This is a genomic window from Kocuria carniphila (assembly GCF_004136555.1).
Classification (GTDB): Bacteria; Actinomycetota; Actinomycetes; order Actinomycetales; family Micrococcaceae; genus Kocuria; species Kocuria carniphila.
In genome coordinates this window covers 115,344-173,014 of record NZ_NOIT01000005.1, presented here as the reverse complement: position 1 = coordinate 173,014, position 57,671 = coordinate 115,344, and the positions used below count along the sequence as shown (strand labels likewise).

Below are 57,671 nucleotides of genomic sequence, written 5' to 3'. Positions count from 1 at the left end.
TCGGGGCGGCCCGCAAACAGCAGTAGATTCAGGTGCTGCGATACAGCTCGCTGAAGCTTCAGCGGGTCTCGCCCAACAGCGGTAAACAAGGTCAAGAGCTGATCAACGGGATTGGCACTCAGATACTTAATCCCCGCATCATCGATCCCGCCATTCTTTTTCACCGCGTTGACGACTCGAGCATTCATTAGCTCGTCCACTAGCGACCGCGCCTTGGTGCCGTCGCGTTGGGCTTCCTCGAAGTTCGTGAGGTCCCGGTCGGTGACCGCGAAGACTAGATATCCCTGCTCGCGCAGGATTCGGCGTTTATCTGCGTCATCGCCCGCTCGATTGTGTTCAGTGCTCGCGTGGTATCGCTTACCGTCAAGGTAGATGGCGGCGCCCCTCACCCCGTGATGGCCCGGCCAACTCAGCAGAGCATCGGGCTGAGTGTGGTTCAGGGTGACCTGGGGCGCATAGGAGTACTTGACGTTACCGACTACTGCGGAGAATCCTTCCCCGCCATCGGTAGCCGTTTCCGCCACGTGCGCACCGGGAATCTCAGCGACGGCTGCCCTAAAGACTCGGCGGAACCGCTTCTCCAGATTCGATTCGAAATCGTCGTGTGCGGGCGCATCGCCTTCCACAATTCGCCAGCTCATGTCACCTTCAGAGGCCCCCGGTCCAAGGATTGCCTTCAGGATGTCGACGGCGCGCACTCGGCTCAGATTCTCCCGCTGCGAAGAAGGCACATGGGGCATGAGACAGCGGAAGCATGCAGAGCGCTCTTCATCCCGGCAGGGGCATTCCAACAATCGTTGGAGGGCTGCCTGGAACAACTTCCAGAGGGATTCGGGTGACGACAATTCGGCAAGGTAACCGGTGCCACCCGGCACCGCATCGAACAACAGCAAGGATTCAGCATTGTTGCGGGAGGTGTCCGAGACGACCTCCATGCCCAGGTGGCTGACCTCGCCCCCAAACCGCTCCCGCAATCCGAGCATGATGGCGGCATAAAAGCTGATCAGTGAGTGACCCGAGCTGTCTTCGCTGATGGAAGGAGGCAGGCTGATCATGACAGATTCGGTAATCAGCTCACGGGAGAGCACCACTGAAACGGCCTCGGGGTTCTCCGCCTTGCGCTGGGTGCACCACGCCTGGTGCTCGTGGGGATCGTTCTTTTGCAGGTCCTGTTCGAGGTGTCCACATTCGGCACAGATCGTGAATCCGCCAATGCGTTGTTTTTGCCCGGCCAACACAGCTTCACGCGCGCCCTCTCGAGGGCGCCCTACGTTGAGCCGTGTTAAACGAGTCCCCCGGCGGAATGCCACGCCCAGACCCGTGCCTTCAATAGACCAGCGTGCACGGGTTTCGGAGTCCGCAAAGTCCGGGATGGTCAACACTTCAAACTGGACACTTCTGCGGTCCTCTGAGGTGTCACCGATCTTGGCCCGGTTCAACTCCATTGTGGAGTAGACCTTGGTCAGCTCCACGACTCGAAGGTGTTGCCCTTCATCCGCGATCCCGGGTTGATGGCACTTGGGACAGGCGGTCAACCGATCGACCGCGGAGATTTCCTGGCTGTATCCGCACGCGGGGCAGAACGCCAGCCGATGCACGCCGGCGCCCGCCGTTCCCAGATCCACGGCGTCGATCGTGAGTTCGTGCCCGCCGGCATAGAAGTGATTCCCCGGTGCGAGTTCGGTGAGCGCGGTGAATCCGGAACGCTCAAAATCGGCCGGCACATGCTGCCAATTGTCGTTGTCATCCTGGTAAATGAGCGTGACGTCCAGGCTGACGGCGTCGTCGAAAAGGGTGAAGTTAGGCAACAAACCGAACCGCTCGAGAACCCCGATCCAGTGCTCGTGACTCAGCTGGGATTCCTCTGCCCGGAGGCGGGCCTGACTTCCAGAGAGCCGGCGTTCTTCACGCGCTCGAGCTTCTGGGTCTTCGATCTCCCCGAGCTTCCGTTCCTGCTGATCCAGCAGCTCTTGTTGGCCTTCGAGCTCTTTGGCCATAGAACCGTCATCGTCAGAGGTGATGACGATTTCGCCGCTCTCAATTTTCTTGAGAAGGTCCGTGATGCGTTGGCGCCTGTGCCGGAGGGCATCCTTTTCGTGGTGCCACCGTTGAACGGCCTTGGTCACAGCAACTTCTAGACCGCTGGGTGCATCGCCAGGCTTGCTTGCCCACTGTCTCAGAGCATTCGCAGCCTCTTCGGTGACCCCCCGCCGCGGGTCATCACCCACAGTAAACGCGGAGAGAAACTCGTCCAGCCGCTTTTCGGAATGGTAGTGAGCATCAGCGAGCATCTCACCCAGGAACGTCCCGGGCCGGCTGGAGCGCATGATGGAGGCGCTTCGAGCGGGCTCAGGCATACCGTCGTCGCCAGCCATGCGGTCCATGAGGAACGCCGTGTACTGGCGGTGCAGGATTTCCTCGGCGGAGAGGTAAGCAGCGGGTGGACGCACCGTTCCGTTCACCATGAATTCGGGCTCAATGTACGCGGAACCTCGGCCACGGGTAGACATAAATGCCAGGTTCAGCGAGTTACCCGTGAGACGACCCGCGCGGCCCACTCGCTGCAGATACGAAGCGACCGTGTCTGGGATGGAGGCCAGGATGACCGTCGAGAGGTCACCAATGTCGATACCCATTTCGAGAGTGGGGGTAGCCACCAGAACGTTTGGGGCACCGGGCGCTGATTCGCTGTTCTTGAACGCGTTCTCGTACTTCAGCCGGGTGTCCGCTTGCAACAGCGAGGTGTGCTCGCGAGCAATGACACGGCGCATGTCCCCGGAATACAGAGTCCGGTAGTAGCTGTCCCTCTGGGTGGCCCACCGGAGTTGCCCGGTGCATCGGAAGGTCGTGCAGGGGCCATCGGCAAAGGACTCCAGAACACTCGAGATGCCCGTGATCGACTCCCCACAGGTAGAGCAACGCAGCACCTGGGCTGGTGCGGGCACTCGTGACATGACCACGCGGTCCGGCTCCAAGCCGTACGTCTCCGCGGAAGTGCGTCCATGTTCAGACACCGGCACGGTGTTGGTGATGCCAGCATCCGCCAACGCAGTGAACAAGGGCTTCATCAAATGCCCCGCTGTGCTCCGTTCCACCTGGAGACTCCGCGCGGTCCAATCCACGAACCAGCTGCGCCGATCACTCGGGTCGGTGAACTCGCTCTTGTCTTTCAAACGACCCGTGGCTGGAAAATCTGGCGAACGTCGGCCGGGCGGGAAAGCGGGCATGACATCCTTGGGCCTGCGGCCACCCCAAATCTGGTACCTGAGCCCGCCCTTCTTTCGGTAGGGCAACAGCCATTCATGCGCGATGGCTCCACTGGTCCGCATGCGCTCGAGAACACCCCGGACCCAGATCTCCGCCCGGCCTCCGCTCGAAATTCCATCGCTGGCCACATCGATGGTCATTTGGCGTGCCGCACGATCCAGGACTTGTTGTCCTACCAAGCGCAATTCTTCCGACGAGGCGCTTACGGAGGCCGCCGCGGTTCCCGTGGAGGCAAGCGTTCGACCGTACGCCCCGACCAGCCCGGCTTCTAGCTCGAGGTCGAATTCAAGTCTCTTGGCCACGTGCTCGAGCGCGCGACGTCGTTGTCTGGCCGGTTGCCTGTCATCCCAATAACCGCGCACCGGCCCGTTCTCTGCAATGGATGGATGCAGTAACCGATAACGCTCTTCCGGAGACTCTGCGGCCGTCATCATCCGCTCTGCGATTTCTCCGAGCGGTAATGGTTCATCGGTCAGGGCGGACTCAATGGCCGAACGCAATGCCAACGAGTGCGACCGCGCCTCCACGAATCCGGCGCGGTGCGCGGCATCCTGCACGGAGTCCGTAAAGACCAAGGACTTCTTCTCGTTGGGATCCAGCCCCGCCGTGCCGAACAGGCTGGACAGCGCTACCGACAGCAGCGTGGCGGTACTGGAACCCACAAACCGGATCCCGTCCTTCTCCTTGCACGAGGGGCAGGTGTCGTTGTTGCTGAGCTCCTCGGCTTCCAGACCGATGTGCATGAGCACCGGGAGGGTGTCCACGTCAGCTTTTTCTTCCGACGGCGGCTGGTCGTCAATGCTCCGTCGTTCTGGATTCAGATAACGCAGCCGATCGTCCTGTGTTGGATCTCCACCCGGGCTGGAAATGAGTGCCCGGAATCGCCCCGTATGGCGCACGTGTTCTTCACGGATACGCCGCGGTTTCACAATCAGATCGGACATGCCCGTCAACGCCACGCCCCAGCCCGAGCGGCCACAATGACGACAGTAAATGGCTGGCAGGAAACTGCCATCGTGTGTGGTGCGGTCATCGCTCCAGGAGAAGGCGGGCACCGGCGACGTCGCTCGGTCCAGTCTCGAGACCTCTCGCGTCCACAGGTGGGTTTCGATATTCGGGAAACTGTTCCGCGCTGCTTGCGAGCGCACGTGTGAGAGCGCCGCACACAGGGCTTCGATGAACCTCGCCCCGGTACCGCGTGGTTCCAGATGCGGAGCCAGCTCACGGCTCAGATCTTCAACGGTCGTCGCCTTGGTTGCCGAGTCCAATAGTCGGCCAACGAGCGGGTGGGCAAGGAACAGGTCACGGACGCCCACCGCGTCGTTTCCTCGCGTCGCAGATACGAGCTGGCCGTCCACACTGGTCCAGAGAACGTCGAGAACGGCAGCCGCCACGTCGCGTGGGTCCGGAAGTAATCCACCGTTGTTGTCGGGCATCAGCTCGAGGAGGCCCTGAAGCTGACCGGGCGTGGGCCGGTCTTCCGCCTGTAGGCCGGTCAGATCCAGGCTCTGCAAGGCTTGATCGCGCAGCTCGTCGTGAGTCACTCGACGCTCAGTCACCACCGCGTCCGTGGCGAACTCGACGCCGAAGATCGTGGTCGCGAAGTCAGCCACAGGTGCGATGTCACTGTCATCGCCCAGAGTCGCCGACGTTGCCACCGGAACCAACGGCGAGCGCTTCGGGGCAAGCCGCTTGAGAAGCAGTTGAAGCCGTCGGATGAGCAACGCGACGTCAGTTCCCTGCGCGCCGTTGTAGGTGTGGAATTCGTCGAGAACCAGGTAGCGCAAGGACTGCGCCGACAGCTCCCACAGAGGCCGATCCGCTTTCCTCAAGAGCAGCTGGTCCAGCATCTTGTAGTTGGTCAGAATGATGTCCGGGACGGATGACCGAATGGTATTTCGGTCCTCGATGAGCCCTTCCGCGGTCATGGCCGTGCGCGGAGCTCCGGAATGCTCACCCGTGTACAAAGCGGCTGTGACGCCACGGAGGGCAGGATCATCATGGATCATGCGCGCCAGTCGCCCGGCCTGGTCATTGGCCAGGGCGTTCATCGGGTACAGGATGATGGCTTTAACGCCGTGTACGCCCGCACCCCGAGCTCGCACTGCGTAGTCCAACAACGGGTATAGGAATGACTCGGTCTTACCTGAGCCGGTACCCGTGGTCACGATGGTCGGTTCCGGAATCCGCAGTCCGTGTTCGTCTTGGTCCCCTGGCGCCTCTGGCGACGTGGTCAGACGCTTAAAAGCCGCTGCCTGATGCGAGTACGGCTGAAACCACTCCGGCAGCACATCGAGCGGAGGAGTGCTGCTGTCCGCTTTGAAGGGCAATCGGGTACGAAGGAACGGACCTCGGAAAATCCCCTGCTCGGGATCCGTGAGGAATGAGCTGAACGCGTCACGAGCGAACTGATCCGAGAACTCAATCGCTGTGGTCACATACTCCACTAATGCGGATTGTGTGGCCTGCGCTTGAAGCGTGGGTAACAGTTCGCTCATGATCAAATACTTCCGTTCTCCAGGCGCTCCGCGAAGGTTGCATATGCCCTTCGCAGGTCCGCCTCACGATCGAGAATACGGAACGGTTCTGGCGCCGTAATTTCTCGACCCGAGGGGTTGATGTACGTGCGGTCGTTTTCGCTCATCCCGTATTCCGGGCGCCCCGCCTTGTTCCACACTGTGCGCAGGGACGAGGGAATCAAGCGGCCATCATCGTCGTAGATCTTGGCGCGCTTATCCTCACCGCGGTCGTAGGTATAGAGCACGCCGAACTGGGTGCGGTAGATCGTGCACAGCTCATCGATGGACACTCCGGTGACGTGAGCCATGATGGCGTCAATCTCAACCAACGCCTGACGACGGTCCTCGTCGATCCGCAACGGCGTATCCGGTGTCCATTCGCCGACGACGTCGCCCAGGCGCGGACGATTCGCTCGCTCGCGGCCGCCTGTCCACGAGTCTCGCCTCATGGCCGGGCCCCAGCATTCTTCCCATAGTGGGGCGTATGCGTCGGTGAGGCAGTTCAAGCGAAGAATTCGAAGCAGCGCCGCAACAGCCAATGGGTGATCTTCAGGAATCCTTGGCAGCCGGTCGATGGCAGATCGGAAGATGTTGTTACCCGCAGTTGCGCGGACTAGAAAGTCCGACAACAACGACGACATATTAGCCGTAGCTAGCGCCAACGTTTTGTCGTTCCCTGGGAAGCCGAATGAGAAGACCCCATCGATCGTTCCTGTTCCAGGGGGGAACACAGCAGGAATTAATGTCCTCTCGCCAGTACTGGCCGCCATACGTCGCCACATCACACGGAACTGGCTGCGCACCGGAACTCGCTGAACCTCACCGGGGTGGTGCGGGTCCTGGACCTGCCACGATCCATAGTCGCGGTCATAACGCTCCGTAGACACTGAACCGTCCACATCAGTTTCGTGAATCGGTTTGTATTCGGTGACGGGCAGAGCGTCTGGATCAAGGGTTTCCAGGTCCACTGTTGAATAGTCCTGGTTGCCCTTCATGGTCTTATTCCGCGACGCATAGAACGGATTACCCACGTGGAAGTAGGGGCCCTGAAGAATCACATCGTTCCAGGAGTCCGCGCGTCCCCACCGGCTCTCGAAGTAGCCATCACGTCGAGCACCTGTCTCATGCCACCCACTACTGAATTGCGGATGACGCTCACGCAAAGTAGAAACAGACGTCAACTTCTCAAGGACGTTACCCGCAGATCGGTTCACCGAGAAGACCATGCGCGTTTGACCAACCGGAGTCTCAGCAGAGCCGGATTCCATTAGCGAGTGCCAGGTACGAAGCACGCTCTCATCCACATGTTCGAGACGTGAAGCATGGGGACGCAAGTCCCACTTGCCCAGCTCGTTCTTAAAGCCCGGTTCAGGGCCATCCCCGTTGTGGACCAGTGACCCAACGACTGTTGCCGGGTGATACATCGAAACAGCGTTAAGAAACTTAGGCGTCCCCTCGGGCCCATACACATTGACGCTATAAGAAACGAGATGGTGAACCTCCGAAAAAAGCTGCACCTCGTTAATGAAATTCCAATGACGACGCAGGTGCCGATACGAATGTCCTCGTAGCGTGTATCCACGAGCATCGGTCAGGTGAGTTGGGGGATGGATCAGGGTGGTGTGCCCTCTACTCGACGCGTGTCGCCATGTCTGAGCCATAAATGCCCGATAGAGGTCAGGTTGGGTTCCTACAAGCTCTGGATACTCCCCCGCCGACCCTACAAACTCCGCCAGTCCAGCGGTATCTCGGGCACCTAGAAGGAGTACTTTGGCAGCCCCTGGGAGCTCAAGCGACCAACTCTTGCGGCTCTTATTTGCAGCTTCAGATGGCTTGTCGGTCAGCGTCCACCACGGGTCGCTCTCGCCCAATAGTGCCGGCACATCTAAGGTTGGCCGGACCCACGGCGGGTTTCCTACCTGGAAATCAAAACCACCGCGCGCAAAGACAGCTGCGAAGTCCAGCTCCCAGTGGAAGAAGCGCTGATCCTTGGCAATCGTCTGCGCCTGACGCAGCCAGGGGGTCTCTTCGAGGAGTCGATCAATATTCGCCGCGTTTTCGGCCGGAAGCATCGCTTCGATGCCCTCAAGCGTTTCCCACTCCGAGTCGTTCTGGCCGAAGTATTCGGACTGCTTTCCGCGTCGTCCTTCGAACTTCTGCCCCACAATGCTGCGGATGACGGCGAGCCATTCCTCAAACTCCGGGGGCGCCGGCTGACTTGGATCCTGAGTGACCGGCCAAAACCACATGGCGCACCAAGCGTCCATGACGAGTCGCAGACGCCGGTACGCCGAGTTCGGGTCACGCAGAGACGCCTCGATCTCCTCGCGGCTCACGTCTCCGCCGGGTTCCAGGTCCGCGCCCCACACATCAATTGACCGACGGGACTGCCGTTCGGCCTCGACCATGCGGCGTCTGGCAAGCCGCCACAGGTCATCGATCCGTTCAGTGAGAGACTGCAGCTCCTTGAGCTGCGTCTTGTTTGGTCGCTTTTGAACGCGCTTGGCCCATTCACGAAGCACCTTTGCCTCGTCGGGGGCAATCTTTTTAATCTCGCTGTTGGATCCAGCGGCGCCCCATCCCTCGGCAGGCAGGAGGAAGTGGAAAATGCCGGTCTCAGAATCCACCGTTCGGCCCAGTGGCACGTGGCGCGCCGGGGTCTGCATCCGGTCCTTGGGAGTGGCTTTCTGAACCACGCTGGCGTCGTACACGGAGTGCCGCGCTCCCACCAAAGAGTTACCAGACCGCAGTCGGAGGCCAAACCACGGACCCCTTAACCCGCGGGACATCGTGTCCAGCCAGAGGGACACTTCAGCGAGCTCCACGGCCGTGGGATTCAGGTCCACGCCGTAGACGTTGTGCAGAGCGATGTACGCCTTGGCCTTCTGAAGCTCAGCCGGATATTGCTCTGGATCAATTTTCTGATCCAGCTCTTCTTGCCGCTTGGTCAGATAAGCGTCTGCCAACTGTCGAACGGCTTCAATGGCGAATGCGCCAGAGCCCAATGCCGGCTCGCACACGGACATGCCAAGGATCTCCTCGGCAGACGGATCATCCGCGAGCAACTCTTCCAAGCCCTGCTGCACCGTGAATTGGGTGAGGACTTCCGGCGAGTAGTACGAGGCTGACTGCTGCCGCTCTCGCCCCGACAACCGGAACACGAATTCGCCATGGTGATAGGTCCGGGGTGTTTCTCGGCCCAGGTCATCTTGGATCATGACCAGGTGTTCACGCAGGTCCTCGTCGAGACGCTCCTCCGGGACGACCCATGACCCATCAGACGCGTCCCCGTGACGAGCCACTTCGATCAAGGCGCCGTTCGCGAAGGAACCCGTGTAGCTCATTAGCGACTCGTAGACCGCGCCCAACTGGTTAATTCCCAGCGCGACGTAACTAATGAAGCCCCGGTCCCTACCGCGTCGTTCCTTGGTGAGCAGCAAGTTCTGGAGAACCCTCTGCAGCGCCTTATTACCGAGCTTCACGTCGTTGATGAGTCCGGTTCGGTTGGGGCGGAACAGATCGGATCGGAGGGCTTCGAAAGTTAGGCCCTCGCGAGCGGCGTCGTCGTCGTCTTGTTTGTCACGGGGTTGGTGGCCACTCTCAACCAAGTCGAAAAGAACCTGGAGGGACTCGTAAAAGTGAGTGCCGCTCTCGGAACGAGACGTCAGTTGCTTGAGCGTCAGATCCCGCAGTCGATCTACTGAATACCCAGCTTCGTATTCCGGGTCACCCGTGGGGACCACGCCCAGTTCGGGGCTGGCCTCTGCATAGAGCAGGAACAGGATCCGGTAGAGGTACCGAAGGGACTGCACGGCAAGCGTCTGAGCCTGCTCATCAGGCAAGGGTGGCAAGCCTTGTGTTTTGCGCCGGTTCACTACTTCGTTGGCGATGATCTCAATGGATTCCCGCACGCCGTCGCGGAGGTCTTTAGAGACACCCACAGCGTTGCGTACCGATTCTTCGCGGCGTGCGTCCCACCAGATGACTCCGTTTGGATCAGGGGCCAGCGACGACGCGGAGAGGCATGCCAGGGCGCGCTGGATTTCGCCACCGGACTTGGAATCACCGCGGTCGGCCACCGTCTGAAGATCAACGGTGAGATAGCGGCCCTGCGGCCAGGCATCCTCGCTGGTAAGCACGGCAGTGCGTCCCGCCACAACCAACATGTAACGCGGGGGTTGTTCCGCGGAGACCAACGCCGAGAGTAGGGCGCTGACGGAGGAAATAGGGTCGGTTGCGCCGGCGCCCTCATCACCGGCATCGAGAACGACGTCCTCCACGAGTAAACCCGTGTTCTTTGAAAGCAGCTCTTCGGCGGTCTCCGCGGCCACGGCATCGATGATTGCGATGGTGGGTTCAGTGGTATCCAGCGCCGAATATAGGCGCAGAGCACCGTTGTCCTGGTGCGGAGCGGTGTCATAACCCAGGATGCTTCGGATACGTTCCGCGGCAGCTGAGGACGACTGGGCTAGCGCATCACGCCGTTGCTGAATCGTGGCGGACTCATCCAGCTCGGCCGCGCGAGAGTGCAGCTCAATCAGCTGTGACAGGAGATCTTGCCGTGCACTAGTAAACCGTTCGAGGGGACTCTGCCAGGATACTGAATTCTCTGACTCGTCCTTCCACTGCTTGACCAGGTTCTTGGTGGCGCCGAAAAAGGTTCCGGAGTTCTCGTCAGCCGTGAAGTAAAACTCGCTGATCCAGTCGTTGACCACCACAAGGGCATCGCTCGAGGGCATGAATCATTCTCCTTCTGCTGGCACGACAACGAGCAGCGGACGTACATACGTGCGGTCAGGCAGCATTTCCTTGGCCAAGCGCCGCTCTGCCTCCACGGCAGATCGGGACTGGCGGAACAGTTGAGTTTGGGCACCGACACCCTGGGCGCCGCGTTCCCACTGGTCCATGCGTTCCACCCATGCTTCGGCTTGCTCTTGCGCCAATGTGCGAGCGCTCCCGGCGACCTGTGAATCCACGTAACCGCGGGCGGTTTCCACGGCTGGGGGGATCAACCGTTGGCACTGCTCAGGGTCTCGGACGGGCACACCTATGGTTTCGGGCCCCAGACCAAGTGCTCTAAACATCTCGGCTTCGTTCTCATAGGACGAGGGCAACGGAAGATCCCCCATAAAGGTCACGGTCAGGTGAGCCACGGAAATGTTCTGCCCGCGTTTGTTCGTGACAACTCCCTGGACCACGACCGTGGGGGACGTGACGTTGCCCTGAACCGCGAAAACCTCTTCACGGCCAAGGTGCGCCAACGACCGATCGGCCAGCCAGTCCAAAACAGGGTGCAAGGGCGATAGATAGTGAGTGTCTGGCCAGGATGTTCCGTGCGTGTCGTTGAGCGCAGCGGCGAGTCGTGCATCGGCGGTGACTCGATCAGGCGTGAGCTGCATTCGGTCCAGCACACGACGTTCCTCGAGATACGACTGAGGAAGGGCCATGAGGCGCTGCCTCAGGTCTTCGCTGGGTTCGAACGATAACGCTTGGATCTGATTCGCGTTATTCCAGTCGATGCGCAGAGCGACGCCGCCCCCCTCCCGTTCACGTCCCGGTTCGCCATACAGCTCGGTGAGGCCGCTCAGGAGATACTCGACATCCGAGTCGAACAGGCCGGTGCTGCCTGTCTGTACTGACGAGGCGACGGGCGTGACGTCGGTGGCGCGAGCGGCGTCGTCGTTCTCGTCCTCAGAGGAAGCCTCCATTAGGACCGAAAGCCACTGGTCCTGCTGCGCGACCGCCTGCTCCGGCGAGGGGATCGCCTCATCGAAGTCTTTGGCGCCGCGCAGGACCTCGATGATGGCGTCCTCTTCAGCCTTGCCCGTGTACTTGCCCATGAGAGAGGCGGAATCGCCGAGTTTCTCATGCGCTTCACGCTCGCGCTCGACCAGACGGGTGAGAACACGCATGTCGCCGGTGAAGCCATCCACACCGTCCAAGTCGAGGAGGAGCGTGGTGATCTGCGGCGGGTATTCCTGGCCGTAGCGGTCGATACGGCCGTTGCGCTGTTCGATGCGGATCAGGGACCAGGGGATGTCGAAGTGGATGAGCTCGTGGCACTGCTTGTGAAGGTTGACGCCTTCCGAGGCGACATCGCCCGTGACAAGCACGCGAATGGGACACTGTGATTGCTTGAAGGACTCCACGATTTCCTGCTGCTCCACGTCGGTCAGCCCGCCGTGGAGGATGCGGACCTGATCATCCTTGAGCTTGAGATCGCGCGTGAGGTTCGCGCGGAGCCATTCCAGCGTGGGGACTCGCTCAGCGAAAACGACGGCGCGTTCCGGTGAACGCGGACCGATCTGCTTGCTCTTGAGCTGGGCAACGAGCTCGCGGTACTTGCCGGATCGTGGGGTGCTGCCGTCCTGCGGTAGGCAGGCATTGTTGAGCTCGCGGAGACGTTCAAGTGCTTCTCGTTCGGCGCCGGCGGCCTGGTTGTCCTCGATGGTGTGGAGGCGTGCGGAGATGGTTGCTTCGAGGGCGACAGGCGATGACAGGAACGCTTTGGCGAGTGTCCAGGGGAAGAGCTTGGATCCCTTACCCGTGACGGGTGCGGATCCTTTCGGGTGAGTCCAGGTTGCGGCGATCTCCTCGCCGACCGCTAGCTCCTCGGGACTGGGCTCGACGGCGATGTGTCGCGGGTCTTTGCGCTCGGCCCATTTGTCGCCGACCTCGTTCTTCACCGAGTCCGAATAACGGTGACGTCGGATCATGAGGTTCTTAACGGCGCCCTGGCTGATCTTGCCGTCCGCGCCGACACTCGTGGGTTCGAGAAGGTTCAGGAGCTGGGCGAAGGATTCATTGCGACCGTTGTGCGGAGTGGCCGACGCCAAGATTAGGGCATCCGTATTTGGGGCAAGGGTGTGGGCCAGCTGATTGTTCTGGGTGGACTGGTTGGTCACGTTATGAGACTCATCGATGACAACGGCGTCCCAGTGGTGCCGTCTCAAGTCGTGGATGAACCGATCCTGCTTGAGGGTGTCTATCGAGATGATGACCTTCTCAAAGAAAGTGAACGGGTTGCGGGTGGCCGGCAGCTTTTGCTTGACCTGCTGGACGCCCTCCGAGTCCAGACGGACGAACGGGATGGCGAAACGGGTCCACATTTCGTGCTGCATCTGTTCGAGCACGTGCCGCGGTGTGACGATGAGGATCCGGCGACCGCGGCCTCTCCTGATCAGTTCGGAGAGGATCATGCCGATCTCGAGCGTCTTACCCAGACCGACGGCGTCTGCGATGAGAAGCCGGGTGCGGAGTCTGGTGGGCTCGAGTGCTTTCTCCACGGCTTCACGCTGATAGGACAACGGGTCAGCAAGTGCGGTGGAAACCATGACCGGACGTGGCTCGGAAATGGGGAGGGAAGTCTTGCGAAGCGTGGATTCCAGCCACAGGCGTGACTTCACATAGTGGGAGCTCTCGTCCGCGACTACTCTCGTGTTCGCAGGGTCCGTGGTCATGACCTTGTCGATGCTCGTGTAGAACTGCGCGGTGGTTCCCTCGACCAACTCGCTAACTCCCCTGACGGTGAGTAACTCCCCGTCTGCCGTGTGATCGACGGAGGACACCAACCACTGCTCGTCCCTGACAACAACGATGGCGCCGGGGGCGATGTCGAGCATTTGGTCGGTCACAGAGGTCTCCGGGGGGTTGGGGGCACGTCAGGGGTCAGTCTATAAAGAGAAGGCTAACTGGTGGGTCAGGTTCCCCAGAGACACGGATTGCATCAATGTATGCAGATTTATCGGCTTTGTGAAATCAAATTCATTCAGCTGGACCAAGCATAAGTCGACAAGCATCCCGGTACACACGCTGAGCATCTTTCAATTCTAACGAAGAATCCTTATTTCCGTAGTAACGATTAACAAGGGCACGCTGAAGTTTTTCTGCGGCCTCAACAACTGCATCATCTGCCAGCAATGCTACGGAAGCAAAGGCCGTATTTAAACTGTAAGAATCGTAGTCTTCGTAAACATCTCCCGGCGAAGATCCACCATAACTTGGATCCTCTTCAAACCCAAGAATTGCATATTCCTCCTGTCGAATCGCCTCTTGGAAGGAAACTACCGCCTCCCGCCGATCCCGATACCGGCTTTCTTTCGCCGCAAAAATTCGCTTCCGCTCTTCTTCTCCACTGAGAAAACTATGTTCTTCTCTATTCGCACGAGCTGAATGCTGGTTCGACACCAGTAAGGTAAGTAAGGAGGCAACAATAGGGGCCAACACTGTAAGAAGCAAAGTCCAGTCCATGCCTTCACATTACATCAATTCAAAAATCCGAAGGCAGAGTCCAGGAGCTTCATTAAAAAACAAATTTGACAACCAATGTGGGCAGCAGATTTATGCCGTCCTGGCGACTGAATATTACTAAAATATCGGCCTGCCCCCTCTATATATGGGTAGGCCTTCACGGCAGTCTGGGAGGCTCACCACAAGCCCAACACTCGCTATCCAGATGGACGCGGTAGGCCGTGGGGAGTTCGCTGTCGCTCAGCGTCGGGTCCTGGGGACCACACTCCACCAGCCGGCTGACCGCGCTGTCCAACAGCGGGCAGCAGCTGCACCGCGGTTCGTAGCCGCCCTCCCAGTCCTCACCCTTTCCAATCAGCGGCCGGCACGTGGCGGCCCAGGTCGGACGGCCACGGACCATGGTGGCCTCGACATCATCGATTCCCACGCCGTAACTGAGCTCGAGGGGATCGAGCATTGCCGTCCACAAGTAGTCCTGCCACGTGGGGTCACCGTGCGTGACGAGCCACCCCGCAGGACGCTGAGCGACCAGTCCGTCCAGACAGCCCTCACCGCCCCGTACCCAAACCCCGTCAGTCCTTGCCCATCCAGCACCATGACCGCCCGCCATCAACGCGGCGACCCCAGGGGCTCATCTCCGGCGCGGGTCTCACGGGTGAGGCCTGTGCCGTCACTCATCTCCGGCACCCCATCCCGCTCCCCCTTGGCCCGATCCTCGGCGGCCGCACGGGCATACTCGGCGGAGACACGGCGGTAGACCGGAGTGAGGAAGGCAAAGGCCGCAGCCAGGATCATCAACGCGCCGGCGCACAGGAAGACGAGCGCGATTCCCCGGGCGCTGCCTTCTCCCAGCAGCGGTTCCAGTGCCGCGGCCCCGGCGTCGCTGCGTGCGTAGGGGATGATCCAGAACTCGGCCAGTGGGGCCACCACAAAGGCGGTCACGGGCGCGGCCGAGGACTCGAAGGCCATGGCGAACCCGAACACGCGGCCCTGCCGGGCCAGGGGCACCACGCGCTGGATGACGGTCTGCTCGGCCGCCTCCACGGCGGGGAACAGCGCCATGTACAGCCAGATGCCGGCGATGTACAGCCACCCCCACTCCCGGATCGTGAACAGGGCACCCAGCACACCCAGCACCATCACCACCAGCAGCATGGTGCGCAAGGGGTTGCTGCCCAGCCCCACCTTCCCGATCACCGCCCCGCCCACGATGAACCCGGTGGATGCCAGGGCGAAGAGGCCACCCCACATCTCCACGGAGAACAGCTCCAGCCCGTAGGGATCCATCAGGGCAATGTAGGCACCTCCGATGAAGTTGTTGAAGGTGCTGAAGATGATCAGTGCGAACAGCCCGGCCACCGCCATGACCGCGCGCCAGGAGCCGGCCAGGTCGAACCCGCCGTGGGCGTCCGACGGCGCCGGCGCGGCTTCCTCCGGCATCCTGACCGTGAGCAGGTGCCCAAAGGCCAGGGCGGTGAGCACCACGGCGATGACCACTGTGGCGCCCATTCCCAGCAGGCCGATGGACAGCCCCGAAAGCACCGAGGTGACCATGAAGGCGATCCCCTGGACCATCCCGACCAGTCCGTTGGCGTTGGCCCGCCTACCGGGTTCCACAAGGATGGTCACCGTGGTGGCCAGAGCGATGTTACGCATGTTCTCCACCACGGCCCCGATGAGGACCACGGCCGCAAACACCCAGAACCACGGGCCGCCCAGCCGAGCGATCTGGCCCTCCGGGGCGAGGACGAAGACCGCGCCGGCGAGCAGGAACATCACCAGGGTGAACAGCCCGGCAAACCGCATCACCGCCAGCTTGCGGTACCGGTCCACCAGCGTGCCGAAGCTGATGGAACTCAGGGCCAGCAGCAGCATGTACATCCCGCCGACCACCCCGGTGGCGATCACGTTGCGGGTCTCCAGGTAGATCCAGAACGTCAGGGCGAACCATAGGTAGCTCGTGGTCAGGTTGGCCACGACCGTGTTCACCAGGATGTTCACGAATGTGCGTCGCCGCGACGGCTCGGATCGTGCCTCGGAGACCGGTGACGTTCGGTTCTCGGTCACACATTGAGCGTAGTGGAACTCGGAACGGCAGCACAGAGCCAGTACCGCGGCAACAACCTTTGGCGTGCTCCGTAGGCCCGGTGGGCGGCGCGCTCCTTCGTTACCGCCTCGCCAGCAACTCCCCCAACCCCTCCCCATCCAGCACACCCGCCGGATGCGGGCCCGCGGCCTCGAAGGACTCCGCCCACTCCCGCGGCAACGGACGCCGTCCGCCCACCAGGATCAGATTTCCCGCGTACAGACCGGTGAGCAGCTGCCGGTCGGCCAGGCACCACACGTCGGCGAAGACCGAGCGCATCACCCGGGCCTGGTCCGCGAAGAAGGTGAGGCCGGCGTCGTCGCCCACGTTGACCACCATGACCCCGTCCGGGGAAAGCAGCTGCGCGGCCTCCTCGTAGAAGGAGGCCTCCGTGAGGTGGGCGGGCGCATCGGAGCCGGTGAAGACGTCGAGCACCAGCACGTCCACGGTGCCCGGTGCGGCCACGCGCGGGAGTGCCGCGCGAGCGTCGTCGACGACCATCCGCACGTCCGCACCCGCCGGCAACGGCAGTGCCTCGAGGACGAAGCCGGGCAGCTCCGGCTCCAACTCCACCGCCGTCTGCGCGGATCCGGGGCGCATGGCCGCAATGTAGCGGGCCAGGGTCAGAGCGCCCGCGCCCAGGTGCACCGCGGTGATCGGGGAGCCCGCGGGGGCCACCACGTCCACCACATTGCCGACCCGCCGCAGGTACTCGTAGAAGATCTCCTCCGGGTGCGCGAGGTTCACGTGCGACTGCTCTGCGCCGTCCAAGGACAGCACCCACCCGCCGTCCGTGAATCTGTCCGGGGCGATCTCCGCGTGCACTCCGGTCGTCGTGAGGTACCTGTGCATGCCGTTCATGGAGCCGGTGAAGCCGGGGCTTCCCCGCTCACTCCCCGTCGATTGTCTGGGACTCGGCCCAGTCCCGGCCGGGATCTCCGCCCCACGCATCCCACGCCACACGACCCGGAGAGGGGTAGCCGTCCTCCCCGCCGTGAAAGCCCTCGGCGGAGCGGTCCACCTCATGTCGCTTGAAGTACGCGCGCATCTTCTTGATGACCTCATCGTCCACGGTCTGACCCTCGGCCAACTGGTGCGCGCGATGCTCACCGGTGTCCGTGAAACCCTTGCCGGCCTTGCCCTCGTCGATCCATTTCACGGCGCGCTGGGCCGCCTCCTGCACCTTCTGGGGTGGGCGGTGACCTGAATCGACGTCCTTGTCGCCATCCGTGGCGTCCGAGAGCGCGGACTCGTGATGAGCGGCCTGGGAACCGGTCCTCTCGGATTCCACCACGTACACGGGATCGTCCTTGTCGGCCCGGAACGTCTGATTCTTGAATTCCAGATCATCCGTGTGTTTGGACTGCACGGTCCCGTACGTGGTGCCCTGCGCGGTGTTCCACCCGACCCGGTCACCCTTGCTGAAAGCCATGTGAACGCCTTTCTCATCATCGACCGCGGATCCTGTCGCGCCGGGGTTGCGTTCCGGCCGGCCCCGTCCGCGGACCTTCAGTAGACCACACGGGACGACGCCGCGTCACCGGTACCTACCTGCCGCTGACCCATGGACTTATGGTTCCCTATTCCCGTAAAACGCCTCACAAAACGTAATAGGGAACCTTAAACCTCGCGGTGGCCCCGCGCAGACCCCCGCGCCCACCCCGGCGCCCGCTCCGGCCGCGGCCCCACACCCACTGCGAGCGCCGGGAACACACTCAGCACGGGCACCCGTCGCACGAGCTTCACGAGCCACAGGGGCGGCCGCAGTTCCCGACCGTTGATCGCGGGCATGATCAGCCGCGCGTGCAGGACACGCTGCAGACCCTGCACAAAGACGGTGGGCATCATGCGCCGCCGCTGGATCCGGGCCAGCGCCCTCTGCTCAGACCGCCCGGACAACGTGCCGGCCAGCAACAACGGCGCCAACACCCGCGCCGCCGCCACCGCATCCTGCACCGCCAAATTGATGCCCACGCCACCCACCGGGGACATCGCGTGCGCGGCATCCCCAATGCACAGCACACCCGGGGCGTACCAGCGTCGCAGTCGGTCCACACGCACGTCCAGGTGCTTCACGTCGGCCATGGACTCGATCCCGGACACCCCGTCCGCCGCCTCGGGGAACAACGCCGCGGCGTCGGCCCGGAAAGCGTCGAGACCGCGGGCGCGCACGGCGTCGTCGGCGCCCTTGGGCCCGAGCTGCGCGACCTGGATGTAGCCGTCGCGGGGGATGCCAATGGCCACGCGCCCGCGGTTGGTGCGCGGCAGCAGCGACTCGCCCGCGTGGCGGGCGGCGGGGAGGCGGTACCACCAGACGTCGAACGTCACGGGGATCTCGCGCGCGGGCAGGCCCACGTCCTGACGGATCACGGACCAGCGACCGTCGCACGCAATCGTGAGGTCGGCCAGCACGCGGCCGGGGCCGTGCGGGGATTCCACGACGACGCCGCTCACTCGCCCGTTCTCGCGCACCACCCCGGTGACCTCGTGCTCGGCGAGCAGGGTGAAGGTGGGTTCGGTGGCGGCGGCCTCGGCGAGCAGGCTGAGCAGATCCCACTGCGGGACCATGGCAATGTAGGGGTGGCGCACGGGCAGGCGCGAGAAGTCGACCATGCGCACGGGTGGGCCGCCGGGGATGGGCAGGTCCACGTGGGTGACCTTGGAGTGCGAGATGGCGTTGAAGCGCTCGAATAGCCCGAGGTCCTCCAGCAAAGCCAGGGTGGTGGGGTGCACGGTATCGCCGCGGAAGTCACGGAGGAAGTCCTTGTGCTTCTCCAGGACGGTGACCTCCACGCCGGCGCGGGCGAGTAGCAGGCCGAGCACGAGACCAGCCGGGCCGCCGCCGACGATGGCGCAGGTGGTGTGGTGAGTGGTGCGGTGCGCGCTCTTATCGCTCATGAAGGTGCTCCTCTCTGGGAGCGTGCGTCACAGCAAGGCTGGTGCGTTAGAGGCTACTCCGGTTCGGGAATCGCACCATCCCCGGTAGGAAGTCGACTATTCATTCGATGTTGACTTTGGACCAAGTTATTACGACTATTGAAGTCGCCCACTCCCGCAGGGAGCAGGGAAGTTAAGGCCAGGGCCCCCGCGCTGACGGGACCTGGCCTTTGCGTAATCTAGAGCGGTATGTCGGTCCGCTCGACCATCCCCTCGTATTGGTCGAACCAAGTTCCCTCGCCGCTCTCGGCATCGCCTAGCTGTAGGAGGCCAGGACGTTGTTGACGCGTGACGGTGTCGCCGATGCCGGAGGCTGTCCGCTGTGCGCGCTGTGCGGCCGGTGGTAGTTGTAGTGCAGATTCCAGGCCTCGAGGGCGTCGACCCGTTCGGCTCCTGAGTGCCAGATGCGAGCATAGAGAAACTCTTCGGCGAGAATGCGGTTGTACCGCTCGACCTTCCCATTGTGGCGCGGCGTGTAGGGCGTGATCCGATGATGTCGGCTCCCATCAATCGCGTCAGCTAAGGCATGTGCGCGGTAGCAGGATCCGTTGTCGGTGACGATGCGCTCGATCTGGGTGATGCCGTGAGCGGCGAACCATGTTCTCGCCCGGTCTAGGAACGCGATGGCGGTCACGGCCTTCTCGTCAGGCAGAGCTTCGGTGTAGGCGAGTCGGGAGTAGCCGTCGATCGCGGAGTGGAGGAACACATAGCCGGTCTTTGCGCCCCGAGTTTTCGTTCGTGCCACCGCTTTGTCCTCGGCGCTGCCCTTGCCGTGCACTCGCCAACCGCCGCCTTCGGGAATGCGGCCGGTTTTCTTCACGTCGATGTGCACCATATGTCCGGGCCGTTCGGCGTTGATCTTCTGCGGCTCCCGGTTGTTCTCGCCGTTCGGGTCGATGAACTTCCGGTGGTTCAGCCCGAGCTGGGCGAGCAGCCGTGTGATCGTGCGGCGGGCGACAGGTGTCTTGTCCTTGTGGAGCTTGAAGGCGATCCGTGAGGCGGGCCACTTGTTCTCGCGTCGCATCGTCGCAATCCGCTTTACGAGCTGGCCCGGCGTTGCAGTCGGTTGTCGTGCTGGAGTCGATGAGCGATCGATCAATCCGAGTTCGCCGTGCTACTTGTGGCGATTGACCCACTTCGATGCTGGGGCACGCGAGATGCCCATGTCGGCGGCCACGTGCGCGATCGGGCGGGTGTGACATCGTTCGACGAGCCGTTTCCTTCCCTCCAGAGTGAGGGGCGCGTTGCGATGGTGCGTCGTCACGAGCTCCCACCACCTGCAAGCGTGGACGCGACGTAGCGATGCGCGACTTGGCATCGAAACGGGTCGCCATCGAGATAGATCTCGCTCGGTGATCCCGACGGGCGGTAACCGCCGCTCGCGGCAGCTTCGCGCACCGCGTCAAAGGAACGCAAGATCGTGGGGAACTGGACCTCGCCGAACGGAACGTCGACGAAGAACTCGTTGCCCTCAGGTTCTCTGCCGTCAGCCGCATCATCGTCCCGAACGGGTACACGGATCTCGATCGGTCCGTCCGACGCCCAACTCACCTCGCCGTGGTACACGACCACGAGCGGCGCGCCCCGGTCGATGTCGGTTCCGGCGCGTTGTGCCAGGGCGGAGGCGGTTCGTTCGATATGAGACGGCAGGTCGGCCGCGGTCGTGCGGAGCGTGCGCGAAACAAACGTCCACGGCTTCGCCACGCGGCTCTGCACTTTCGGCGCGCGCTCGGCCGGGTCCTCGCGGGGACCGTCCGCCAGGCCATCAAGCAGGGCGACGGCGCGTTCGTGCGCGCGCGTGGTCTCCACGCGATACGCCTCGATCAGATCGCGTCGGCGGTCCTCCTCAGCGTCGAGCACAGCACTGACCCGCTCCAGCGGCATCCCGACGCGGCGCAGCAGCGCGATCATGCGTGCCCGCTCGGCCTGGGATCGCCGATAGTAGCGGTAGCCCGTGTACTCGTCGACGAGATCCGGCAGCAGCAGACCCTTCCGCTCGTAAAGGCGTAGTGCCTTTGGTGACAGCCAGGTGAGGCGGCTGAATTCCCCGATCGATAGCCTGGCGTTCCCGCTCACGAGAGTAAGTATGCGACCTCGACCGCCCATTTGCTGCGGTCGGGCTCGGTCTCAGGGTCGGTGAGGAACTGCTCGGTACGCGCCTGCCAGTGGATGCCGTCGGCTCGCTCCTCGATTGCCAGATCGAGTCCCTGCACACTCGCCCACTGCCACATCTCCCCGTGCACGCGATCCAGAACATCCGGGCCCCCTTCCGGTCGTGCCACGAGATACCGGCCGGCGGGAAGGACGCCAGTCTCGTAGCCCTCACCGAGCTCGATGCACACGGCCACCGGAACCGAGACGGTGATATCCATCGGATCGGCGGCGGTCTTCATACGGTGGTACTGGTAGACCGGCCCACCGAGAGGGATCCCTCCGGCTGCTGCCAGAGCAGCGTAAATCTGCGGCACATGCGCGTTCACCCGACCCCAGTGGGCGAGTTCCCCGGTGATCGACACTCCGACCCAGGGACGTTCAGGGCGCTCTTCCACAACGAAATCAGTCATCGTGATCCTTTCGGTCGCCACCGGACTGTCCGATGGGCTACACAAGAGCACACGCCTTACCCCAAGGGCAGAGTCAACCTGAAGATCACCACTGGGTACGAGTCAGCACCGCCGTCAACAACCTCCTGGCCAGCAACACCTAGCGCTCCCAGCATCTGGTCCGGAATCCATAGCATGGGCTCATCTTTTGGGAAGCCTATCTCCACCCGAAGATCCGGGGGCATCGTTCCCTTACTTCGTAGCGCGTTGACAAGCTGCAAGTCCTTTTGGCGCTGAGACTTCTCCCTAGCTTCCAGAATCACTTGACTCACCCCCAGCTCCCCCAAACGCCAGTAAAGTTGCTCCATGCACTGAGCCCGCGCTCTCTCCTGCTTCCGGTGATTGAGCGGAGCTCCGACCACATGATCCGCAGATTATCGTGGGCCCCGCTGGCCAGTTGAGACGCATGGACAGGTCCGCTGCCAGCGGGCCCGTGTGCGTGATGTTTCCTATCCTCTGTCCCTGGGTTCCTCACCTCCGCGCGGCTCGTCCCGTTCGCCACGTCGCCTACGGCGCCGCGTTTCCCCGTGACCGTCGTGGGACTCGTAAATGGGCTGCCCAGCGGCCGTGGCATCAATTGCCTGGATCTGACCCGTGTCCGGTTCGGTGTTCTCCCGTGTGACCAGCGTGAACTTTTGGTGACCGTAGTCATCCACGGCGGAGCGGATCGTGCGTCGCATGACCGAATCGGACAGTCGTTGGCGAAGCCACATGGGATCGGCCTGCAGGTCGCGGGTCAGGGCGATGCAGAGCACGAACATCACCAGCACGAACGGCAGCGCCGCCACAATGGTCATCCGCTGCAACCCGCCCAGCGCCTCGTCCGGGGTGTCGCCACCGGCCAGGAGCATCACGGCCGCAACACCGCCCATGAGTACGCCCCAGAAGACCACCACGGGTCGGGACGGCTCCAGGGTGCCCCGGGAGCTCAGCGACCCCATGACGATTGACGCGGAATCCGCACCGGTGACGAAGAAGATACCCGTGAGGATCATGGCCAGCACGGCCAGGCCCGCGGTGAGCAACTGCGGTGCGTCGAGCCCGTTGAACATGTCGTAGAGGGCGCCGTCGAACGAAATGGTGGGGACGCCGTCGACCATTGTGGCGATGCCGTCGTTGGGATCGGGGGTGCCGTCCGCGATGTGCTGGATGTTGATGGCGGTGCCGCCGAAGACCGCGAACCACAAGAGGGACACCAGCGACGGGACCACCAGCACGCCGGTGACGAACTGACGGATGGTGCGCCCGCGCGAGATGCGAGCGATGAACATTCCCACGAAGGGCGTCCACGAAATCCACCACGCCCAGTAAAAGATGGTCCAGCCGGACAGCCACTCGCGCATGGCGTCGTCACCGACCGCCTCCGTGCGAGCCGCCATGTCCGGGAGCTGCTGAAAGTACGTGCCGATCGCGGACGGGATGAGGTTGAGGATGAACAGGGTGGGGCCAACCACGAAGATCACCACGGCCATGAGTACCGCGAGCACCATGTTGGTGTTGGCCAGGAACTGAATGCCGCGCTCAATCCCGGACACCGCAGACGCCACAAAGCAGAACGTCAGTACCGCAATGATCGCCACGAGCATGGGCGTGGCGACCTCACCGATCAGCCCGTTGAACTGCAGGCCGCTGCCGATCTGCAACGCGCCCAGGCCCAGCGAGGCCGCCGAGCCGAACAGCGTGGAGAAAATCGCCAGAATATTGATGATCTTCCCGCCCACACCGTCCACGGCTCGTCGGCCGAAAAGCGAGACGAACGCCTCCGAGAGCAGATTCTTGCGACCCATCCGGAACGTGCCGTACGCGACGGCGATACCGAGCACCGCGTACATCGCCCACGGGTGCAGCGTCCAGTGGAACAGCGAGGTGGCCATGGCCGTCTCGATCGCCTCACTGGTCTGCCCGTCCACCGTGGCCGGGGGCGGCGAAATGTAGTGGAACAGCGGTTCGGCCACGCCGTAGAACATCAGGCCGATACCCATGCCGCACGCGAACATCATGGAAATCCAGGACCCGGTGCGGAACTCGGGCTGCTCGCCGTCCTTGCCCAGCGGGATCGCACCGTACCGCCCCAGTGCCAACCACAGCACGTAAATCACGAAGAAGGACGAGCACAGCACGAAGATCCAGCCGGTGTTCTCCATGACCCAGTTCAGGGCCGTGGTCGAGGTGGTCGACAGGCTCTCGGTGCCCACGAACCCCCACACCACGAACGCCACGACGATCGCGCCGGTCACGCCCAGGATCACCTTGTCGAGGCCCTCGAACCGGTCTCGGATCGGCCGACGACGCCGCTCCACCCCCTCTTTGAGGGCCGCCAGGATATCCGCTTCGTTCTTTTCCGCGTGATGCAACTCGGTGAGGTCATCCACGGGACTGGCCGCTGTCGGCTCCGTGCCCGGGTCTAGGCTGCCCGCTTCATCCGGGGTGCCTGCATTCGAATGCTCACTGCTCATCATGGTCCCTTCGCATCGCCAGCGCTTCCGACTGTAGCCATGACCCAGTCGTGGAAGACTCCAATGTGGTGCTCGCTGGGCACGAGAACCCCGCCCTTGGCGTAGATCCTAGACCCCATGGCGGGCTGACAACGTTCGCACGCATCGAAATCCTGCTGGTTGACCCGGTGGAACAGTTCCACGGAGGCCGAGACGTCCTTGCCGGATTCCACGACCGAAGGCAGGTACAACCAATCGCATTCCACGATCGTGTGGTCCACGGCCACGGGGAACATGCGGTGGATGATCACGTGATCGGGCACCAGATTCACGAATACCGTGGGCTTGATGGTGATCGCGTAGTAGCGCCGGTCGTGGTCCTCGTCGACCCCTGGAATCCGGTCCAGGCCCTCGGAGCCGTCCACCGTGAAGCCCTTGACGTCCTCCCCGAACTCCGCGCCGTGACCCACGAAGTACTGGGCCGCCAGCCCGTCCGCGAACTCGGGCAGCACCTCGGTGAGCTCCGGGTGGATGGTGGCGCAGTGGTAGCACTCCATGAAGTTCTCAATGATGAGCTTCCAGTTGGCCTTCACGTCGTAGGTGATCCGCCGCCCCAGGGAAAGATGGGCAATGTCGTAGGCCTGGATGGACTCGGAATCACCCAGCCGCTCCTCAATGGCACCCATGACGTCTTCTTCGAACGATGGCGGCTCGTCCGCCAGGCACACCCACACGTACCCCAGGTACTCGCGCACGGGAATGGTCACCAGGCCGTACTCCTCGCGGCCGATGTCCGGCATTTTGGTGAGGTTGGGCGCGGCAATCAGCTTGCCGTCAAAGTCGTAGGTCCACGCGTGGTACGGGCATTGGAAGGACCGCTTGGCCTCCCCGCTGTCCTCCGTGCATAGCGTGGCCCCGCGGTGGCGGCACACGTTGTAGAACGCGCGAATGCCGTGCTTGCGATTACGGGTGATGATGATGCTTTCCCGCCCCACCTGCACGGTCCGGTAGGCGCCGGGCTTGTCCAGGTCCGCGGAGCGCACGGCGCAGAACCACATCCGTTCGAAAATCTGCTCCTGTTCCGCCCGGAAGAAGTTCTGGTCGGTGTAGGTGCGGCCCGGCAACGTGGCAATGAGGCTCTCGGAAACAATGTTGGTGGACACGGGGCCCTCCTTGCAGAACTACTTCACACGAGGGAAGTGGGGATCGGGTGTCGTTTACTGTGGTTCAGGCGATCAAGCGTTGTTCGGCGGAGGAAACCGCCAGTTTGGCCAAGAACTTGCGCCAGCGCGTGAACTGTTTCGGCTGGTTCCAGCCCAGAACGGCCACGGGATCATCGCCGGCGTAGTAGACGGCCAGGAAGCTTTCCTCACCGGGCCCGCCGTGCTCGTAGATCACACGGTCCGAGCCGGTCATGTCCCCCACGAACTGCAGGCGCGCGCCGTACTGGCACGACCAGAAGTAGGGCTGCTCCACGGGCAAGTACGCGTCGTCGTGGTCGAGCAACGCACCCACCGCGACGGCCGGACGGCCCACCGCACCGGCCCAGTGCTCCACCCGGCGGTGCTGCCCGGTGCGGGTGTCCAGCCACGCCGCGCAATCGCCCACGGCCACGACCCCGGGCACGGTGGTGCGCCCGGCGGCGTCGCAGACCACGCCATTGCCGACGTCGATCCCCGAGCCTTCCAGCCAGGCCACGTTGGGCTGGGCTCCAATGCCGACCACCACGATGTCCGCCGGAAGTACACGGCCGTCGGCCAGGCGCACGTGAGTCACAGAATTGTCCTCCGTGTTGAAGCCTTCAATGTCGATCCCACACAGCAGTTCCACGCCGGCCTGCTCGTGCAGCCGTGCCACCACGGAACCCATTTCGGCACCAAGCGGTCCGCACAGCGGAGTGGTCGACTTCTCCAGCACGGTGACCTGCAGGCCCAGCGAGTGCGCCGTGGACGCGACCTCCGCGCCAATGAATCCGGCACCCAGAACCACCAGCTGACCACCGCGTTCCACCAGGGCTCGCAGTTTACGTGCGTCCTCGAGGGTGCGCAGGGTCAGCACGTTGTCGAGGCCCGTGAGCTCCGGCAGCTGCCGTGCGGAGGCGCCGGTGGCGATGACCAAGAGATCGGCGTGGACCGTGCGCCCGTCCTCGAGCGCGATCTCGCGGCTGACGGGGTCGAATGAGACGGCGCGCACGCCGAGCAGCCATTCGGCGTCGAGCTGTTCTCCCTCGATTTCCAGGGTCAGGTCCTCCGCTTGGAACTGGCCACTGAGGAATTCTTTGGAGAGCGGAGGGCGGTCGTAGGGGCGTTCCGGATCATCACCAATGATGACCAGGCGGCCCGTGAATCCTTGGCGGCGAGCGGCTCGGGCTGCTGACAGGCCGGCGAGCGAAGCGCCGACGATGACGAGGGATTCCATGATGGACCCCTTTCGAATAGCTGGTCGGGAACTCGGAACTGCACCAGCGGGACGCCCGAGACCCAGGTTCCTCACGACGCGCATTACGCAACACACTTCGTAATGCGCTTAAGTGTGAAGCGGGTCACGGAAGGGTGTCAAGGGGTGTGGGGCATCCTTTACACACTGTTCACATCACAGTTGTCTCCCAAGTCCCAGGCCGATTTTTCACTGACCCAGCCCCCTTGACACTCCCCGACACCGGCTCGGAGAATGTTGCGTATTACGACATGAGTTGCGCCCCTCGCGATTTTGCTCACCGCGTGTTCGAGGCCCCTCATCCAGGACCCAGTGAAAGAACCACGCCCATGCACAAGGTCTGCCCCCTCTCCGATCTCGAACCCGGAGACGCCATCCGCGTCGAGACGACCCCGCCCATTGCGGTGTTCCACACCGAGGAGGGCAAGCTGTACGCCCTCGATGACACCTGCACCCACCAGGACGCCTCCCTGGCCGACGGCTGGGTCGAGGGATGCGAAGTGGAATGCCCGCTGCACGCGTCAAAATTCGACCTGCGCACGGGGCAGGTGGACGCGCCCCCGGCCAAGTTGCCCGTGCGGGCGCATCGGGTGGAGGTGATCGACGGCGTCATCATGGTCGAGGAGTCCAACGAACGCCCCAACCTGCCGCCCGGTCTCACCGTGAGCGGCCACGAAACTCAGGACGCGTAGGCCGGGTGGTCCCCCGGCCGGGCTTCGCTCGGCACTCGTCCATCGCTCGCAGCCGGTCGGCGTGGCCCGCTACCTCTCACGGCACGCAAAGGCGCGCTGACTAAGATGGCAGGCATGGCCTCCCCCGAAAAATCGTCGTCTCAGCCGTCCTCCACACCGGGGGATGCGGCAGCCAGCGACGGCGTGACTCCGGGCGGCGTCCAATCCGTGGACCGGGCCATCACCGTCCTGGAACTCCTGGGGCGGTTGGGCAACGCGAGTGTCGGCCAGGTGGCCGAGGAGCTCGGGGTCCATAAATCCACCGCGTCCCGGCTGATCAGCGCGCTGGAATCGCGCGACCTGGTGATGGCCAATCACGAGTGGGGCAAGTACGAACTCGGTTTCGGAATCCTGCGTCTGGCCCACGCCATCCCCGCTCGGTTGAGCCTGGTTGCCGAGGCCCAGAACGAGGTCCGGCGGCTCGCCGACGAATACCGCGAGACCGTCAATCTCGCCGTCCTGCGGGAGGGTGTAGCGGTCAATGTCGCCCAGGAAATCGGGCCGACGTCGCTCGGCACCCACGACTGGATCGGTAGCCTCACGCCCCTGCACGCCACCTCGAGCGGCAAGGTGCTGCTCGCGGCGCTGACGTCCGCAGAGCGCGCGGAGCTGATCAAGAAGGCCCGCCTCAAGTCCTACACGGCGCGCACCATCACCTCTCGCCGTCAGCTCGAACAGCAACTGATCGACGTCGCCGCGCAGGATTACGCCACTGTCCTGGAGGAACTCGAGATCGGCATCAACGCCATTGCCGTTCCCGTGCGGGACCACCTGGGCTCCGTAGTGGCCGCGGTCAGCATCTCCGGACCGGCCTTCCGCTTCACCGAGGACATCATGCTGGCTATGAGTGAGGACCTGAAAGCCGCCGGGCTGACCATCAGCCAACGCCTGGGCTACGACCCGCAGGGCTGATCCGGCTCGCTGGTCTCCGGAGCTTATCCCGTCTCACGCTCGTCCCGGCTCCCACTCACGCCGGCCGATTCTTCTTCCACTCCGCTCAGCGCAGCACCACGGTACTGAGGCCCTGCAGAATCACCCGTCCTTCGCAGTGCCATTTCACGGCATCGGACAGCGCCTTGCATTCGGTATCCCGGCCGGCGGCCACCAGATCCTCGGGTCCGAACGTGTGATCCACCTGCACGGTTTGCTGGGCAATGATCGGGCCCTCGTCGAGTTCGGCATTGACGTAGTGCGCGGTAGCTCCCACGGTTTTGACCCCGCGTTCGTACGCCTGGTGATAGGGCTTGGCACCCTTGAAGCTGGGCAGGAACGAGTGGTGAATGTTGATCACCCGCCCGGACATCCGCGTGGCCAGTGAATCGCTGAGCACCTGCATGTAACGGGCCAGGACCACCAGATCCACTTCGAAACGATCCACGAGTTCCAGCAGGTGAGCCTCGGCCTCGGGTTTCGTGTCCGGGGTGACGGGCACGTGGTAGAACGGGATGCCGTGCCACTCGACCAGTCGCTGGTGGTCCAGGTGGTTAGACACCACGGCCACGATGTCCACGGGCAACTCACCCGTGCGGCTGCGATAGAGCAGGTCATTGAGGCAGTGACCGAACTTCGAGACCATCACCAGCACCCGCCGCTTGGCCCCGTGCACATTGAGTTGCCAGTTCATCTCGAAGCGTTTCGCCACCGGTTCCAGGTCTTTATACAGCGCGTCGCGATCCAGGGTGCCCCCGGCCATCGGCGCCACGTGGACGCGCATGAAGAAATGTCCCCGCCGCCGGTCATCGAACTGCGTGAGCTCCACAATGTTGCACCCGTGATCCAGGAGTACCCCGCTCACCGCGTGCACGATTCCCAGGGTTTCGGGGCAGTCCAGCGTGAGCACCAATTCCGACGACGCCGCTCCGGGCACGTTGGTTTCTACGATTTCTGTTGGCGCGGTCATCACGCCACCTCCTGGGATGCGAATTCGGTCATGGCGTCCATCAGCCATTGGGCGATGTACACGGCGAAGGACGAGCGGGGCATGATCCGCCAGGTCTGTTCATCGGTCTGCCACAGCAAGACCTGCACGAGTCCCAGCGTGGTGGAGACCGCGGTGCCCGGCCCGAAGACCCGCGGGTGCAGATCCAACGGGCACCCCTTTTCGAGCACGGCACGGGCTGAGGGGCCGGACAGTTCCAGGGTGGTCCGGTTGGCCGAAAGGTCCACCACGTGCGACCGCTGCTTGTGGCCGGCCATGGCCCGACTCAGCTCTTGCGTCAGTGGATGCGTCGACAAGGTCGGGGCCGCCCCGAGATTTTCTTGATCGGCACCCCCGGCCGGCCCCGCGGCGCTGTCGGTCGCGGGACGGGAGGCGACCCCGCCTGCCAAGGCGACCCGAGCGGCGTCGGCGGGAGCGGCGGCGTCGTCGGGAAGTCCGCGACGTGCCCCGGGAGGGCCGATCTCAGCGGCCAGTGCATCGGGGCTGACCAGCAGAAACTCGTCGGGTCCCTGCCACAGGATCGCGGCGGTGTCGGTATCGCCGGTGACCTGTCCGTGGCCGGAGGGCAGTGGCAGGCCGACCACGGAGGTGACGTTTTGAGCGGCGTCGGAGCCGGGTTGGACCCTGATGCCCACCATGTTCAGGAACGGGATCTCGCGGAGGCGCACACCGCGTTCGCCGGTCACGCTTGCCTGGGCCATGAGATCGGTCAGGTCAGCCAGTGGACTGCGGCGCAGTGGGCGGATATCGGTCAGGATCTGCTCAGCCATCTCGATGCATCCCTTCGGGGTCGTAGAGCACGGGTTCGGCAATCACGACGTCCACCAGTGCACCGTCCAACGGCGCCTGAAGCTTTTCGCCGATCCGGTTGCGGCCGTTTTTCACCAGCGCGAGTCCAAAGGTTCGGTCGAGGGCGGCGCTGCGGTAGCTGGAGGTCACGTGACCCACCATGGGAACGGGCGCGTCCTGCGGAGTAATGGGCGTCCCCTGGTTCACCAATTGGGTGCCCTCCGGCAATCGGTAGGTGGTGTCCACGGGCAAAACCGCCACCAATTGCTTGCGGTTGGGGCTGGTCGCACTGGGCCGGTCGTAGGAGCGTTTGCCGATGAAGTCCTTGGTTTTGGACACCACCCAGTCCATGCCCAGGTCCTGGGGTGTGACGGTGCCGTCGGTGTCCTGACCCACGATCGGGAACGCCTTCTCCGCGCGCAGCACGTGCATGGTTTCGGTGCCGTAGGGGGTGATCCCCAACTCAGCCCCGGCTTCAGCCACCGATTCCCACACGGACATCCCGTACCAAGAGGCCACGTTGATCTCGAAGGCCAGCTCGCCCGAGAAGGAGATCCGGCAGATCCTCGCCGGAATCCCTGAAGCCAGGATCGTTTCGCGGAAGGCCATGAACGGGAACGCCTCGGCGGAGACATCCAGCTCAGGGGCCAGCTTGGCGATCACCGCCCGGGACTTCGGCCCGACCACGGCCACGGTCGTGTACTGCTCGGTGACCGATGTGAACATGACGTCCAGCTCCGGCCATTCGGTTTGGGACCATTCCTCGAGCCATTCCAGCACCTTGGCCGCCCCGCCGGTGGTCGTGGTCATCAGGTAGCGATCATCGTCCAGGCGCAGAGTCACGCCGTCGTCAAAAACCATGCCGTCCGGGGTACACATCACCCCGTAGCGCCCCATCCCGGGCTTCAGTTTTTTGAACGCGTTGGTGTAGACGCGGTTGAGGAACTCCCCGGCATCCGTCCCGCGGATCTCGATCTTGCCCAGCGTGGTCGCATCCATGAACGCGACCCCGGTGCGGGCGGCGGTGCACTCGCGCAGCACGGCCGCGTCCATGTCCTCGCCGGGTTGGGGGTAGTACCAGGGGCGCTTCCATTGCCCCACGTCCTCGAACTCCGCCCCGTGCGCCACGTGCCAGGGGTGGACCGACGTCACGCGCGCGGGATCGAAGAGTTCGCCGCGGCGTCGTCCAGCGAGCGCGGTGAAGGCGACCGGGGTATAGGGCGCGCGGTAGGTGGTGGTGCCGATCCCGCCCACATCCGGGTCCTGCAGGGCGGCGGCGATCACGCCGATCGCGTTGACGCCGCTGGTCTTGCCCTGGTCATTGGCGGTGCTGATGGAGGTGTAGCGCTTCACGTGTTCCACCGACCGCATGCCCGCGCCCGTAGAGCGCAGCACGTCGGCCACGGTCTGGTCGCGTTGGAAATCCACGAAGTGGTTCGTCCAGTCGGTCTCGTGTCCCGCGGGCGAGGGGACCAACCACAGCGGGCGGGCGGCGCCGAACGTTTCCGGGGCGGCGTTCGGCTCTTGTGCCGTGGTTTCGAAGCCTGCCCGGCGCGCGGCCTCCGCACCCGCGCGGGCGCCCTCGGCGAGGCACCCGGCCAGGTCGAGAGTGCCGTTGAGCGCGCCTACCGTTTGCTGGTCACGCACCGGCGCGGCGGGGACGAAGCCGGCCAGGTCATCGTCCCAGCGCAGTGCTCCCTGGCGTTGACTGTGCAAATGCACCACGGGACTCCACCCTCCGGACACGGCCAACAGGTCCGCGTCTAGTTCGACGAGTGCCTCGCCGGTCGGCAAGCCGGTCTCATCGATCGCGCTGACGGACACACCGCTCAGGCGGCCGCCCTCCCCGTCGCCTCGGGTGGTGACGACGGCGCTCCCGGCCATGATCGGCACGCCGGCCTTGGCAGCGAGGTCGCGAGCGGCGTCGCCAATCTCGCCGACGTCGCCGCGAGAGTCGACCACCGCGCTCACCTCGATGCCCGCCGAGACCAAGTCGGCCACGAGTGGGTAGGCAGAATCATTGGTCATGGCGACCACCGCGCGGGTGCCTGCGGCCACTGCCCAGCGGTTGAGGTAACTGCGCACGGCGGAGGCGAGCATGATGCCGGGGCGGTCGTTGTTGTCGAACACGATGGGCCGCTCGTGAGCGCCGGTCGCCAGCACGACCTGCCCCGCGCGGACGTGCCAGATCCGCTCGCGCGAGACCCCCGGGGCAGGCGTTACGCCCAGGTGATCGGTCCGGCGTTGAACGGCCACCACGTAGTTACTGTCGTAGCTGCCGAAGGCCGTGGTGCGCTGCAGAACGGTGACCTCCGGCTCCCCCGCCAACTCCGCGACGGTGGCCTCGACCCAGGAACGGGCGGGAACGCCGTCGACCTGCTCATCGCTGGCCGAAAGCAACGAGCCGCCGGCGGCGGGCTGTTCGTCCATGAGGATCACCCGCGCACCGGAGCGGGCCGCCTCTCGGGCGGCGGACAGACCGGCGGGGCCGGCCCCGATCACGACCACGTCGGTGTGCGCGTACTTGTGGTCGTAGTAGGCGTGATCGGTGGCCGGATCCAGCTGGCCCATCCCCCGCAGGTAGCTGGCGGACAGACCGTCGGTGAGCTCGACCGTGGTGGCCGGAAGCATCGACTCGGCCACGTCCACCGGAGTGCGCGCGGCGATCTTGACCAGCGCGTTGGGCTCCTCGACCCCGGAGGCCATGATGCCCCGCGGCCGACCCAGGTACATCGAGTCGCCACAGCTGATGCGGCCTGCAGCCAGCAGCGCAGAGGCCAGGGTGTCCCCCGCGTATCCGGTGAATTCTTGGCCGTCCACGGTGAACCGCACGGGCCGGGTGCGGTCGATGCCGGGCGCGGCCACGCGATCGTCGGGCAGCCGGAATGGTTGGGCGCTCATGAGGTGCCCCCTGTCGGGGTGGTGCTTGAGGTGCCAGTGGTGGAGGTGCTTGAGGTGGTGCTTGTGGTGGTCTGGGCCGGATGGTCGTCGAGGGAGGGGCGGGGATCACCGACCCGGTAGACGGCCTTGACCTCGTACGTCACGGTGTCCCGCACGGCGTTGAACCAGCGGCGACAACCGGCGGAATGGACCCAGCGTTCGGCGATCAGACCCTTGGGGTTGCTGCGGTAGAACAGGTACTCCGCCCACTGCTGGTCGGTGAGCTGGAAAGGATCCTGCGGGTAGGGCACGTGAGCTTCCCCGCCGTAGTGGTACTCGGTTTCGTTGCGTGGCCCGCAGTGTGGGCATTCGATCAACAACATATCGCGGCCTCCTTGCCTAGTGCGCCACGGCTGCGGCGCCGTGCTCGTCGATCAGGGCCCCGGTCTCGAACCGCTCCAACGAGAAGGGTTCGTTGAGGGGGTGGGGTTGGTCCGTGGCGATGGTGTGGGCGAAGGCGAAGCCGGCCCCCGGGGTGCCCTTGAAACCGCCGGTGCCCCACCCGCAATTGACGTAGAGCTGATCCACCGGGGTCTTGGACACAATCGGCGAGGCGTCCAGGGTGACGTCCACGATCCCGCCCCACGTGCGTAGGACGTGGGCGCGCGCGAAGATCGGGAACAGCTCCACGGCCGCGGCCATTTGCTGTTCGATCACGTGGAACGCACCGCGCTGACCGTAGCCGTTATAGGCATCCACTCCCGCGCCCATCACCAGCTCACCCTTGTGCGCCTGAGAGACGTAGACGTGCACGTGGTTGGACATCACCACCGTGGGGTGCACCTGTTCGTGCAGCTCCGAGACCAACGCCTGGAGTGGATGGGACTGGATCGGTAAGCGGAACCCGGCCAACTCGGCCAACACTGAGGAGTGCCCGGCACCGCACAGTCCCACCTTGCCCGCGTTGATCCGACCGCGGCTGGTCTCCACGGCAACCACCCGGCCACCGTCCTGGACGAAGCCGGTGACGGCGCAGTTCTGGATGATGTCCACGCCCAACTCGTCGCATTTGCGGGCGAAGGCCCAGGCCACGTGGTCATGCTTGGCGATGCCGGCCCGGGGTTGGTAGGTCGCGCCCATGATCGGATACCGGATGTCGTCGCCGATGTTGATGATGGGGCACAGTTCCTTGACCTGCTCCGGTTCGATCCACTCCGCATCGATGCCGTTGAGCTTGTTCGCGTTGACCCGCCGCACGCTTTCGCGCACATCCTGCAGCGTGTGGGCCAGATTCATGACCCCGCGCTGGGAGAACAGGAAGTCGTAGTCGAGCTCCTCCGGTAGGCCCTCCCACAGCTTGAGCGAATGCTCGTAAATGGCCGCGGACTCATCCCACAGGTAGTTGGACCGGATGATCGTGGTGTTGCGGGCCATGTTCCCGCCCGCCAACCAGCCCCGCTCCAGCACGGCCACGTTGGTGATGCCGTGCCGCGAGGCTAGGTAGTACGCGGTGGCCAGGCCGTGGCCTCCACCGCCCACGATCACCACGTCATAGGAGGACTTCGGCTCCGGGTTGTGCCAGAGGAAGTCGGGGTGTTCGGGAAGAAGATCGGCCATGTCAGCCCCTTCGGTTTTCTGATGTCTCAGACGCGGTGCGTGTGGTGAGGTGCTCAGCCGCGCAGTCGGGTCATTTCCGGGTCGAAGAGCGGGTCTGCCGTGACGGTGGCGGGAATGCGGGTGCCGAAGTAGTCGATCTCCACTTCATCCCCGAGCTGCACCGAGGAGGGCAGGTAGGAATAGGCGATCGGCTTGCCGAGCGTAAAACCGTAGGCGGCGCTGGTGACGTAACCGACCGGCTTGCCGTCGTGGAAGACCGGCTCCTTGCCCAGCACGATGGACTGTGTCCGGTTGATGACCAGGCACCGCAGCCGCCGGTCCACGGTCTCCTCGGTGAGTCCCTCCAGGGCATCCTTGCCGACGAAGAATTCCTTGTCGGGCCGCACGGCGAAGGCCAGGCCGGCCTCGTACGGGTTGTGCTCGGTGGTCATGTCCGTACCCCAGGAGCGGTAGCCCTTTTCCAAGCGGAGGGAGGAGAACGCTGCCCGTCCCGCCGGGATGATTCCGTGAGCCTGACCGGCCTCCCACAGCACGTCCCACAGCCGCTGCCCGTTGTCCGCGCTGGTGTAGATCTCCCAGCCGAGTTCTCCCACGTAGGACAGTCGCATGGCGGTCACGGGGACCCCGCCGATGCGCGCCTTCTTGGCGCGGAAGTACCGCAGGGCATCGTTCGAGAAGTCGTCGTGGCTGGCTGCCGTGATCACTTCACGGGCCAGCGGCCCCCACAGACCGATGCAGCAGGTCCCGCCGGTGGTATCCCGGACCTGAACCCACCCGCCGGGCGTAGCGCCGTCGGTCTGGGCCTTGGCCTCGCGCGTGAGGTAGGCCAGGTCGATATTGCCGTTCGCCCCGATCTGGAACAGGTTCTCCTCCAAACGGGCGACCGTGATGTCACTGCGGATCCCGCCCTGGTCGTCCAGGAGCAGCGTGTAGGTGACAGCGCCGGGCTTTTTGTCCAGGTTGTTGGTGCTCAACCGCTGCAGGAGAGTCAGGGCGCCGGGGCCGGAAACTTCCAGTCGCTTGAGCGGTGTCATGTCGTACATGGCCACGGCGGTGCGGGTCTTCCAGGCCTCGACCGCGGCAATCGGCGAGTGGAACATTTGCGACCAGGCGTCGCGAGCCGGTGGGCGCCAGTCGGTGGGAAGATCCTTGAGCAAGCGGGCGTTGGACTCGAACCAGTAGGGACGTTCCCAGCCGCCGGACTCCAGGAAGTACGCCCCGAGAGCCTTCTGGCGTGCGTGGAAGGGGGTGACCCGCAGATCCCTGGGTGACAGACGCGGCTGCAGCGGGTGGAGCACGTCGTAGATCTCCACGAAGTTCTGCTGCGAGGTTTCGCTGACGTAGGAGGGGCTGAGTTGGATCTCCTCGAAGCGGTTCACATCGCATTCGCCCAGGTCCGTTTCCGAACGACCGGTGGTGATCAACTCCGCCATGGCCTTGGCGACTCCGGCCGAGTGCGTGACCCACACGGCCTCTGCAATGTAGAAACCATCCACCTCCGAGGACTCCCCCATGAGGGGTCCGCCGTCAGGGGTGAAGGAGAAGATGCCGTTGAAACCGTCCTCAATCTCGCTGTCGCGCAGTCCGGGCAGGAGCTGTTGAGATGCTTCCCACGAGGGGATGAAGTCATCGGGTGTGAACTCCAGGCGGGAGGGCATGTGGCGCTCGCTGATGTCATTCGGGGCATATTCGCCCAGGTCATCCGGGTCCACGGGCATGGGCCGGTGGGCGTAGGAACCGATGCCGTAGCGATCACCGTGCTCGCGGTAGTAGAGGTCCTGGTCCTGGAAGCGGAGGATCGGCAGGCCGGCACCGTTGGGCTGTTCATTGCGGCCCTCGAGATCTGGGACCGGAGTGGTCTTCACGTACTGGTGGGCCAGGGGCAGCAGGGGCACATCCATGCCCACCATCCGGCCGATTTTTGGGCCCCAGAACCCGGCGCAAGAGACGACGATGTCTGCCGGAACGACGTCGTCCGTGGTGCGCACGCCGGTGACCCGACCGCCGGACTGTTCGATGTCCACGACCTCGGTGGAGCCGCGGTAGGTGACCCCGGCCTCGGTGGTGCGTTGGATCAGAAGTTGGACGGCGCGGGCCGCGAGCGCCAGGCCGTCGGTCGGGACGTGCAGGCCGCCCAGCACGAGCTCCTCGTTGAGCAGGGGGTAGAGCGCCTTGCATTCGGCGGAGTCCAGCAGCCGGCCTTCGAGTCCCCAGGAGGTCGCGTAGCCAAGCCGACGATGCAGGTCAGCCCAGCGGGTTTCGGTGGTGGCCACTTCCAGCCCGCCCACCTGGTTGAAGCAGGAGGCGCCGTCCTTCTGAAGGTCCTTGAGCTTACTCGCCGTGTAATCGGCGAACCGGGTCATGGTCTTGGAAGGGTTCGTCTGGAACACCAACCCGGGCGCGTGCGACGTGGATCCGCCAGGCATGTTCAGGGGGCCTTGGTCGAGAACCGTGATGTTGTCCCAGCCTCGGGCAACAAGTTCGTCCGCCAGGTTCGTGCCGACAATGCCTGCTCCGATAATGACGATGCGCGGTGTGGACATGTGGCACTCCTGACCTGAACAACTTATATATTAGAGTTTCATGTAGCGTAGATAACACTTGTTCACCGGTCAAGGGTGCACTGAAAATCACTGTGGGAGGTCCGGCGGACGTGAGCATTACGGGTACGGAGCAATCGGCATCCAAGCGATCTTCGCTGGCCGACACGGCCTACGAGGCCCTGCGCCAGCAGCTACTCACGCTGGAGATCCGCCCCGGCGACCCGTTGAACGACGCCGCCCTGGCCGAGGGCTTGGGCATGGGCCGAACACCGGTGCGCGAGGCTCTGAAAAGGCTCGAAGCCGACAAGCTGGTGGTGAGTTACCCCAAGCGAGGTACTTTTGCCACGCGAGTGGAAATCACCGATCTGGTCTATGTCTCGGAAATCAGGATGCAGCTGGAGCCGATGGCCGCCTCCCGGGCTGCGCGCGTGGCAACCGCGGCTACGCGGTCGGAGCTTGTGGACATTCAGGAGCAGCTTCGCGGTTTCGATATCGAGCACGCCAGCGTCACGGAAATCCTGACCTGCGACTCCATGGTGCACCGGGCCGTCTACCGGGCCGCGGGTAATCCTTATCTTGAGGACACTCTGATCCGCTACAACAATCTGGCCACCCGCATCTGGTGCATGGTGATCGATCGATTGCCCCGATTGACGGAGCATGTTCAGGAGCACGTGCAACTGCTGCAAGAGATCATCGACGGCAACGAAGAACAGGCCTCTGCTCTGGCTCGCCGGCACGTCGAAGGATTCGAAGCGGCTGTGCGTTCAGCGTTGTTCGCTGCCTGACCTAAGTCTCGCTGGCGCCCGACGGAATAGCTGGGATCACCCGCGCCGGTAGGTCACCAACAGCACCCCGGCGGGCAACGTGGCGCTATCGACGAGGTGGCGCATGCAGAGTTCCAACCACTACAGGTGGCCTGGTGCACCCAATGTACGCCTAGCACGTGACACCGACTATTGGTACAGTTCCGGCCGTGGGAACGATAGTCACTGCGCCCGTGATGGGGCGCTTCTTCACGTACCGCGACCGCCGTTACTGACGGCGCGATCGCCCTTTTGCGCTAGAGCGCGCCGTCACCACCGAGATGCCCTGCACCTCGGTGGGGCCACTTCGGTCACTCCGTTTCGTGATCCCACACCCACCGAGGTGCTCCACACTCTTTTCGATGGAGCGCACTCATGTCTCGTTCTCAATTCGGCGGCCGTCACGAACTCGGCCAGAATTTTCTCACCCATAAACCGACCATCAGCCACATCATTGGCCTGGTTGCCCAAACGCAGGGGCCCATCCTGGAAATCGGTGCCGGCGACGGCGCGCTGACCCGCCGTTTGGCCACACTGGACCGGCCTCTCACCGCGATCGACATTGATGAGCACCGCGTCCGGACATTACGTAACAGACTGCCGGGCGTTCAGGTTGAACACGCTGACGCCATGATCTACCCCCTGACTACATCCGTTGTGGTCGGCAACATCCCCTTCCACCTGACTACGCCATTGCTTCGTCGCGTGCTCAGCAGCCATGAATGGCACCGGACCATTCTTCTGACCCAGTGGGAAGTGGCCCGTAAACGCGCCGGCGTGGGTGGGGGCACCATGATGACGGCGCAGTCCTCACCGTGGTACGAGTTCTCTTTGCGAGGGCGTGTTCCTGCGTGGGGATTCTCGCCCCAGCCCACTGTGGACGGAGGGATCCTGGAGATCATTCGCCGTGGACCGCCGCTAATCCCAGCCACTCAGAAGGAGGCCTACGAGCGTTTTGTGAAGGCGGTCTTTACGGGTCGTGGAAGAACCCTGACACAAATCATCCAGAATGCGTGGCGGAATGACCGCGGTCGGGTGAAGTCGGCGCTCGTAACAGCGCGCGTGCCACAGGGGGCGTTGCCCCGGGATCTCACGGCGGAACAATGGGCTGCACTGTGGAAGCAACTCAACGCCTAGGGAAGTTCAGCTCGCCACAGCGCCCGGTCACCCGCTGTAACGGGGTCTCGTTCCACATCATCCAGGTACGAGACCCCATCAGCGGATTACCGCGCCTCGTACGCCGCATCCAGGAACTCCTTGGCCAGCGGCGCACCGGTGACGGAACCGTAGTCCCCGTCCTCGATAAACACGGAGAACGCGAGGTCGCCCTGCGCCACGATCACCCATGAATGAGTCCGAGGAAAACCACCCCGGGCAGGGTCAGGTTTACCGAACTCCGCGGTGCCGGTCTTGCCCAGGACCTCTCCGCCCGGGTGGTTGTTCAGTCGGTCGAGGTGCCCTTCTGTGACCACGGCGCGCATGAGTTCTCGGAGTTGTTCCGCTTCCTGTTCGGTCGGATCCGATGGCAGCTCTCGGGCGGGTTTCTCTTCGGGCACCAGCTGCGGACACACCGCACGCCCCCGAACCACGCTCGCGGCAAAAACCGCCATGCCCAGCGGAGAGGTCTGAATCCTGCCCTGGCCAATCATCGACGCCGCATGCTCGGTGCCTGCATCGTCGCGCGGAATGTTGCCCGAGTACGCGGGAATACCGATATCCCAATCCGCCCCAATGCCCAGTGCTTCGCCGGCGGTGGCGAGATCCCCCTGACTCACGGAATCGTGTTTGTCGATCAACGCGGTATTGCAACTCTGCGCGATCGCCTCCCGGAGAGAAATGTCGCCCAGATGATCCGGCAGGTAGGTTCCTGCGTTCTTGAAAGTCTGGCCATCCACGGTGATGGACTCCGAGCACTGCACAGTGGATTGAGGCGAGTCACCGTGACGAAGCATCGCGAGCGCCGTCGCAATCTTGAAAGTGGACCCCGGCGCGTACTGGCCGATCGTGGCGGTCGGGTACGCGTTGTCCTCCGGACCGGAGGCCGCCGCGAGAATGTCGCCGGTAGAGGGTTGCACCGCCACGATTGCGCTGGGGCTGTCGGTGTTCTTGATGATGCGTTCGGCCGCCTTTTGCAGATCCACATCGATAGTCGTTCTGAGGGGTGTCTCCTCGGGCATCTTTTGTTCCCATAACGGCCCCTGGGACATCGGCGGTGCGGAGCCGTCCAGTTCCCGGATCGTCACCCGGAACGACGGCGCCGCGCGAAGTTTTTCGTCGAAGGCCTCTTGGAGCCCTCCCGCACCGATCCATTCGGCATCTTTTACCGCGTCACCCCGCGTCTCAATGTCCTCCGCGGACGGTTGGCGCACCGTTCCCAACACCGCGGTGGCGAAACCGCGGTCGAGCGAAAGCGGCATGGTGGTGGTCATTGCCTCATAGCCGGTAATGGTCTTCAGCGCCGCAGAGTCCAGCTTGAGGAAATCTGACCGTCGCAACGTCAGGGCATCGACGAACGCTTCCGGGCCGTAGGCAGCGACCTTCTCCTGATAACCCTCGGGGTCGATATCGAGTACAGCGGCGAGCTTCTTAGCGGACGCCGCGGCCTGCTCATCCGTCAAGCCCTCCTTGTTGATCCCGGGGAGGTGAACGTGCTGGTTGGACACCAGAGCGACGTCGTTCTGGCCAAGTATTCGCGCGCGCTCACCAGGAATGGTGGCCAAGGCCAAGCCCTGCCCCTCCTCAAGTTCGGGGTGCAGGATCGAATCCTCCCACCGAACCCGCCACTCACCGTCAATCTTCACGAGCTGCGCTTGCGACTCATAACTCCATGACTGCCCCGGGTCGAACGACGGCCAGGTGAAACCGAGCCGCGCGCTCGCCCCTTCATCGCTTTCATCCGCCCCAAGGACTTCAACGTTCGGGCGCTGTGAGCCCTTCATCCGCTCAGCCAGGAACGCTCGAGTGTCCGGAGGGGTCGACACCATGGGCACCCCCGCGATATCGCCCTCGTGCAGCGCCGTGGCCAACTGATCCGCAACCGTGGTGGGGCTAGCTGATCGCGCTGCAGAACAAGAACTGAGCATCGCGGCGGATACGGTTGCAAGCCCCAGCCCGGACCATGTGAGGAAGGTTCGTCGGTTGGTGGATTCCATGCTTCTGAACCTAGGATCCGCCGCCTCCATAGGTCCAATATGATGAGTGGCCAATATCCATAAGTAAGGAGTTATCGTGGCGGTCAATATGACTCGGCTCGCTTCGTGTTTCGTGGCGGTGAGTGAGCACCTGCATTTCGGTCGCGCAGCGGAGCAACTTGGGATGAGTCAACCAGCGTTGTCGCAGGCCATTCGACAGCTTGAAACCGTGCTGAGATGCCAACTGTTCATTCGATCTGGCTCCGGCGTGACTCTCACCCGAGATGGCGAGACGGCTCTGATGCGAGCTCGCACTCTGATCAGGGCCGAGCAGGACTTCGTGGCCACCCGCGATCGAGCGGTTCCGTTGCTCGGGATCGCCCACGAGGTTCCCCAAGAGTTTGCTCTTGCACTCATTCAACGGCTGCAACCAGTGACCGCCGTGCGCGGCTCGAGCGCCCAGTGCCTAGCGGACGTGCGTTCGGGAGCGTTGGCCGCCGGCGTCGTCGTCACCCCGGCCCTGTTCACCGGTGTGAAGCCGCTGGTTGGCGCAGCAGCGCAGGTGACGCTGTGGACTACCCGGCGCGGGGGCGCCATCACCACGGCCGCACAGTTGCGCACGGCGGCGGGGCCAGAACTTGGCGTTTCACCGCGTCGCTGGAACACTGCCGTGGCGCAAGAAGTCCAGGACGGTGTGCATCGTGCCGGGGCCGCGGCAGCCCTCACCGAAGTCGAGGACGATGTGGCCGCGTTCAATGTCATCGCCCGAGGCGGGTGCGTGCTCAACCTGGGCCGCGAGGTTCCCGGGTGCACAGGTCGGCGCGTTGATTCCGCCCTGCTACGGGCTGGATTTCAGCTCGTTGTTCAGCCCACCATTCGGGACGACGCTGGATGGGCGGAAGCCTTCACCGCGGTATTCGACCACCAGGATCACTCATGACGTGGCTCGAGGACTCACTGGAACAGATCGCCGACGACGCCGCTGTCGAGTTCACCGTCAGCGCCCGTCACCTTGGCACCGGAACACGGTTCGACGTGCGCGCCGATGTTCCCTGGACTGCGGGTTCCACGTACAAGCTCATCGTGGCGGCGGCCTGGCTGGAGGCGACCGCGGAGGGGATCGTGGATCCGCGCCGCCGAATACTGGTCGACGAACACGTCCGCCGGGACGGGCCGACGGGACTCTCGCTCAGCGATGATCCTGTGGAACTCAGCTACCGGGATCTGGTGCGGTCCATGCTGATCGTCTCGGACAACACGGCAGCCCACTGGATCTGGTCCGATCTAGGGGCCGAGTACATCCAGGAGAAACTGAACACCTGGGGCGCCGATGCCACAAGCATCGTCGACACCGGGCGGCAGGACTTCTCCCGCAGGGAACTGACGACAGGCGACGATCTCTGGCCCAATGAATTGGAAATGTTCACGTCAGAGAAGACCGACCTGCAGCTCTTCAGCGTCACCTCCGCCTCTGACCTGCGCTCAATTCTGGAGCGGCTGTGGACCAATCAGCTTGCGACTCCGGAGCTCTGCTCCTGGATGCGGGCCGTCCTGGGGCAGCAGCTCTTTCGACATCGGTTGGCGAGCGGGTTCGATTACGACGGCGTGGAGGTTGCCGGCAAGACCGGCACTTGGGGGCCGTACCGCCATGAAGCGGGCGCGGTCACCCATCCCGGTGAGCCTCCGGTGATCATCAGTGTGATGACCCGCTCCGCACGCGCTGCCCAGCAGCAGCCCCTCGCTCATGCTGCCGTGGGCCACATCGCGGCCGTGATCGTTCAGGCGATGAGGCAGGGGTGGACAGGGGAGTAATCGCGGGCCCTGGGGCGGCCCTTGATCCCGCCCCGCGCTCGTTCGGTGAGGCCCGCGAGGACAGGGATTCAAGAAGGCAGAGATTCGTAGGACTTTTTCAAGACAGCCGCCGCTGTATCGTTCGCCCGGCACGTCGACATGGGCACCTGCCCGAACTCCGCCCGTGGGATCGGCTCGCGGCACAGCTGAGCCGTCCGATTCGTATCCCAATTGACGTATACATACCAGCCATCAGCCTCCTCGGATACCGACCGCACCACGCCGACGGCGCACACCTCCTGCCGCTTGGACAGGTACGCCCAGATCACATCACCGGCCCGCATGCTCCGATAACCGCTCCGCAGACACCACCGATCGATCTGCTGCGAGCACCCGATGGCCTCCCACACGGCGGTGGCATCGGAACGGGTCAGCCAATCCGTCGGCTGGAACTCCAGGTGCGCGGCCGGATTAATCGGCAGCAGCCAGTGCACCGTCACGCAGACTCTCCGGAGGACAGCAGCGCGTCATACCCTTCGCGGTAGGTGGGGTACCGGAGTTCCCCCACAAATCGGTGCATCAGAGATGCGTCCAGCACTTTGCCCCGAGGCGCGCCGCCAGAAGTTGAGGAGCTGTCCGGAGGCACGGGGACACCCAGCAACCCGGCAATGTGCGCGGCCACATCGCCCAGCATCGCGGGTTCGGTGTCCACGGCATGCAGCAACACGGGTGGCTCGGGAGACTCCAACACCGACTGCAGCACAGTCACCAGATCGTCCCGATGGATCCGATTAGTCATGCGGTTATGAGCCAGAGCATCGCCCCGGCGCACTCGGTCGATCAACGACGTCCGTCCCGGCCCATAAATCCCCGCCGGTCGAACGATCACCAGACCGGGGAACAGTTCCGCCGCCAGCTCTTCTGCCGCCAGCAGCACACGGGCGGTGTCCCGCTCAGGTGAAGGCGGCGTCTCTTCCGTCACAACCTTTCCGTCACCGCCACCCAGCACCCCGGTCGAGGACACCAGCACTACGCGCTTGGGCGCACTTTCACCGGAGCGCAGTGCGCGATGCAAGCCTCGCAACGCGCCCAAATATGTACGTTCATAGGCATCTACGTCGCGACCGTCGGCGGTCAGAGTGATGACCACGGCATCAGCCGACGGCAACGCAACTGTTCCCGGATCCATCAGATCCAGAGCGAAAGGTGAGATCTCCGCCGGAAGGTGATCGGGGCGGCGTCGTACCCCCGTGGCGCGCCAACCGCGCTGCACAAGTCGCTGCCCCAGGGCAGTGCCGAGATCACCGCAACCGGCCAGAAGTACGTGGTGAGTCATGACTCAAGCCTTTCATTCGCGACCGAGAAGCAGCTGCCCGCGATCACATTCACCGGACGTCAGAAGTTCAGCGGTCACTGTCGAACGCCTGAGCAATGTCCCCGAGCTGCGCCATCAGCTGGTGATAGTCCTTCCCCTGCATGGGGAACCGCGCCGCAATCTTCTCGGGAACCTTCTCGGCGAGCGCGCGGAGATCGCGACCGGCATCAGTGAGGCCGATCAAGCGGCGTCGTTCGTCGTGCTCGTCGCGGCGCCGAACCACGAGCCCGCGCTGCTCGAGTCGGCGCAGCACCGGGGTGAGGGTGCCACTGTCCAGGCCGAGGAGGTCTCCGAGCTGGCCCACGCCCTGCGGCTTGCTTTCCTGCCAGAGCGCGAGCATGACCAGGTACTGCGGGTACGTCAGACCCAGTTGGTCGAGCTCAGATTTGTAGGCGCGCACCACGGCATGGCTGGCGCGGTAGAGGGCGAAACACAGCTGGTTGTCGAGATCCAGCGGAGAGGTCGAGGCGGTCACAGGGGAATTTTAGCAAGAACCCTGGACACATTTAGATTGTGCGCAATATAGTTGTGTCATCTCAACAACAGAAGGAGACATCATGGAACCGATGTACACCGCAGAAGCCCTGAGCACCGGCGACGGCCGCTCCGGCCACGTCAGCACCAGCGACGACCGCGTCTCCATCGACCTGGCCCCGCCCAAGGAAATGGGTGGCAGCGGCAACGGCAGCAACCCCGAGCAGCTGTTCGCCGCCGGGTACGCCGCGTGCTTCCACTCGGCCTTACAGATGGTGGCCAAGTCCGCGAAGAAGGACCTGGGCGATTCCGCCGTGGGCGCCCAGGTAAGCATCGGCAAGGAAGGCGAGGGCTTTGGCCTGTCCGTGGTCCTCGAGGCCGTCATCCCCAACCTGCCCGAAGACGAAGCTCGGGAACTGGTCGAACAGGCGCACCAGGTCTGCCCGTACTCCAATGCGACTCGCGGCAACATCGAGGTCGAGCTGCGCGTCACTGACGAGTAAATCTCTCAATGGAGTTGGGCGGCGCGGTCTCGCTCTGAGCGGGCACGCGCCGCCCGCCGCCGCTCCGGCCTGCCTTCCGACCCACGTCACCTTGCATCCGCTCCCCCACCACTCGAAGTAGGTTCGCTGTATGTCTTCTCTCCGCCGCCGCTCCGCCCGCGAGCGCTCCCAGACGATCACCCGCGTTGTCCTCGGCTCCTTCATGACGTTCGCCGGGATCTCCCACATGACGTTCGCGCGCGATGAGTTTCAGGCGCAGGTTCCGGACTGGATGCCTGTGGATCACGACCTGGTGGTGCTGGGTTCCGGAGTGGTGGAGATTTCGCTCGGTGCGGCCATGTTGGCCCTACCCAAGCATCGTCGAGTGGTGGGTATCGCGCTGGCCACGTTCTATGTGCTGATCTTCCCGGGCAATATCGCGCAGTACGTGGAGGGCACGGATGCCTTCGGGCTGGACACGGACGGCAAGCGACTGGCGCGACTTTTCGGGCAACCCCTGTTGATTGCCGGCGCATTGTGGGCCGGGGGCATCCCCGGTCGCCGTCGGCGAGTCGCATCGCGAGACGACATCTGAGGCTTCGGTTCGCGAGATCTGGGCCTCCTGAGAAGCGATCCCCTGCCATAAATGTCACCGAGGCTCCTCACTGACATCTACGCATTTTCGAGTGCCATGGACGAAGACAGCTCCCGGTGCGCCGCCACCTGGTCCAGTAGCGTCTGCGCCTTCTCCTCGACGCCGGCCACGACGTCCTCACCCGCAACGAATCGCAGCGGAGGGGTCTCCAGGTTCGCCAGCGTGACGAGCGCGGCGCCGAGCTTGGCGGGATCGCCGGGCTGCTGGCCGTTCATGCCCTTCCAGTTCTCAATGGTTTGGGCCGTGCGCTCCTTGTAATCGTCGATGGACAGCGCCGGCCAGTTCGTGGAGGCCTCCTCGACCAGGAGCTCGGTTCGGAAGAAACCGGGTTCCACGATGGTCGTGTGGATGCCGAACGGCTCCAAGTCGAAGCGCAGCGATTCCATCCAGCCCTCCAGCGCGAACTTCGACGATGCGTAGGCCGCGCAGAATTCCTGGCCGATGATGCCCGCGGCAGAGGTAATGGTGAAGACGTGCCCACCACGCTGCTTGCGCATTACCGGAAGAATCGCGCGGGTCACGTTCAGCGGGCCGAAGAAGTTGGTCTCCATCTGACGGCGCATCTGCTCATCGCTGATCTCCTCGAAGAACCCCGCGTAGAAATTGCCCGCGTTGTTGACCAGCACGTCGATACTCCCGAAGCGTTCCACCGCGGCCTGCACGGCAGCCTCGGAGTCGGACGATTGGGTGACATCCAAGGACAGGGCCAGCAGATTCTCGTGCTCACCGATCGCCTGGGTGACCCGGGCGGCGTCGCGAGCCGTCCCGACAACGTTGTGACCGGCGTCGAGCGCGGCCTTGGCCAGGTCGATGCCCATGCCGCGGGCGGCTCCGGTGATGAACCAAACGTTGCTCATGGTGATGCCTTTCGGTCGGAGAAGTCGCCTGGTGAGCGACCGGGTATCCCAGTCAACCGGTGCGCGCCCGAACTAACCAGACCCCTATAAGAGGTGCCCCGCCAGGACCCCTCTGGTTCGGCAAGCATGGGGTACGTTCAATCTCGTGGACCAGCAGGATGACCTTACCCAGTTCCTCGTCTCGCGGCGGGCCAAGCTCAATCTCCAGCGGGCGGGCCTCCCGGACTTCGGGGGACGACGCCGCGTGCCTGGGTTGCGACGCGAAGAGGTCGCCTTACTCGCAGGCATCAGTTCCGAGTACTACAAGCGCTTGGAACGGGGCAACGTCAAGGGCGTCTCGGGGCCCGTGATCAATGGGATCAGCCGCGCACTCCAGCTGGATGATGCGGAGCACTCTCATCTTGAGGCGCTCATCCGGTCGGCAACCATCCGGGCTCGCCCGCCCCGCAGACGCCCGGAACGGACCGTTCCTTCAGATCCTGTCCTGCAGCAGACCATAGACGCAATGTCGACCGTTCCCGTGTTCGTGCAGAACGGGCGGCTGGATGCGGTGGCCACCAACCGCTTGGGTAGGGCTCTGTTCTCGGAGATGTTCATGGACGACCAAATCCCGGTGAATGCCGCGCGCTTCCTATTTCTCGAGCCCAAGGCTCGGACGTTCTATCGAGATTGGGACGCCAACACCCACCAGATCGTTGCGCTGCTTCGTGCCGAAGCCGGGCGGTCCCCCTATGACCAACAGCTACGCGAGCTTGTGGACGAACTGTCATTCCGCAGCGATTTGTTCCACGAACTGTGGGGGTCCCACGACGTGCGCGAACATCGCACTGGCCTCAAGAGCGTGCATCACCCGAGCGTGGGGGATCTCGATCTTTCCTACCTCGCGATGGATCTCACTTCTGAGCCGGGTCTGCAAATGCTGGTGTTCTCCGCAGAGCCGGACTCGAACACTTACCTCCGGTTGCAACAGCTGTAGGAGCTGAAAGCCCCCTCATTACGAGGTCAGGTGTACACCACTAACCCAGACACCCGTTAGGCCACCCCTAAAAACCTTGGCAGTCGGACTCGACAGTTGTAGAGTGATCGTCATCACTCGCAACCTCTCCAGGGTGCCCTCTAGGGCTTCTCATCTTTGGGACCGAGAGCGTGGAGTGCACCCTGGAGGATCCAACCATGCACCCGATTCAGGGTCCGGGGTCCATGAAGGCAGAATTCACCAAATCAACGGCGATCCGTCCACACCTCTTTGTGGGAAATGTCAGACGTCCGCTCTCAGGGTTGGGTTCAGGGCCACGTTGCACTCGTCGGCGACGCCGTCGTCCTCGAGCAGAGGCTGCCCAGGCGCAGTCGTGCCACTTCGCGCGACTCATGTTCGTGGGTAACTCAAACCCCGCGGCTCCTCGCGGCCGTGGGGACACCCACTAGGAGCAACACATGATCGATGAGACACCGTCCGAGCAACGTCAATCCGTACGACCGAATAAACGGAGGAAAACGTGGCCGTTGTGGCTACGAATCACGGGAACTGTAGTCGGTACAGCGCTCACCTTGCTGGGTCTCCTGTGGGCACTGCAAGGTGCCGATCTAGTTCGGATCGAACCCATCGGGTGTGTGGCGAACTGCGAGCCGATCACCGAAGGATCGATCGGGTGGCTTGTTACCGGAGTTCTGGCCGCGCTGGTGGGTCTGTGGTTGGTATATGTCGCCATCCGTCGACGCCGCTGACTCACCTTCCCGGCCAACCTCTGCGCATGGAGCACTACGCCGAGGGGTGGCGAGTGCATCGGCCAGCCTCTGGGTGGAGTTACTTTGGGCCGCGGTCACCGGTCACGCAGTGAAGGCTATTCATGTGACGTTTCGACCCCGAGGTCGATGAATCTGGCCAGCCGACACTTCAGTTCCACCGCGGACTGTCGCTGCATCTGCGGGCTGGTGATGTTGGACAGGAACAACCCGTCCATATAGGCAATCACGTCTCCTGCCAGGAGCCGCGCCTCCTGTGGGTCAGCCAACGGGAACAGGGAGGTGAGTTTGTCCCTAAATCGGTTGGTTCCGGCCGTGAGAGCAGCATGGATCTCAGGGCGCCGAGCCGCCTCGAGCATCAGCTCGTAGCGGGCGAGAGTGCGGATCCGACCGACCCCGGACAGAGACTCGTCCAGAATATGCCCCATGAAGGAGGCAGGGTCATTGCCGCCCTGATCCACCAATGCGATATCGAGTTCCGCGAGTCTGGGTGCCGCGGCACCAAGCAACTCGGCACGGGAGCGGAAGTAATAAGACGTGGAGCCTTTAGGTAAACCGGCCTGCGCATCCACGGCTCTATGCGTGAGGCCACGACTGCCCTGCTCTGCCAGCAAGGTGATCACGGCATCCGCAATCCGGGTTCGACGATCCGACACCGGGGGCATCCATACATCCTCTCGACCCGAAAACTCAACAGGCGTAGAGTATCAGGCGGACGCCGAACCCTCCCTCTCGAGACGGAGATGACCATGGCGGACCTGGTAACCATCACCATCTGGGCACTGTTCGTGGCCAACTCACTGTGGCTGCCGCGCCTATCCGGTCACGCGGGTTTCATCAGGTTTGTCCTCGCCATGGCGGTCAATGAAATCCCACTGGTCTTCATAGTGGTGATCGCGGTGAGTCTCGCCATCAGCCGGCGAGGCGATCTACCCACCGGATGGCTAGGCAGAGCCTGGTGGCTGTCTTGGGTGTTAATCGGTGCGGCCCTGGTATGGATACAAATTCGGGCCCGCACAGCTCGCCCCGCTTTAGAATCCGCGTTGTCTAAATCCCTCGGACAGAATTGGCGTGCTGAGATCCGGCCAGAGCTGGCAGGGCAACTGAACACACGCGCGCGTTGGTGGCCCGGCATTCTTCTCCCCTTCCAGCGTCACCGCCGTGATGTGGAGCGGATCCGGAACCTTAGCTACGGGCCCGATCCTCGATTTCACCGGCTCGATATATACTGATCCCGACATATAAACAGGCCAAACCCTGTTCTCATTCATCTTCACGAGGGCGGATTCGTACAGGGCGGCAAAAGCCGCGAAGCCGTCACCCTACTGAATCAGCTAGCAGGACACGGGTGGCTGTGCATCAGCGCCAACTATCGACTCCGCAGAGCCGCCGAATTCCCGAACCCCCTGGTGGACACTAAGCGAGCCATCGCCTGGGCGCGAGAGCACGCGGATGACTTTGATGCTGATGCCTCGCAGGTCTACCTGGTCGGCTGCTCCGCAGGAGGACACCTGGCCGCTTCCGCCGCGCTCACGCCCAACCAACCGCGGTTCCAGCCGGGTTTCGAGGACGCCAAGACCGATATCGCCGGTGTCATTTCCATCTACGGATACCTGGGTGCGCGTACGGATGATCCCGCAAGTTCACCCGTTGCCCTGGCCCATCACGAGGCTCCGCCCATGCTGCTCATTCAAGGCGCCAACGACTCCATGCTTCCTCCTGGGGCGCGTGGAGGGTGGGCCGACAGCCTGCGCTCGGCCTCACGGTCGCCCGTGGTCTACGCCGAACTTCCCAACACACAGCACGCCTTCGACTACCTGGCCTCGGTCCGCGCACGGGCCACCGCCGACGCCGCCGAGGCATTCCTCGCGTGGGTCCGCTCAAGGGAGCAGCCAGCCGGAACGATGGAGCACCCCATCGACCCGCACCATCCCTGAAACGCTAGATCTGTTCTTCGGCGCGCAGACCGCGCACGGAGTATCTGGCGCACAAGAACGCTCGGTTGCGATCAAACTCTTGGAGTTCCAGGTTGAACGCGTCGGTGAACAACGGGCGACCGGAACCGAGGAAGACCGGAGCGATCGAGACCATGACCTCGCCCAACATCCCTGCTCGGGCGAATTGAGTAGCCAGGTCGCCGCCGCCCACAATCCACACGTCCTTGTCCCCGGCTGCAGATACCAGGTCTGCGCGGTGCTCCCCCGGTGTACCGGAGACTATTTGGATGGTGTCAGCCACGGGCGTCAGGTCCCGGTGAGTGAAGACGTAGGTGGGCACCTCGTACGGCCATGAGTCACCACTGGTCATGTTGTGGTCCACGATCCATTGGTAGGTGGTGTACCCCATTGCCAGGACTCCGATATCGGCCATGAAGCGGTTGTAGTTCATGAAACCGTGCGCATCGATTGGCTGAGTGACTAGCCAGTCGAGACTGTCGTGGTCGTCGGCGATGAAACCGTCCAGGGAGGACGCAACGTAGAAGCGGTAATTGGTCATGATTCTCCAATCCTCCTGCGATGCCACAGGACGGGGTCCGGGTCGAGATGGCCCGTGCCGGCATCAATACCGGCGTCCGCGAGCATCCACCGAACTAGTTGTCGGCGGTGCGTGGAATAGGTGAGTTCGTGCGCCACGATCTGTGAAAGCAGGAACGACTCGGGTGGATCGCAAAGTGCATCAATGACCCTGTCTTGCCACGCACCGCGACGGTCGATGTCACGAATCAGAGCGATCCATCGAGGGCCGGTGACTGTGTGCCGCTCGGCAAGCTCGGCGACGCCGTCGGGGCCAGTGAGATCCGGCTCGGTCTCTCCAGCAATGGAAGCCAGCCATGGTTCTTTGCTCACTACCAAGTGACGTAGAACCTGAGCAATCGATTCATCCGGCCCATCCCAACTTCGCGGGTGGCTACCGGGCAAGCGAGTACGTCGATACTCCAGATCGCTCACGCCGCGCGCGGCTACCAGGAGTGCATCGATGTCGTCCAGATCGTGCCGAACGAGTAACCCGACCACATCACCGGCGGGCTGCTCATGCGCCTCACCTGCGTCGACATACAACGCTGTGGGTGAGTGGAAGTGAATTCCGTTGGGCGCCGGCAGCCAATGCCCCCGCTGAGATTGCGGTGGCATCCCCGTGGGTGGACATCCGAAGGCACGATGGAAAGCCCTTGAGAATCCTTCGACCGAGTCGTAACCGGCACCGAATGCGGCATCGGTGACGTTCTCACCGCGTTGCAATTGCCACGCAGCTTGCTCCAGAGCAACTCGGCGGCGCAACGCTACCGGCGACTCACCACTTCCCGTTCGCACCTGACGTGCGAAGTGGAACGGGGAAGTGTAGGCGCCCGCAGCCATGTCTCCAAGGCTCCGATGCTCATCATCGAGCACCGCATTAAGAAGTCGATGCAGCGGATCGGGTGTGGAAGTGGACATGGTTCAAGTATTCGCCGCCCCGGCCGCCGCGTGCATGACCGTTCTTGCGCGATCTGCGGTACGGGCGCTGCGCAGGCGACCAGAGCGGCGTCGTCCCCCGCCCAGTCCGTTAAACAGAACTGGCCCCGAGCGAAAGTATCGCTCGGGGCCAGAACTCAAGAGGTGGAACTATGCGCGTTCCGTCAGCTCGATCGAAGTCACGTTGAACTTGGAGTTCGCCGTTCCCTCCACGGTGTAGTCGCAGGAGCCGAAGTTGCCCGAGACCGTCACGGGGTAGGAAATGGACGTCACGTGATCGCGGTTGGTCGCGCCGTTGGCGGAGTCGCGGTTCGAGTCGTCCAGGCGGAAGCTCGGTGCGAAGGCTGCGCCGCCACCCGGGAAGATACCCGAGTTGGTGCCGCCGACGACCACCGGTGCGTTGTAGGTCTCGCCGTTGAGCAGGGTGACCTCTGCCGGGCCGGACGCCGTCAGCGTGGCCTGGGTGCCGGACTGCACGTTACCGCCGGTCCAGTACGAGCCGAAGGTGATCTGCTTGTCCAGCAGGTTGCCGGCCGCCTCGGTGTGGGACGGCGCGGTCAACGAGAAGTCGCTGGCCGACGGGCAGGACTCCGCTGCGGCTGCTGCGGGGGCCTGAGGTGCCTCCGGAGTGGGCGCTGCAGAAGCGGCCGGTGCCACAGTGAACGAGAGTGCTGCCACGGTTGCGGCGGTCGTCAAAATGCGGTTGGTCTTCTTCATCATGCTGATTCCTCCTTTGGATCAGCAAGCCAACTTACTAGCACGTAACCCCGGCTCGTCAAGGCCGACGACGCCGCTCGCCTCCACAAAGCCCCTTCTCACCTGGGATTTCAGGCGATTTTCAGGCGCCCTGCGCCTGTAGGATCGCGATCTTTTGCCACACCTTGCGGGCCATGTCTGAGGTGAGGGTTTCGATGCCTTCAACGGCATCCAGTACATCCCCGTCGGTGGTGTCCTCGGCGAAAAGGGCCGCTGTCTTGCCGACGAGCGAGAGCATTTCCGTACAGTAATCGAAGTAGTGGGTGAGCTGTTCACGAGTGAGGTCCAGCCCTCCGTCCTCCCGCGATCCTCGCTGGAGCCTCTCGGGCACCTTGGTGAGCTGGTGCATGTCGATCACGTGCGCGAGTGATCGCAGCCGGTGGACGAGTCGCAGCACACGAGCGCGCTCCAACCGTTGCGGCACGGCTACCAGGAAGAAGATGGCGATGCCCGCGAAGACCAGGTTGTTGACCACGGTTTCGAGTAGCGGGAGCCAGTCGATGGGACCCAGGGCATCCGGACTCGACCAGATACTCGCTGCGGCGAGAACAATGGCACCGCCAAAGATCGCGAGGACCGCAATGATCCCCAGGCGAGAGAGTAGCCGGGCCAGCCTGATGCGGCGCCGGCTGATGCCGCCACCACTGGTGACCTCATCCACGAGTCCCACCAATTCACCGCAAACCTCCCACAGTCCGCGATCCGGGAAGCGTGAGTAGATGCGCTTCTGCAGAGCGGCTGTGGATTCACGGACGGCGGTGCTGTCCAGGTGTTGGTAGCGAGAACCGGCCGGAGGAGCGTCGTCGTGATCGTCGGGCCGGGCGGGGAGTTCTGCGGGATAAGGCACCCATTGAGGGTACGGGACGAGCAGTTCAACCCCGTAGGGCTACCCGGTGGTGAGACTTGGCGATCGATTGAAATTTATCCGCGGGAACAGAGTAGATCGACACCGGACCCCGCAAGATCAGCGCAAGCAGCCTTGCGGCCCGTGATGGCCATGGCGAGCGCCTCCGGGGTCCCCGTCACTTCCAGACCTGCCCCAAAGCTCGTCTCCCAACCCCGAGGACGGAACGATAGGCCTCTGATACGCGCTGGCGTGGTGAGGCTGGCCGCCGCTTTGCCAGACGTCAGGTAGGACAGGAGATCCAGCCAGTCCTCACTTCGGACATCAGCGGCAAGCCCGAGAGGGCGCGTGATATCGCGCAGGTGGACGCAGGTCTCCGCGAACGGACCCATAGGGCCGACCCTCGGCGGGCTGACTTCATCGCTGGCGTGCTGGCGCAAAAGGGCCACGAGATGCGCCGGCTCAATAACTGCGTTACGGCGCGTGATGTGGTCGATGGTGGCGGCCGTATTCCCCCGGTATCGCACGGACGTCACAAAGAATTGCCCGAATCCTACGAGCATGGGCTGAAGGAAATGAGCCGCCATGTGTCGCACGGTCCAGCCCTCACAAAGTGTCTCTGCACCCCATTGGACTGGGTCGAGGGACTCGAGGACGTCGGCGATCTCACGTCTGTTGCGGGTGGTCCGCGCGAAGATTCCGTTGGTATTCATGACTCATGTCCTGGTTCCTGCCGCCGAGGCTGCGGCTCGTGCCTTGATGTCGTGGTTGAGATCCCCGAGCACCCTGATGGTTGTTCTCAGATCCTGCTCGCTGCACTGCGGAGCAAGAAGGGCGAGTTGGGCGCGTTCACGATCGTGCAGCCCCGTGAAGGCTCGAGAGCCTTTTTCAGTGGGTTGGATGAGCACAGATCTACGGTGTGCCGGGTTGGGCTTGGACTCCACATGACCCAACTTGATCAGCTCATCTACATGGCGTTGAACATTCTGACGAGCCAAGGACAGTCGAGACGCAGCCTGAGGCACCGTCATGGGCGCCCCGTCCAGCAGCACTTCCATGACCGCCCGAGACCCTACGGTCCAGCCCAAGTCACGCACCTCCGCCTCAACGACCCGTGCAGAATTGAGCACCATTGGGCGAACAGCTCTGAGAATCTCATACACGGTGTCTCCACGCTTCATCATGACATCAATGATGTCATGATGAAGCGTGGACGGCAAGAGATGCTCTGGCCACATCCGCGATAGCACATGAAAAGGGCCGCCAATCCTTTCGGATCGACGGCCCTCCCCAGCTAGAACATCAACTCACCGGTCGAACCGCGCTCCCGCAGGGTTCGGCGGCAGCAGGTAGAAAACCAACAGAATGAGCGGCCCAAGGAACGGAATAAGACTCAGTAAGTACAGGAATCCGGACATGTTCACGTCGTGCAGTCGCCGCACGGCGAGCGCGATGCTCGGAATGATGTGGGCCAACAGGAACACGAGGAACAGCAGCGACAAGAAGATCCCCAACCCGTTGGGCTCACTCCTCACCGAGTATGAGTAGGACGTCGCGGATGTGACCGTATTACTGTTCACTACCTCGCTGCCAACCGTGCCGATGAGCACCATGAACAGGCCGTATACCAGGAACATGAAGAGTGCGACCCACCAGTACTCGGATCGGCTGGCGCGCCCGGAGAACTGTGCGTATTTCTTGTAGAACCGCTTGATGGCTTGGCCGGGACCCACGGGAACGCCCGGCTGGGAACCTCGTTGCTGGTACCCGCCCTGGTCGTAACCGGGTGCGTCACCGGGCCGATACTGGTCGATGGCCGGAGCGGCGTCGTAATGGGTGGAATCGCTGGTCTGCTGGTCTCCTGGCTGGGAGCCATAAGAATGGGGGGTGCTCATGTCATGCCCTTCACAATTGCGAACGTTGTGATTAGAGACACTATCTCCTGAGGAACAGCTGTAGCACTACCTCGCGCCAGAACGTTATGAATTCGATGTCCGGCGCCGCCATTACCCGACGACCGCCACCAGCAACAGCGGACCCCACAGGAACATGTGCGCGCCATTGCCGATCATCAACCCCAGCGGCGCCCTGGAAGGTCCAAATGTCACAGGCTGCCACAGGGGGATGTGGCCGAATCTCGTTTTCGTTGAGCGGAGCGACCCACGCGCGACGTTTGCAGATCAACCCGTCCCGCATTGGGGATTTCTCACATATCCGGGCCCCTCAATAGCGGCGTCGAAGGCGGTTTTATCTTCAAGATGGCAGGCACCGAAGCCGGTCCAGGTGCGCCCTCAGGTCACCACTGGCGACCCCTCATACACTGCAAACTCGGGACGGCCCTGGTTCTTGTAGGTCTGAATGGTCAGCCCGCCCGGGGTGACTCGACTACTGACAAGGCGGAACCCAATCGGATCCATGCCATCGGGGAAAAGGCGGCGCCCCTGGCCCACTACCACCGGCGCTATAACCAGGCGCAGCTCGTCGACCAGGTCCGCAGCAAACAGACCTTGGGCAAGCACCGAGCTGCCATGGACCTGCAAGTCCCGGCCCAGCCGTGATTTGAGTTCGGCTACCTGCGCCGCGAGATCTCCCGAGAGGATGGTGGTGGGGTTCCATTCGGCACTGGTTAAGGTCTTAGATGCCACGTATTTCGGCAACCCGTTCATGAGCTCGGTGAACGGGTCGTCCGGGTCGGTGATCTGCGGCCAATCCCGGGCGAATGCCTCGTAAGTACGCCTCCCGAACATGAGGGCATCGGCTTGTTGGAGCCATTCGGTGCATTGCTGGATGAATTCCTTGTCCAGGTAAGGAACGAACCAGCCACCCCGTTCAAAATTCCCGCTGCGGTCCTCGTCCGGAGATCCCGGTCCTTGCGAGACACCATCGAGACTGACGAATTGCATGACAGTTAGTTTCATCGGTCAGGGTCCTTCCAAGTCCTACATTCTGTGAATTCACGAGCCGACCCGCGCTTGCGCAGGATCTGTACAACGCCGCCGCAGCCAGTAGCCAACCACTGCTACCAGGAGCAGTGGACCCCACAAGAAGATGGGCGCGTAGCAAACAATCATCAATACCCGCCAGAGCGCGGAGGGTACGGTCACCAGAAAAGCGGCCCAGGCCGCGAATTTGGCCCACGTCTGCGGAGAAACCGCGGGGCCGGGTTGCGCATTGATCAGATTGGATGCCTGGGTGGGCATGTTCTCAATCTAGTCCTGAACCGCGCCATTAATAAGGCCTCATGCCGCCCTCGAGACCAACCAGCTGTTGGGGGGAGGTCCCCGGCTCATTACGCGGGTTCGTAGACGACTCCAAGCAAGGAACCCTCACCTTAACTCCAGGGAACGGGTAGGTTAACGGTATTCGTTTTCTGTGAGCCCGGGTCGAGTACGGGCAGATCCCACAGGTGTTCGGCGACCGCACGGACATCGCACGCGAGGAGTTGTCATGGCCAGCCGGGTTCATCCTGCAATCCGACAGGTTGGCGTGGTCCTGGGGTACCTCTTGGTCTACGTCATGATCTGGGCGGGCCTTGCCATGCTCATTGCCGCCATCGGCATTCGCTACTACTTCGGCAAGATCTCATTCGGTCAGATGCGCCTCAACATCGTCACCGTGGAGACGGACGGCGGAGGTGGCCCACTGGTCTGGATGGGGATCCTGGGTATCGGCGTGCTTCCCCTGGTTGTCACCATCGGCATTGCCGTGTGGCAGTATTTCCGGCGCCGCAAGCGCCGTCGGCTGGGCTGTGACACCCGGCCCCAGGCCAAGAAATGGGCCATGCGCGGCCTCTCGACCGCCTTGGTTGCCGCGGTCGCGGCCGGCGGGACCACGGCGTTCGCCTCCACCGTGGGCATCGGCGACTACATCCGCTCGGCCAGTTCGCCGTACAACATGGGCGACTACTACGCGGAACCCACTGTCACCGGCACCGAAGCCAAGCGCAATCTGGTGACCATCTACTTGGAGTCCGGCGAGCAGACGCTGGCGAACGACGAGCACTTCGAGAAGGACGCCTTCGCTCCCCTGAAGGACGTCACCCGCCCCGAAGACGGCTGGCAGAGCATCGAGAACTTCGACCAGTACGAGGGCGGCGGCTGGACCATGTCCGGGTTGGTGTCCACGCAGTGTGGCGTGCCGCTCAAGGGCGTGGGGGCGTCCGTGGACAGCGGCTCCCCCGACCAGCTCGTGGGCAGCATGAACAGCTACCTGGGCGGTCTCACCTGCCTGGGTGACATCCTGGCGGAACAGGGTTACACCAACGTGTTCCTGG

At 63.3% G+C, this 57,671-nt stretch carries 46 protein-coding genes and 2 pseudogenes (2 of these 48 cut by a window edge); 13 read left to right on the top strand and 35 right to left on the bottom strand.

Going from position 1 to position 57,671, the window contains the following annotated elements; translation table 11 throughout:
- The 14 genes and pseudogenes from EWV37_RS05425 to EWV37_RS05355 all read right to left on the bottom strand — a co-directional run.
- On the bottom strand, positions 1–5,765 hold the 5' portion of the coding sequence (locus EWV37_RS05425) for a DEAD/DEAH box helicase (protein ID WP_129700299.1). It extends 742 nt beyond the left edge of the window; only the first 5,765 of its 6,507 coding nucleotides appear in the window; it begins with the start codon at positions 5,763–5,765; the stop codon falls past the left edge of the window.
- 2 nt (positions 5,766–5,767) lie between these two features.
- Positions 5,768–10,504, bottom strand: coding sequence for an Eco57I restriction-modification methylase domain-containing protein (locus tag EWV37_RS05420; protein ID WP_238663078.1), 4,737 nt, complete (start codon positions 10,502–10,504; stop codon positions 5,768–5,770).
- 24 nt (positions 10,505–10,528) lie between these two features.
- Positions 10,529–13,420, bottom strand: a complete 2,892-nt coding sequence (locus tag EWV37_RS05415; RefSeq protein ID WP_238663077.1) for a helicase-related protein — start codon at positions 13,418–13,420, stop codon at positions 10,529–10,531.
- 130 nt (positions 13,421–13,550) lie between these two features.
- Positions 13,551–14,036 carry a hypothetical protein gene (locus EWV37_RS05410; RefSeq protein WP_129700296.1) on the bottom strand — a complete coding sequence of 162 codons (486 nt, stop codon included), beginning with the start codon at positions 14,034–14,036 and terminating at the stop codon, positions 13,551–13,553.
- A 609-nt stretch (positions 14,037–14,645) separates the two neighbouring features.
- Entirely contained in the window at positions 14,646–16,103 is a 1,458-nt protein-coding gene (locus EWV37_RS05405) for an MFS transporter (protein ID WP_238663076.1), read from the bottom strand.
- A gap of 100 nt (positions 16,104–16,203) precedes the next feature.
- Positions 16,204–16,983 (bottom strand): spermidine synthase, encoded by a 780-nt coding sequence (locus EWV37_RS05400; RefSeq protein WP_238663075.1) that lies wholly within the window; start codon positions 16,981–16,983, stop codon positions 16,204–16,206.
- A 28-nt stretch (positions 16,984–17,011) separates the two neighbouring features.
- The gene (locus EWV37_RS15790) at positions 17,012–17,554 is read right to left on the bottom strand and encodes a hypervirulence associated TUDOR domain-containing protein (RefSeq protein WP_202976188.1); all 543 of its coding nucleotides are present in this window, start codon (positions 17,552–17,554) and stop codon (positions 17,012–17,014) included.
- A 188-nt stretch (positions 17,555–17,742) separates the two neighbouring features.
- A complete protein-coding gene (locus EWV37_RS05385; RefSeq protein ID WP_129700292.1) occupies positions 17,743–19,020 on the bottom strand; it encodes an FAD-dependent oxidoreductase in 1,278 nt (425 codons plus the stop codon).
- A gap of 295 nt (positions 19,021–19,315) precedes the next feature.
- Positions 19,316–20,323: pseudogene (locus EWV37_RS05380) on the bottom strand (IS481 family transposase).
- A complete protein-coding gene (locus tag EWV37_RS05375; RefSeq protein ID WP_165189271.1) occupies positions 20,320–21,135 on the bottom strand; it encodes a MerR family transcriptional regulator in 816 nt (271 codons plus the stop codon). Before EWV37_RS05375 ends, EWV37_RS05380 begins: the two are co-directional and overlap by 4 nt.
- Entirely contained in the window at positions 21,132–21,623 is a 492-nt protein-coding gene (locus EWV37_RS05370; RefSeq protein WP_129700288.1) for a GyrI-like domain-containing protein, read from the bottom strand. The genes EWV37_RS05375 and EWV37_RS05370 overlap by 4 nt, the downstream gene beginning before the upstream one ends.
- Before the next feature lie 488 nt (positions 21,624–22,111).
- The gene (locus EWV37_RS05365; RefSeq protein ID WP_238663074.1) at positions 22,112–24,121 is read right to left on the bottom strand and encodes a BCCT family transporter; all 2,010 of its coding nucleotides are present in this window, start codon (positions 24,119–24,121) and stop codon (positions 22,112–22,114) included.
- Positions 24,118–25,260, bottom strand: coding sequence for an aromatic ring-hydroxylating oxygenase subunit alpha (locus EWV37_RS05360; RefSeq protein ID WP_129700286.1), 1,143 nt, complete (start codon positions 25,258–25,260; stop codon positions 24,118–24,120). Before EWV37_RS05360 ends, EWV37_RS05365 begins: the two co-directional genes overlap by 4 nt.
- Positions 25,261–25,324: 64 nt before the next feature.
- Positions 25,325–26,515, bottom strand: coding sequence for an NAD(P)/FAD-dependent oxidoreductase (locus EWV37_RS05355; RefSeq protein ID WP_129700284.1), 1,191 nt, complete (start codon positions 26,513–26,515; stop codon positions 25,325–25,327).
- A 347-nt stretch (positions 26,516–26,862) separates the two neighbouring features.
- Between EWV37_RS05355 and EWV37_RS05350 the strand changes: the two genes are divergently transcribed.
- Entirely contained in the window at positions 26,863–27,225 is a 363-nt protein-coding gene (locus EWV37_RS05350) for a bifunctional 3-phenylpropionate/cinnamic acid dioxygenase ferredoxin subunit (RefSeq protein ID WP_129700282.1), read from the top strand.
- 114 nt (positions 27,226–27,339) lie between these two features.
- Positions 27,340–28,176 carry an IclR family transcriptional regulator gene (locus EWV37_RS05345; protein WP_095797294.1) on the top strand — a complete coding sequence of 279 codons (837 nt, stop codon included), beginning with the start codon at positions 27,340–27,342 and terminating at the stop codon, positions 28,174–28,176.
- 85 nt (positions 28,177–28,261) lie between these two features.
- On the opposite strand, the gene purU is transcribed toward EWV37_RS05345, so the two are convergent.
- From purU to EWV37_RS05315, 6 genes are read right to left on the bottom strand one after another with little or no spacing between them, the layout of a single operon-like run.
- The gene (purU, locus tag EWV37_RS05340) at positions 28,262–29,164 is read right to left on the bottom strand and encodes a formyltetrahydrofolate deformylase (RefSeq protein WP_129700280.1); all 903 of its coding nucleotides are present in this window, start codon (positions 29,162–29,164) and stop codon (positions 28,262–28,264) included.
- Positions 29,164–29,973, bottom strand: coding sequence for a sarcosine oxidase subunit gamma (locus tag EWV37_RS05335; RefSeq protein ID WP_129700278.1), 810 nt, complete (start codon positions 29,971–29,973; stop codon positions 29,164–29,166). Before EWV37_RS05335 ends, purU begins: the two co-directional genes overlap by 1 nt.
- Positions 29,966–32,893: a sarcosine oxidase subunit alpha family protein gene (locus EWV37_RS05330; RefSeq protein ID WP_129700276.1), complete on the bottom strand. Its 2,928-nt coding sequence runs from the start codon at positions 32,891–32,893 to the stop codon at positions 29,966–29,968. The genes EWV37_RS05335 and EWV37_RS05330 overlap by 8 nt, the downstream gene beginning before the upstream one ends.
- Positions 32,890–33,255: a sarcosine oxidase subunit delta gene (locus EWV37_RS05325; protein WP_095797143.1), complete on the bottom strand. Its 366-nt coding sequence runs from the start codon at positions 33,253–33,255 to the stop codon at positions 32,890–32,892. Before EWV37_RS05325 ends, EWV37_RS05330 begins: the two co-directional genes overlap by 4 nt.
- A gap of 16 nt (positions 33,256–33,271) precedes the next feature.
- Positions 33,272–34,489, bottom strand: a complete 1,218-nt coding sequence (locus EWV37_RS05320; protein WP_129700274.1) for a sarcosine oxidase subunit beta family protein — start codon at positions 34,487–34,489, stop codon at positions 33,272–33,274.
- Between the two features lie 53 nt (positions 34,490–34,542).
- On the bottom strand, positions 34,543–37,032 hold the full coding sequence (locus EWV37_RS05315; RefSeq protein ID WP_129700272.1) for a GcvT family protein: 2,490 nt from the start codon (positions 37,030–37,032) through the stop codon (positions 34,543–34,545).
- 110 nt (positions 37,033–37,142) lie between these two features.
- Between EWV37_RS05315 and EWV37_RS05310 the strand changes: the two genes are divergently transcribed.
- A complete protein-coding gene (locus tag EWV37_RS05310) occupies positions 37,143–37,820 on the top strand; it encodes a GntR family transcriptional regulator (RefSeq protein WP_223285933.1) in 678 nt (225 codons plus the stop codon).
- A gap of 393 nt (positions 37,821–38,213) precedes the next feature.
- Positions 38,214–38,975 (top strand): 23S ribosomal RNA methyltransferase Erm, encoded by a 762-nt coding sequence (gene erm, locus EWV37_RS05305; protein ID WP_129700270.1) that lies wholly within the window; start codon positions 38,214–38,216, stop codon positions 38,973–38,975.
- An 86-nt stretch (positions 38,976–39,061) separates the two neighbouring features.
- Here the strand turns inward: erm and EWV37_RS05300 are convergent, their stop codons facing one another.
- Positions 39,062–40,990, bottom strand: coding sequence for a penicillin-binding transpeptidase domain-containing protein (locus tag EWV37_RS05300; RefSeq protein WP_165189268.1), 1,929 nt, complete (start codon positions 40,988–40,990; stop codon positions 39,062–39,064).
- A gap of 88 nt (positions 40,991–41,078) precedes the next feature.
- On the opposite strand from EWV37_RS05300, the pseudogene EWV37_RS15645 reads away from it, so the two are divergent.
- The 3 genes and pseudogenes from EWV37_RS15645 to EWV37_RS05290 form a co-directional block, all read left to right on the top strand.
- Positions 41,079–41,249 (top strand): annotated as a pseudogene (locus EWV37_RS15645) (LysR family transcriptional regulator); the annotation flags it as partial.
- Between the two features lie 21 nt (positions 41,250–41,270).
- Positions 41,271–41,909 (top strand): hypothetical protein, encoded by a 639-nt coding sequence (locus EWV37_RS05295; protein ID WP_238663082.1) that lies wholly within the window; start codon positions 41,271–41,273, stop codon positions 41,907–41,909.
- Positions 41,906–42,781: a serine hydrolase gene (locus EWV37_RS05290; RefSeq protein WP_165189265.1), complete on the top strand. Its 876-nt coding sequence runs from the start codon at positions 41,906–41,908 to the stop codon at positions 42,779–42,781. The genes EWV37_RS05295 and EWV37_RS05290 overlap by 4 nt, the downstream gene beginning before the upstream one ends.
- Before the next feature lie 68 nt (positions 42,782–42,849).
- Here EWV37_RS05290 and EWV37_RS05285 read toward each other — a convergent pair whose 3' ends face one another.
- The 3 genes from EWV37_RS05285 to EWV37_RS15760 all read right to left on the bottom strand — a co-directional run bounded on the left by EWV37_RS05285 (position 42,850) and on the right by EWV37_RS15760 (position 44,610).
- On the bottom strand, positions 42,850–43,260 hold the full coding sequence (locus EWV37_RS05285; protein WP_095797150.1) for a hypothetical protein: 411 nt from the start codon (positions 43,258–43,260) through the stop codon (positions 42,850–42,852).
- Positions 43,257–44,096, bottom strand: a complete 840-nt coding sequence (locus EWV37_RS05280; protein ID WP_095797151.1) for an NAD(P)H-binding protein — start codon at positions 44,094–44,096, stop codon at positions 43,257–43,259. Before EWV37_RS05280 ends, EWV37_RS05285 begins: the two co-directional genes overlap by 4 nt.
- 67 nt (positions 44,097–44,163) lie before the next feature.
- A complete protein-coding gene (locus tag EWV37_RS15760) occupies positions 44,164–44,610 on the bottom strand; it encodes a MarR family winged helix-turn-helix transcriptional regulator (protein WP_095797152.1) in 447 nt (148 codons plus the stop codon).
- An 82-nt stretch (positions 44,611–44,692) separates the two neighbouring features.
- On the opposite strand from EWV37_RS15760, the gene EWV37_RS05270 reads away from it, so the two are divergent.
- Both EWV37_RS05270 and EWV37_RS05265 read left to right on the top strand, forming a co-directional pair.
- The gene (locus EWV37_RS05270; protein ID WP_095797153.1) at positions 44,693–45,112 is read left to right on the top strand and encodes an organic hydroperoxide resistance protein; all 420 of its coding nucleotides are present in this window, start codon (positions 44,693–44,695) and stop codon (positions 45,110–45,112) included.
- Positions 45,113–45,242: 130 nt separating this feature from the next.
- Positions 45,243–45,686 carry a DoxX family protein gene (locus EWV37_RS05265; RefSeq protein WP_016995939.1) on the top strand — a complete coding sequence of 148 codons (444 nt, stop codon included), beginning with the start codon at positions 45,243–45,245 and terminating at the stop codon, positions 45,684–45,686.
- Between the two features lie 77 nt (positions 45,687–45,763).
- On the opposite strand, the gene EWV37_RS05260 is transcribed toward EWV37_RS05265, so the two are convergent.
- Positions 45,764–46,603: an SDR family oxidoreductase gene (locus EWV37_RS05260; protein ID WP_129700262.1), complete on the bottom strand. Its 840-nt coding sequence runs from the start codon at positions 46,601–46,603 to the stop codon at positions 45,764–45,766.
- A gap of 145 nt (positions 46,604–46,748) precedes the next feature.
- On the opposite strand from EWV37_RS05260, the gene EWV37_RS05255 reads away from it, so the two are divergent.
- Entirely contained in the window at positions 46,749–47,579 is an 831-nt protein-coding gene (locus tag EWV37_RS05255; protein WP_016995941.1) for a helix-turn-helix domain-containing protein, read from the top strand.
- A gap of 865 nt (positions 47,580–48,444) precedes the next feature.
- Here the strand turns inward: EWV37_RS05255 and EWV37_RS05245 are convergent.
- A complete protein-coding gene (locus tag EWV37_RS05245) occupies positions 48,445–49,011 on the bottom strand; it encodes a TetR/AcrR family transcriptional regulator (RefSeq protein ID WP_095797155.1) in 567 nt (188 codons plus the stop codon).
- Between the two features lie 84 nt (positions 49,012–49,095).
- On the opposite strand from EWV37_RS05245, the gene EWV37_RS05240 reads away from it, so the two are divergent.
- Both EWV37_RS05240 and EWV37_RS05235 read left to right on the top strand, forming a co-directional pair.
- On the top strand, positions 49,096–49,578 hold the full coding sequence (locus tag EWV37_RS05240) for a hypothetical protein (RefSeq protein ID WP_129700259.1): 483 nt from the start codon (positions 49,096–49,098) through the stop codon (positions 49,576–49,578).
- A gap of 9 nt (positions 49,579–49,587) precedes the next feature.
- A complete protein-coding gene (locus EWV37_RS05235) occupies positions 49,588–50,283 on the top strand; it encodes an alpha/beta hydrolase (protein WP_129700257.1) in 696 nt (231 codons plus the stop codon).
- 4 nt (positions 50,284–50,287) lie between these two features.
- Here EWV37_RS05235 and EWV37_RS05230 read toward each other — a convergent pair whose 3' ends face one another.
- The 9 genes from EWV37_RS05230 to EWV37_RS05190 all read right to left on the bottom strand — a co-directional run bounded on the left by EWV37_RS05230 (position 50,288) and on the right by EWV37_RS05190 (position 56,598).
- Positions 50,288–50,842 (bottom strand): dihydrofolate reductase family protein, encoded by a 555-nt coding sequence (locus EWV37_RS05230; RefSeq protein WP_129700255.1) that lies wholly within the window; start codon positions 50,840–50,842, stop codon positions 50,288–50,290.
- Positions 50,839–51,780 (bottom strand): helix-turn-helix domain-containing protein, encoded by a 942-nt coding sequence (locus tag EWV37_RS05225; protein WP_129700253.1) that lies wholly within the window; start codon positions 51,778–51,780, stop codon positions 50,839–50,841. Before EWV37_RS05225 ends, EWV37_RS05230 begins: the two co-directional genes overlap by 4 nt.
- Before the next feature lie 168 nt (positions 51,781–51,948).
- Positions 51,949–52,518, bottom strand: a complete 570-nt coding sequence (locus tag EWV37_RS05220) for a hypothetical protein (protein WP_129700251.1) — start codon at positions 52,516–52,518, stop codon at positions 51,949–51,951.
- Positions 52,519–52,636: 118 nt separating this feature from the next.
- Positions 52,637–53,401 carry a hypothetical protein gene (locus tag EWV37_RS05215; RefSeq protein ID WP_095797159.1) on the bottom strand — a complete coding sequence of 255 codons (765 nt, stop codon included), beginning with the start codon at positions 53,399–53,401 and terminating at the stop codon, positions 52,637–52,639.
- A 74-nt stretch (positions 53,402–53,475) separates the two neighbouring features.
- On the bottom strand, positions 53,476–54,111 hold the full coding sequence (locus EWV37_RS05210) for a maleylpyruvate isomerase family mycothiol-dependent enzyme (RefSeq protein WP_129700249.1): 636 nt from the start codon (positions 54,109–54,111) through the stop codon (positions 53,476–53,478).
- 3 nt (positions 54,112–54,114) lie between these two features.
- A complete protein-coding gene (locus tag EWV37_RS05205) occupies positions 54,115–54,582 on the bottom strand; it encodes a MarR family winged helix-turn-helix transcriptional regulator (protein WP_165189259.1) in 468 nt (155 codons plus the stop codon).
- Positions 54,583–54,705: 123 nt separating this feature from the next.
- Positions 54,706–55,293: a DUF805 domain-containing protein gene (locus EWV37_RS05200; RefSeq protein WP_129700245.1), complete on the bottom strand. Its 588-nt coding sequence runs from the start codon at positions 55,291–55,293 to the stop codon at positions 54,706–54,708.
- Positions 55,294–55,689: 396 nt separating this feature from the next.
- The gene (locus EWV37_RS05195) at positions 55,690–56,316 is read right to left on the bottom strand and encodes a dihydrofolate reductase family protein (RefSeq protein WP_129700243.1); all 627 of its coding nucleotides are present in this window, start codon (positions 56,314–56,316) and stop codon (positions 55,690–55,692) included.
- Positions 56,317–56,352: 36 nt separating this feature from the next.
- Complete coding sequence (locus EWV37_RS05190; RefSeq protein WP_129700241.1) at positions 56,353–56,598, bottom strand: hypothetical protein; 246 nt, start codon at positions 56,596–56,598, stop codon at positions 56,353–56,355.
- Between the two features lie 247 nt (positions 56,599–56,845).
- Here EWV37_RS05190 and EWV37_RS05185 point away from each other — a divergent pair, with 247 nt between their 5' ends.
- Positions 56,846–57,671, top strand: partial view of an LTA synthase family protein gene (locus EWV37_RS05185; RefSeq protein WP_238663073.1) — the 5' portion only. 728 nt of this gene lie beyond the right edge of the window; only the first 826 of its 1,554 coding nucleotides appear in the window; the start codon lies at positions 56,846–56,848; the stop codon falls past the right edge of the window.

Excerpts from the sequence above, each read along its gene's own strand:
- EWV37_RS05240 (WP_129700259.1), top strand. The coding sequence starts at position 49,096 with ATGGCGGACCTGGTAACCATCACCATCTGGGCACTGTTCGTGGCCAAC.
- EWV37_RS05245 (WP_095797155.1), bottom strand. The coding sequence starts at position 49,011 with ATGCCCCCGGTGTCGGATCGTCGAACCCGGATTGCGGATGCCGTGATC.
- EWV37_RS05220 (WP_129700251.1), bottom strand. The coding sequence starts at position 52,518 with ATGATGAAGAAGACCAACCGCATTTTGACGACCGCCGCAACCGTGGCA.
- EWV37_RS05200 (WP_129700245.1), bottom strand. The coding sequence starts at position 55,293 with ATGAGCACCCCCCATTCTTATGGCTCCCAGCCAGGAGACCAGCAGACC.
- EWV37_RS05260 (WP_129700262.1), bottom strand. The coding sequence starts at position 46,603 with ATGAGCAACGTTTGGTTCATCACCGGAGCCGCCCGCGGCATGGGCATC.
- EWV37_RS05320 (WP_129700274.1), bottom strand. The coding sequence starts at position 34,489 with ATGGCCGATCTTCTTCCCGAACACCCCGACTTCCTCTGGCACAACCCG.
- EWV37_RS05300 (WP_165189268.1), bottom strand. The coding sequence starts at position 40,990 with ATGGAATCCACCAACCGACGAACCTTCCTCACATGGTCCGGGCTGGGG.
- EWV37_RS05355 (WP_129700284.1), bottom strand. The coding sequence starts at position 26,515 with ATGGAATCCCTCGTCATCGTCGGCGCTTCGCTCGCCGGCCTGTCAGCA.
- EWV37_RS05365 (WP_238663074.1), bottom strand. The coding sequence starts at position 24,121 with ATGATGAGCAGTGAGCATTCGAATGCAGGCACCCCGGATGAAGCGGGC.
- EWV37_RS05190 (WP_129700241.1), bottom strand. The coding sequence starts at position 56,598 with ATGCCCACCCAGGCATCCAATCTGATCAATGCGCAACCCGGCCCCGCG.
- EWV37_RS05345 (WP_095797294.1), top strand. The coding sequence starts at position 27,340 with ATGGCCTCCCCCGAAAAATCGTCGTCTCAGCCGTCCTCCACACCGGGG.
- EWV37_RS05270 (WP_095797153.1), top strand. The coding sequence starts at position 44,693 with ATGGAACCGATGTACACCGCAGAAGCCCTGAGCACCGGCGACGGCCGC.
- EWV37_RS05385 (WP_129700292.1), bottom strand. The coding sequence starts at position 19,020 with ATGAGCGATAAGAGCGCGCACCGCACCACTCACCACACCACCTGCGCC.
- EWV37_RS05230 (WP_129700255.1), bottom strand. The coding sequence starts at position 50,842 with ATGACCAATTACCGCTTCTACGTTGCGTCCTCCCTGGACGGTTTCATC.
- erm (WP_129700270.1), top strand. The coding sequence starts at position 38,214 with ATGTCTCGTTCTCAATTCGGCGGCCGTCACGAACTCGGCCAGAATTTT.
- EWV37_RS05325 (WP_095797143.1), bottom strand. The coding sequence starts at position 33,255 with ATGTTGTTGATCGAATGCCCACACTGCGGGCCACGCAACGAAACCGAG.
- EWV37_RS05265 (WP_016995939.1), top strand. The coding sequence starts at position 45,243 with ATGTCTTCTCTCCGCCGCCGCTCCGCCCGCGAGCGCTCCCAGACGATC.
- EWV37_RS05330 (WP_129700276.1), bottom strand. The coding sequence starts at position 32,893 with ATGAGCGCCCAACCATTCCGGCTGCCCGACGATCGCGTGGCCGCGCCC.
- purU (WP_129700280.1), bottom strand. The coding sequence starts at position 29,164 with ATGACCGCGCCAACAGAAATCGTAGAAACCAACGTGCCCGGAGCGGCG.
- EWV37_RS05295 (WP_238663082.1), top strand. The coding sequence starts at position 41,271 with ATGCGAGCTCGCACTCTGATCAGGGCCGAGCAGGACTTCGTGGCCACC.
- EWV37_RS05280 (WP_095797151.1), bottom strand. The coding sequence starts at position 44,096 with ATGACTCACCACGTACTTCTGGCCGGTTGCGGTGATCTCGGCACTGCC.
- EWV37_RS05315 (WP_129700272.1), bottom strand. The coding sequence starts at position 37,032 with ATGTCCACACCGCGCATCGTCATTATCGGAGCAGGCATTGTCGGCACG.
- EWV37_RS05370 (WP_129700288.1), bottom strand. The coding sequence starts at position 21,623 with ATGACTGATTTCGTTGTGGAAGAGCGCCCTGAACGTCCCTGGGTCGGA.
- EWV37_RS05210 (WP_129700249.1), bottom strand. The coding sequence starts at position 54,111 with ATGAATACCAACGGAATCTTCGCGCGGACCACCCGCAACAGACGTGAG.
- EWV37_RS05225 (WP_129700253.1), bottom strand. The coding sequence starts at position 51,780 with ATGTCCACTTCCACACCCGATCCGCTGCATCGACTTCTTAATGCGGTG.
- EWV37_RS05400 (WP_238663075.1), bottom strand. The coding sequence starts at position 16,983 with ATGAACGGCATGCACAGGTACCTCACGACGACCGGAGTGCACGCGGAG.
- EWV37_RS05410 (WP_129700296.1), bottom strand. The coding sequence starts at position 14,036 with ATGGACTGGACTTTGCTTCTTACAGTGTTGGCCCCTATTGTTGCCTCC.
- EWV37_RS15790 (WP_202976188.1), bottom strand. The coding sequence starts at position 17,554 with ATGGCTTTCAGCAAGGGTGACCGGGTCGGGTGGAACACCGCGCAGGGC.
- EWV37_RS05335 (WP_129700278.1), bottom strand. The coding sequence starts at position 29,973 with ATGGCTGAGCAGATCCTGACCGATATCCGCCCACTGCGCCGCAGTCCA.
- EWV37_RS05195 (WP_129700243.1), bottom strand. The coding sequence starts at position 56,316 with ATGAAACTAACTGTCATGCAATTCGTCAGTCTCGATGGTGTCTCGCAA.
- EWV37_RS05290 (WP_165189265.1), top strand. The coding sequence starts at position 41,906 with ATGACGTGGCTCGAGGACTCACTGGAACAGATCGCCGACGACGCCGCT.
- EWV37_RS05205 (WP_165189259.1), bottom strand. The coding sequence starts at position 54,582 with ATGATGAAGCGTGGAGACACCGTGTATGAGATTCTCAGAGCTGTTCGC.
- EWV37_RS05350 (WP_129700282.1), top strand. The coding sequence starts at position 26,863 with ATGCACAAGGTCTGCCCCCTCTCCGATCTCGAACCCGGAGACGCCATC.